Source organism: Nonomuraea sp. NPDC051191 (genome assembly GCF_044455665.1).
GTDB lineage: Bacteria > Actinomycetota > Actinomycetes > Streptosporangiales > Streptosporangiaceae > Nonomuraea.
This window is the reverse complement of record NZ_JBITEZ010000004.1, coordinates 225,742-279,943: the sequence shown is the minus strand read 5'-3', so window position 1 is coordinate 279,943 and position 54,202 is coordinate 225,742. Positions and strand designations below refer to the sequence as shown.

62 protein-coding genes and 2 tRNA genes (1 of these 64 cut by a window edge) are annotated in these 54,202 nt (G+C 68.8%); 36 read left to right on the top strand and 28 right to left on the bottom strand.

From position 1 onward, the window contains the following. Positions 1-37 precede the first annotated feature (37 nt). Together ACIA8R_RS13055 and ACIA8R_RS13050 are read right to left on the bottom strand one after the other, a co-directional pair. Complete coding sequence (locus ACIA8R_RS13055) at positions 38-652, bottom strand: hypothetical protein (protein ID WP_397038346.1); 615 nt, start codon at positions 650-652, stop codon at positions 38-40. Next, positions 645-1,430 carry a hypothetical protein gene (locus ACIA8R_RS13050; RefSeq protein WP_397038344.1) on the bottom strand — a complete coding sequence of 262 codons (786 nt, stop codon included), beginning with the start codon at positions 1,428-1,430 and terminating at the stop codon, positions 645-647. The genes ACIA8R_RS13055 and ACIA8R_RS13050 overlap by 8 nt, the downstream gene beginning before the upstream one ends. A 236-nt stretch (positions 1,431-1,666) precedes the next feature. Between ACIA8R_RS13050 and ACIA8R_RS13045 the strand changes: the two genes are divergently transcribed. The 3 genes from ACIA8R_RS13045 to ACIA8R_RS13035 are packed head-to-tail and all read left to right on the top strand — an operon-like array spanning position 1,667 to position 4,772. Beyond that, positions 1,667-3,307, top strand: coding sequence for a SpoIIE family protein phosphatase (locus ACIA8R_RS13045; protein WP_397038342.1), 1,641 nt, complete (start codon positions 1,667-1,669; stop codon positions 3,305-3,307). Continuing rightward, positions 3,304-4,407 carry a B12-binding domain-containing protein gene (locus ACIA8R_RS13040; protein ID WP_397038340.1) on the top strand — a complete coding sequence of 368 codons (1,104 nt, stop codon included), beginning with the start codon at positions 3,304-3,306 and terminating at the stop codon, positions 4,405-4,407. The genes ACIA8R_RS13045 and ACIA8R_RS13040 overlap by 4 nt, the downstream gene beginning before the upstream one ends. Next, positions 4,404-4,772 (top strand): STAS domain-containing protein, encoded by a 369-nt coding sequence (locus tag ACIA8R_RS13035; protein ID WP_357696177.1) that lies wholly within the window; start codon positions 4,404-4,406, stop codon positions 4,770-4,772. Before ACIA8R_RS13040 ends, ACIA8R_RS13035 begins: the two co-directional genes overlap by 4 nt. Positions 4,773-4,830: 58 nt before the next feature. Here the strand turns inward: ACIA8R_RS13035 and ACIA8R_RS13030 are convergent, their stop codons facing one another. Further along, the gene (locus ACIA8R_RS13030) at positions 4,831-5,340 is read right to left on the bottom strand and encodes an STAS domain-containing protein (protein WP_397038337.1); all 510 of its coding nucleotides are present in this window, start codon (positions 5,338-5,340) and stop codon (positions 4,831-4,833) included. A gap of 150 nt (positions 5,341-5,490) precedes the next feature. Here ACIA8R_RS13030 and ACIA8R_RS13025 point away from each other — a divergent pair, with 150 nt between their 5' ends. After that, complete coding sequence (locus ACIA8R_RS13025; protein WP_364101599.1) at positions 5,491-6,465, top strand: lytic murein transglycosylase; 975 nt, start codon at positions 5,491-5,493, stop codon at positions 6,463-6,465. 167 nt (positions 6,466-6,632) lie between these two features. Here ACIA8R_RS13025 and ACIA8R_RS13020 read toward each other — a convergent pair whose 3' ends face one another. Next, complete coding sequence (locus ACIA8R_RS13020; RefSeq protein ID WP_397038335.1) at positions 6,633-7,802, bottom strand: FAD-dependent monooxygenase; 1,170 nt, start codon at positions 7,800-7,802, stop codon at positions 6,633-6,635. A gap of 69 nt (positions 7,803-7,871) precedes the next feature. On the opposite strand from ACIA8R_RS13020, the gene ACIA8R_RS13015 reads away from it, so the two are divergent. Beyond that, the gene (locus tag ACIA8R_RS13015) at positions 7,872-8,441 is read left to right on the top strand and encodes a TetR/AcrR family transcriptional regulator (protein WP_397038333.1); all 570 of its coding nucleotides are present in this window, start codon (positions 7,872-7,874) and stop codon (positions 8,439-8,441) included. Positions 8,442-8,456: 15 nt separating this feature from the next. Here the strand turns inward: ACIA8R_RS13015 and ACIA8R_RS13010 are convergent, their stop codons facing one another. Continuing rightward, positions 8,457-8,987, bottom strand: coding sequence for an NUDIX domain-containing protein (locus tag ACIA8R_RS13010; protein WP_397038331.1), 531 nt, complete (start codon positions 8,985-8,987; stop codon positions 8,457-8,459). Positions 8,988-9,034: 47 nt separating this feature from the next. Between ACIA8R_RS13010 and ACIA8R_RS13005 the strand changes: the two genes are divergently transcribed. The 8 genes from ACIA8R_RS13005 to ACIA8R_RS12970 all read left to right on the top strand — a co-directional run bounded on the left by ACIA8R_RS13005 (position 9,035) and on the right by ACIA8R_RS12970 (position 15,504). Then, complete coding sequence (locus ACIA8R_RS13005; RefSeq protein WP_397038329.1) at positions 9,035-10,003, top strand: ankyrin repeat domain-containing protein; 969 nt, start codon at positions 9,035-9,037, stop codon at positions 10,001-10,003. Between the two features lie 153 nt (positions 10,004-10,156). Continuing rightward, entirely contained in the window at positions 10,157-10,396 is a 240-nt protein-coding gene (locus ACIA8R_RS13000; protein WP_364101584.1) for a hypothetical protein, read from the top strand. A 268-nt stretch (positions 10,397-10,664) separates the two neighbouring features. Then, the gene (locus ACIA8R_RS12995) at positions 10,665-11,102 is read left to right on the top strand and encodes an FAD-dependent oxidoreductase (protein ID WP_397038327.1); all 438 of its coding nucleotides are present in this window, start codon (positions 10,665-10,667) and stop codon (positions 11,100-11,102) included. Next, positions 11,102-11,263 carry a hypothetical protein gene (locus ACIA8R_RS12990; protein ID WP_397038325.1) on the top strand — a complete coding sequence of 54 codons (162 nt, stop codon included), beginning with the start codon at positions 11,102-11,104 and terminating at the stop codon, positions 11,261-11,263. Before ACIA8R_RS12995 ends, ACIA8R_RS12990 begins: the two co-directional genes overlap by 1 nt. Before the next feature lie 162 nt (positions 11,264-11,425). Further along, entirely contained in the window at positions 11,426-12,376 is a 951-nt protein-coding gene (gene bla, locus ACIA8R_RS12985; RefSeq protein WP_397038323.1) for a class A beta-lactamase, read from the top strand. Positions 12,377-12,526: 150 nt separating this feature from the next. Continuing rightward, a complete protein-coding gene (locus ACIA8R_RS12980; RefSeq protein ID WP_397038321.1) occupies positions 12,527-13,033 on the top strand; it encodes a SigE family RNA polymerase sigma factor in 507 nt (168 codons plus the stop codon). After that, positions 13,030-13,905, top strand: coding sequence for a hypothetical protein (locus ACIA8R_RS12975; protein ID WP_397038319.1), 876 nt, complete (start codon positions 13,030-13,032; stop codon positions 13,903-13,905). Before ACIA8R_RS12980 ends, ACIA8R_RS12975 begins: the two co-directional genes overlap by 4 nt. Positions 13,906-14,079: 174 nt before the next feature. Further along, positions 14,080-15,504, top strand: a complete 1,425-nt coding sequence (locus ACIA8R_RS12970; RefSeq protein ID WP_397038317.1) for an MFS transporter — start codon at positions 14,080-14,082, stop codon at positions 15,502-15,504. Positions 15,505-15,565: 61 nt separating this feature from the next. On the opposite strand, the gene ACIA8R_RS12965 is transcribed toward ACIA8R_RS12970, so the two are convergent. Then, positions 15,566-15,955, bottom strand: a complete 390-nt coding sequence (locus ACIA8R_RS12965) for a MerR family transcriptional regulator (RefSeq protein WP_364101569.1) — start codon at positions 15,953-15,955, stop codon at positions 15,566-15,568. Between the two features lie 80 nt (positions 15,956-16,035). Here ACIA8R_RS12965 and ACIA8R_RS12960 point away from each other — a divergent pair, with 80 nt between their 5' ends. Then, entirely contained in the window at positions 16,036-17,226 is a 1,191-nt protein-coding gene (locus ACIA8R_RS12960) for an MFS transporter (RefSeq protein WP_397038315.1), read from the top strand. A gap of 68 nt (positions 17,227-17,294) precedes the next feature. On the opposite strand, the gene ACIA8R_RS12955 is transcribed toward ACIA8R_RS12960, so the two are convergent. Together ACIA8R_RS12955 and ACIA8R_RS12950 are read right to left on the bottom strand one after the other, a co-directional pair. After that, a complete protein-coding gene (locus ACIA8R_RS12955; RefSeq protein ID WP_397038313.1) occupies positions 17,295-18,458 on the bottom strand; it encodes an MFS transporter in 1,164 nt (387 codons plus the stop codon). Beyond that, positions 18,455-18,919 carry a GNAT family N-acetyltransferase gene (locus ACIA8R_RS12950; protein WP_397038311.1) on the bottom strand — a complete coding sequence of 155 codons (465 nt, stop codon included), beginning with the start codon at positions 18,917-18,919 and terminating at the stop codon, positions 18,455-18,457. Before ACIA8R_RS12950 ends, ACIA8R_RS12955 begins: the two co-directional genes overlap by 4 nt. Before the next feature lie 26 nt (positions 18,920-18,945). On the opposite strand from ACIA8R_RS12950, the gene ACIA8R_RS12945 reads away from it, so the two are divergent. Then, positions 18,946-19,476 carry a CGNR zinc finger domain-containing protein gene (locus ACIA8R_RS12945; RefSeq protein ID WP_397038309.1) on the top strand — a complete coding sequence of 177 codons (531 nt, stop codon included), beginning with the start codon at positions 18,946-18,948 and terminating at the stop codon, positions 19,474-19,476. A 479-nt stretch (positions 19,477-19,955) separates the two neighbouring features. Continuing rightward, positions 19,956-20,441 (top strand): hypothetical protein, encoded by a 486-nt coding sequence (locus ACIA8R_RS12940; RefSeq protein WP_364101554.1) that lies wholly within the window; start codon positions 19,956-19,958, stop codon positions 20,439-20,441. An 82-nt stretch (positions 20,442-20,523) separates the two neighbouring features. Here ACIA8R_RS12940 and ACIA8R_RS12935 read toward each other — a convergent pair whose 3' ends face one another. Continuing rightward, entirely contained in the window at positions 20,524-20,937 is a 414-nt protein-coding gene (locus ACIA8R_RS12935) for a nuclear transport factor 2 family protein (RefSeq protein ID WP_364101551.1), read from the bottom strand. 775 nt (positions 20,938-21,712) lie between these two features. Between ACIA8R_RS12935 and ACIA8R_RS12930 the strand changes: the two genes are divergently transcribed. Together ACIA8R_RS12930 and ACIA8R_RS12925 are read left to right on the top strand one after the other, a co-directional pair. After that, positions 21,713-22,210, top strand: a complete 498-nt coding sequence (locus ACIA8R_RS12930) for a SigE family RNA polymerase sigma factor (protein ID WP_397038307.1) — start codon at positions 21,713-21,715, stop codon at positions 22,208-22,210. Between the two features lie 4 nt (positions 22,211-22,214). After that, positions 22,215-23,198, top strand: a complete 984-nt coding sequence (locus ACIA8R_RS12925) for a hypothetical protein (protein ID WP_397038305.1) — start codon at positions 22,215-22,217, stop codon at positions 23,196-23,198. Positions 23,199-23,548: 350 nt separating this feature from the next. Here ACIA8R_RS12925 and ACIA8R_RS12920 read toward each other — a convergent pair whose 3' ends face one another. Next, the gene (locus ACIA8R_RS12920) at positions 23,549-23,974 is read right to left on the bottom strand and encodes an SRPBCC family protein (RefSeq protein ID WP_364101542.1); all 426 of its coding nucleotides are present in this window, start codon (positions 23,972-23,974) and stop codon (positions 23,549-23,551) included. Beyond that, positions 23,971-24,309, bottom strand: coding sequence for a metalloregulator ArsR/SmtB family transcription factor (locus tag ACIA8R_RS12915; protein WP_364101539.1), 339 nt, complete (start codon positions 24,307-24,309; stop codon positions 23,971-23,973). The genes ACIA8R_RS12920 and ACIA8R_RS12915 overlap by 4 nt, the downstream gene beginning before the upstream one ends. Positions 24,310-24,396: 87 nt before the next feature. On the opposite strand from ACIA8R_RS12915, the gene ACIA8R_RS12910 reads away from it, so the two are divergent. After that, a complete protein-coding gene (locus tag ACIA8R_RS12910; RefSeq protein WP_397038302.1) occupies positions 24,397-24,885 on the top strand; it encodes a DUF1579 family protein in 489 nt (162 codons plus the stop codon). A gap of 245 nt (positions 24,886-25,130) precedes the next feature. Beyond that, positions 25,131-25,331 (top strand): hypothetical protein, encoded by a 201-nt coding sequence (locus tag ACIA8R_RS12905; protein WP_397038301.1) that lies wholly within the window; start codon positions 25,131-25,133, stop codon positions 25,329-25,331. A 173-nt stretch (positions 25,332-25,504) separates the two neighbouring features. Here the strand turns inward: ACIA8R_RS12905 and ACIA8R_RS12900 are convergent, their stop codons facing one another. Continuing rightward, a complete protein-coding gene (locus ACIA8R_RS12900) occupies positions 25,505-25,906 on the bottom strand; it encodes a nuclear transport factor 2 family protein (protein ID WP_397038300.1) in 402 nt (133 codons plus the stop codon). A gap of 145 nt (positions 25,907-26,051) precedes the next feature. On the opposite strand from ACIA8R_RS12900, the gene ACIA8R_RS12895 reads away from it, so the two are divergent. The 3 genes from ACIA8R_RS12895 (at position 26,052) to ACIA8R_RS12885 (ending at position 28,009) form a co-directional block, all read left to right on the top strand. Beyond that, positions 26,052-26,666: a TetR/AcrR family transcriptional regulator gene (locus ACIA8R_RS12895; RefSeq protein WP_397038298.1), complete on the top strand. Its 615-nt coding sequence runs from the start codon at positions 26,052-26,054 to the stop codon at positions 26,664-26,666. 120 nt (positions 26,667-26,786) lie between these two features. Further along, positions 26,787-27,470 (top strand): hypothetical protein, encoded by a 684-nt coding sequence (locus ACIA8R_RS12890; RefSeq protein WP_397038296.1) that lies wholly within the window; start codon positions 26,787-26,789, stop codon positions 27,468-27,470. Continuing rightward, on the top strand, positions 27,389-28,009 hold the full coding sequence (locus ACIA8R_RS12885; RefSeq protein WP_397038294.1) for a hypothetical protein: 621 nt from the start codon (positions 27,389-27,391) through the stop codon (positions 28,007-28,009). The genes ACIA8R_RS12890 and ACIA8R_RS12885 overlap by 82 nt, the downstream gene beginning before the upstream one ends. Positions 28,010-28,256: 247 nt before the next feature. Here the strand turns inward: ACIA8R_RS12885 and ACIA8R_RS12880 are convergent. The 7 genes from ACIA8R_RS12880 to galU form a co-directional block, all read right to left on the bottom strand. Further along, a tRNA-Ala gene (locus ACIA8R_RS12880) sits at positions 28,257-28,330 on the bottom strand. A gap of 49 nt (positions 28,331-28,379) precedes the next feature. Then, positions 28,380-28,952 (bottom strand): hypothetical protein, encoded by a 573-nt coding sequence (locus ACIA8R_RS12875; RefSeq protein ID WP_357696235.1) that lies wholly within the window; start codon positions 28,950-28,952, stop codon positions 28,380-28,382. Between the two features lie 124 nt (positions 28,953-29,076). Next, positions 29,077-29,730, bottom strand: a complete 654-nt coding sequence (locus ACIA8R_RS12870) for a GNAT family protein (RefSeq protein ID WP_357696660.1) — start codon at positions 29,728-29,730, stop codon at positions 29,077-29,079. A gap of 58 nt (positions 29,731-29,788) precedes the next feature. Continuing rightward, positions 29,789-30,268 (bottom strand): molybdenum cofactor biosynthesis protein B, encoded by a 480-nt coding sequence (locus ACIA8R_RS12865; RefSeq protein WP_397038292.1) that lies wholly within the window; start codon positions 30,266-30,268, stop codon positions 29,789-29,791. Continuing rightward, a complete protein-coding gene (moaC, locus tag ACIA8R_RS12860; RefSeq protein ID WP_364104213.1) occupies positions 30,265-30,741 on the bottom strand; it encodes a cyclic pyranopterin monophosphate synthase MoaC in 477 nt (158 codons plus the stop codon). The genes ACIA8R_RS12865 and moaC overlap by 4 nt, the downstream gene beginning before the upstream one ends. Continuing rightward, on the bottom strand, positions 30,738-31,913 hold the full coding sequence (gene glp / locus ACIA8R_RS12855; RefSeq protein ID WP_364104210.1) for a gephyrin-like molybdotransferase Glp: 1,176 nt from the start codon (positions 31,911-31,913) through the stop codon (positions 30,738-30,740). The genes moaC and glp overlap by 4 nt, the downstream gene beginning before the upstream one ends. Beyond that, on the bottom strand, positions 31,900-32,802 hold the full coding sequence (gene galU / locus ACIA8R_RS12850; protein WP_357696243.1) for a UTP--glucose-1-phosphate uridylyltransferase GalU: 903 nt from the start codon (positions 32,800-32,802) through the stop codon (positions 31,900-31,902). The genes glp and galU overlap by 14 nt, the downstream gene beginning before the upstream one ends. 24 nt (positions 32,803-32,826) lie before the next feature. Between galU and ACIA8R_RS12845 the strand changes: the two genes are divergently transcribed. The 3 genes from ACIA8R_RS12845 (at position 32,827) to ACIA8R_RS12835 (ending at position 35,294) form a co-directional block, all read left to right on the top strand. Further along, positions 32,827-33,396, top strand: a complete 570-nt coding sequence (locus ACIA8R_RS12845; protein WP_357696245.1) for a 5-formyltetrahydrofolate cyclo-ligase — start codon at positions 32,827-32,829, stop codon at positions 33,394-33,396. A gap of 23 nt (positions 33,397-33,419) precedes the next feature. Then, positions 33,420-34,925, top strand: a complete 1,506-nt coding sequence (locus ACIA8R_RS12840; protein ID WP_397038289.1) for a potassium/proton antiporter — start codon at positions 33,420-33,422, stop codon at positions 34,923-34,925. A gap of 69 nt (positions 34,926-34,994) precedes the next feature. Further along, complete coding sequence (locus tag ACIA8R_RS12835; RefSeq protein ID WP_364104202.1) at positions 34,995-35,294, top strand: FmdB family zinc ribbon protein; 300 nt, start codon at positions 34,995-34,997, stop codon at positions 35,292-35,294. Positions 35,295-35,327: 33 nt separating this feature from the next. Here the strand turns inward: ACIA8R_RS12835 and ACIA8R_RS12830 are convergent, their stop codons facing one another. Next, complete coding sequence (locus ACIA8R_RS12830) at positions 35,328-37,295, bottom strand: MFS transporter (RefSeq protein ID WP_364104199.1); 1,968 nt, start codon at positions 37,293-37,295, stop codon at positions 35,328-35,330. Positions 37,296-37,405: 110 nt separating this feature from the next. Here ACIA8R_RS12830 and ACIA8R_RS12825 point away from each other — a divergent pair, with 110 nt between their 5' ends. Genes ACIA8R_RS12825 through mscL form a run of 3 tightly spaced genes read left to right on the top strand, consistent with a single transcriptional unit; the run spans position 37,406 to position 39,225 of the window. Further along, complete coding sequence (locus ACIA8R_RS12825) at positions 37,406-38,215, top strand: S-methyl-5'-thioadenosine phosphorylase (protein ID WP_364104197.1); 810 nt, start codon at positions 37,406-37,408, stop codon at positions 38,213-38,215. Then, entirely contained in the window at positions 38,212-38,793 is a 582-nt protein-coding gene (locus ACIA8R_RS12820; RefSeq protein WP_357696255.1) for an SAF domain-containing protein, read from the top strand. Before ACIA8R_RS12825 ends, ACIA8R_RS12820 begins: the two co-directional genes overlap by 4 nt. Before the next feature lie 33 nt (positions 38,794-38,826). Beyond that, on the top strand, positions 38,827-39,225 hold the full coding sequence (mscL, locus tag ACIA8R_RS12815) for a large conductance mechanosensitive channel protein MscL (RefSeq protein ID WP_364104191.1): 399 nt from the start codon (positions 38,827-38,829) through the stop codon (positions 39,223-39,225). Between the two features lie 9 nt (positions 39,226-39,234). Here mscL and ACIA8R_RS12810 read toward each other — a convergent pair whose 3' ends face one another. Further along, positions 39,235-40,212, bottom strand: coding sequence for a D-alanyl-D-alanine carboxypeptidase family protein (locus ACIA8R_RS12810; protein WP_357696259.1), 978 nt, complete (start codon positions 40,210-40,212; stop codon positions 39,235-39,237). 1,678 nt (positions 40,213-41,890) lie between these two features. Between ACIA8R_RS12810 and ACIA8R_RS12805 the strand changes: the two genes are divergently transcribed. From ACIA8R_RS12805 to ACIA8R_RS12785, 5 genes are all read left to right on the top strand, one after another. Then, positions 41,891-41,963, top strand: a tRNA-Arg gene (locus tag ACIA8R_RS12805). A 206-nt stretch (positions 41,964-42,169) separates the two neighbouring features. Further along, entirely contained in the window at positions 42,170-42,841 is a 672-nt protein-coding gene (locus ACIA8R_RS12800) for an HAD family hydrolase (protein ID WP_397038285.1), read from the top strand. Positions 42,842-42,949: 108 nt separating this feature from the next. Then, a complete protein-coding gene (locus ACIA8R_RS12795) occupies positions 42,950-43,243 on the top strand; it encodes a hypothetical protein (RefSeq protein ID WP_397038283.1) in 294 nt (97 codons plus the stop codon). A gap of 38 nt (positions 43,244-43,281) precedes the next feature. Next, a complete protein-coding gene (locus ACIA8R_RS12790) occupies positions 43,282-45,252 on the top strand; it encodes a hypothetical protein (protein WP_397038281.1) in 1,971 nt (656 codons plus the stop codon). 89 nt (positions 45,253-45,341) lie between these two features. Beyond that, on the top strand, positions 45,342-45,797 hold the full coding sequence (locus ACIA8R_RS12785; protein WP_397038279.1) for a hypothetical protein: 456 nt from the start codon (positions 45,342-45,344) through the stop codon (positions 45,795-45,797). A gap of 820 nt (positions 45,798-46,617) precedes the next feature. Here the strand turns inward: ACIA8R_RS12785 and ACIA8R_RS12780 are convergent. The 7 genes from ACIA8R_RS12780 to ACIA8R_RS12750 all read right to left on the bottom strand — a co-directional run bounded on the left by ACIA8R_RS12780 (position 46,618) and on the right by ACIA8R_RS12750 (position 52,601). Further along, on the bottom strand, positions 46,618-47,982 hold the full coding sequence (locus ACIA8R_RS12780) for a tyrosine-type recombinase/integrase (protein ID WP_397038277.1): 1,365 nt from the start codon (positions 47,980-47,982) through the stop codon (positions 46,618-46,620). After that, complete coding sequence (locus tag ACIA8R_RS12775) at positions 47,979-48,170, bottom strand: helix-turn-helix transcriptional regulator (RefSeq protein WP_397038275.1); 192 nt, start codon at positions 48,168-48,170, stop codon at positions 47,979-47,981. Before ACIA8R_RS12775 ends, ACIA8R_RS12780 begins: the two co-directional genes overlap by 4 nt. After that, entirely contained in the window at positions 48,163-49,497 is a 1,335-nt protein-coding gene (locus ACIA8R_RS12770; protein WP_397038273.1) for a replication initiator, read from the bottom strand. The genes ACIA8R_RS12775 and ACIA8R_RS12770 overlap by 8 nt, the downstream gene beginning before the upstream one ends. A 416-nt stretch (positions 49,498-49,913) precedes the next feature. After that, entirely contained in the window at positions 49,914-50,240 is a 327-nt protein-coding gene (locus ACIA8R_RS12765; protein WP_397038271.1) for a hypothetical protein, read from the bottom strand. A gap of 10 nt (positions 50,241-50,250) precedes the next feature. Then, entirely contained in the window at positions 50,251-50,922 is a 672-nt protein-coding gene (locus ACIA8R_RS12760; protein WP_397038269.1) for a DUF2637 domain-containing protein, read from the bottom strand. Positions 50,923-50,944: 22 nt separating this feature from the next. After that, positions 50,945-52,279: an FtsK/SpoIIIE domain-containing protein gene (locus ACIA8R_RS12755; RefSeq protein ID WP_397038267.1), complete on the bottom strand. Its 1,335-nt coding sequence runs from the start codon at positions 52,277-52,279 to the stop codon at positions 50,945-50,947. Further along, complete coding sequence (locus ACIA8R_RS12750; protein WP_397038265.1) at positions 52,272-52,601, bottom strand: hypothetical protein; 330 nt, start codon at positions 52,599-52,601, stop codon at positions 52,272-52,274. The genes ACIA8R_RS12755 and ACIA8R_RS12750 overlap by 8 nt, the downstream gene beginning before the upstream one ends. A 152-nt stretch (positions 52,602-52,753) precedes the next feature. Here ACIA8R_RS12750 and ACIA8R_RS12745 point away from each other — a divergent pair, with 152 nt between their 5' ends. Further along, complete coding sequence (locus ACIA8R_RS12745; protein WP_397038263.1) at positions 52,754-53,119, top strand: GntR family transcriptional regulator; 366 nt, start codon at positions 52,754-52,756, stop codon at positions 53,117-53,119. 247 nt (positions 53,120-53,366) lie between these two features. After that, a protein-coding gene (locus tag ACIA8R_RS12740) for an AAA family ATPase (RefSeq protein WP_397038261.1) crosses the window boundary here: on the top strand, positions 53,367-54,202 show its 5' portion. The gene runs 193 nt beyond the window's last position; only the first 836 of its 1,029 coding nucleotides appear in the window; its start codon is at positions 53,367-53,369; its stop codon lies beyond the right edge, outside the window.

The following is a 54,202-nucleotide window of genomic DNA, read 5'->3' as shown; positions in this document are numbered from 1 at the left end:
ACCGGTACGCCGCCCGTCCCGTCTGCCCCTTCGCCTCTCAGCCGCCTCCGAGCCGGCCCGGCACAAGGGGCCGTCCGGAACGAGGGTCCAGGGTGATCGTCTGCCCGCCCCACAGTCCACGGTCGTCCCCGGGCCGGTCGTCCAGGCGGACGTGTGCGGGATCGAGCCAGGTCACCCTGGGCAGGCCGTCGTCGTATTCGGTGGTGAAGCGCTCCACCAGGGGCCATTCGCGGGTCAGCGGGCCGTCCTTCCTGCGGACCACGAGCGTCCAGTCGGGGACGATCCAGTCGTCGTACAGGACCCGCACCTCCAGCCCGCTGCCGTCCGGGCCGGGGATCGTGGAATGCACCCGCACGACGCTCACCAGACCGACCAGTCCGACCGTCGCCCAGATCATCACGAGCGCCACGGCGGGCCCGCGCGGACCGGCCCCGAAGGCCAGCGCCCCCGAGACGATGACCAGGCTCGCCGCCACGGTCCCCAGCAGGACCGGCCGGTCGAGCACCACGTAGTGCCCGAGCCCTCCCACCAGGGCAGCCGCCACCACGACCACCGCCAGGACGAGGAGGCCGGCGGCCACCCGCCCGCGCAGACTCTCGCCGGGGTCGTCCATGTCCGTCGAGGTCGTCCGCGGCACGGCGGGTTCAGGCAAACCTGACCTCCAGCCTGATCCGCTGGTTGGTCCCGCTCTGCTCGAAGTCGGCGGTGACCTGCGAGCCGAAGGAGGAGCTGCCGGTCAGCTTCACCTGGAGCGGGTAGACCTTGCCGCTGTCGGCCGAGCGGTAGGTCGCGGTGATCCGGTACCGCCCCAGGGGCACGTCCACCACCGCCCAGCCGCTGTCGGTGTAGACCGGTTCGCGACCGGAGACGACCCTGCCCTTGCTGCCGTCGATCAGCGGGCCTACCGGGGTCATCGTCAGCCGTACGTTCTCCTGGTCGACGTTCTCCGGGAGGTTGTCGAACCAGAGGTTCGTGGCGACCAGGCCGCCGTAGTAGCGGCCGTCGGTGCCCGGCCGCCTGCCGGTGACGCGCCAGGTGAAGTTCCGTACGCCGCCGGCGCTCGCCCGGACGGAGGCGGTCGAGGAGGGCTCAAGGTCGAAGGTGTACTGCCTGCCGTTGAACTGCCGCGTCACCGAGGCGCTGACCACCCAGGACGACGGTTCGTGCGGCAGTCGCGTCCGGTAGAGGCCGTTACGGTCGCTGAGCAGCACGATGTCGCTGTTGTAGTAGCGCCGGTCCTTCACCACGACCTTCGCGCCCTCGACCGGCCGCCCGGCCGAGTTCACCACCCGTCCCTGTACGGCGTAGGCCGCCGCCGCGATGCTCACGTCAGCCGCGTCGGCCGGGCCCGGCGCGCACCCGAGCACCGCGCTCAGGACGAGCGTCGCCCCCGTCCTGCCCAGAACCGACCGTTTCCTCGTCTCCCCCACGCCCATCTTCTCCCCGTCCGCCGAATGCGTCCCGTCCTGCCGGCCAGAAACGAGATCACCCTGGCACCGGCCCCTTGGAAACGGCTGGAAAGCACTGGAGACGGCCAGTGGAGTGCCCTCGGCCGGATGGTCCTCGGCTGGGGCGGCGGGCGAGCCTCGGCTACAGTGGAGAGGAGATTGTGCATAAGCACCTATGACTTTGGGGAGGCAGAGCCCGCCGCGGCGGGCTCGTTGTCGTGAGAGGTCTGACGAGCAGCCTGGGGCAGGACGAGTCAGGGGCCGTGTGGCGCGGCGCCCCCCACCCGGTCCTGCTGGTGGACGCCGCCGGTGTCATCGCGCAGGCCAACGACGCGGCGCTGCGGCTGCTGCCCGAGGCGGTCCCCGGTGCGGCGCTGGCCGACAGCGCCCCCGCCTGGCTCTCCCGGGCCCACGACGCCCCCGGATCTCCGGATGCCTCCGCCGATGCCGGCGTGCGCGGCCTGATCGGGGAGTCCACGTTCGAGGCCCGTCCGGTCCGCGACGGCGACGTGACCGCCTGGTGGCTCACCGACGCCACCGACCTCGTACGCGCCACCCAGGCCCTGCACCTCGAACGCGAGCGCACGTCGTTCCTCGACAAGGCCTCCAGCGAGCTGCTGTCCTCGCTCAACCTCGACCGCTGCCTGGAGGTGACCGCCCGGCTGGCCGCCCGCCACCTGGCCGACGCCGCGCTGGTCATCCTGCCGCCGTACCGGCGCAGGCACTCGATCGCCTACTGCGGCCCGGACGGCGCCGTCGTCCGGGAGGAGCTGGCCGTCGACCCCGAGGCCGTGCCGGGCCTGGCCGAGGCGTTGCAGGGCTATCCGCCCCTGCCCTCCCGCTGGATCGATCCCGCCGCCGCCCCCGGCTGGCTGGCCCGCGACGGGCTCGGCGAGGTCGGCTCGATGGTCGTGACCGCCCTGCCCGGCCACGGCGTCCCGGCGGGGGCGCTCGTGCTGCTGCGCGGCAACGGCCAGGCGGGCTTCTCCGACGGCGAGGAAGTCTTCGCGCGGCTGTTCGCGGCCCGCGCCGGGGCCGCGATGTCCGCCGCCCGCCTGTACGCCGAGCAGGCCGACATCACCGAGACCCTCATGCGCGAGCTCCTGCCGCCCCGCGTGCGCAGCCTGCAAGGCGTCGAGGTCGCCGCCCGCTACCGGCCCTCCGAGCACACCGCCCGCGTCGGCGGCGACTTCTACGACCTCCACCCGCCCGCCGAGCCCGGCCAGGAGTCGCTGGTGGTGCTCGGCGACGTGGCCGGCAAGGGCCTTGAGGCCGCCGTGCTCACCGGCAAGATCCGGCACACCCTCCAGGCCCTGCTGCCGCTGGCCGACGACCATCAGCGCGTGCTCGAACTGCTCAACGGCGTCCTGCTCAAGAGCAGCGACCGCTCCCGGTTCGTCACGCTCGTCCTGGCCTCGATCCGGCGGGCCGGCAACCGCGTCCTGGTCCGGGTCACCAGCGCCGGGCACGCGCCGCCCGTCGTCGTACGCGGCGACGGGCGCGTCGACGTGGCCGGCACCAAGGGCACCCTCATCGGCATGCTCGAACGCGTCACCAGCGTCACCGACACCGTGGTCCTCGAACCCGGCGAGACCTGCCTGCTCTACACCGACGGCATCACCGAGGCCGTCGGCGGCCCGCTGGGCGACGAGATGTTCGGCGACGAACGGCTGCTGGAGGAGTTGCGGCAGTGCGGCGGCATGCCGCCCGAGGCGATCACGGAACGTGTGGAGATGTTGTCCTCCCAGTGGGTAGGGGGTGGCGATCACGATGACATGGCCGTGATCGCCATTACGGCGCCGCGCGGAGCACATCTGAGCGCGGTGGGAGGACACGGACGGGGAAGGTTCACCGCATGACGCACGCAGACGGATTCTCCGCCTGGCGCGAAAAACTCTGGAACGCCGCTGTCGCAGGCGACGAATACGCCGCCACCGACGCCGCGCTCGCCGCGCTCGACCAGGACATCCCTCTGGAAACCCTGCTGCTGAAGGTCGTCGCCCCCGTACAGGCCCGGGTGGGCCTTGAGTGGGAAACCAATCGCATCACGGTGGCGCAGGAGCACACCGCCACCGCCGTCAACGAGCGGGTGCTGGCCGCGCTCGCCCACCATCCGGCCGCCCGCGCCGCCGCCGCGAACGGCCCGGTCCTCGGGCGCATCGCCGTCGCCTGCATCGACGGCGAGTGGCACGCCATGCCCGCCCGGATCCTGGCCGAGGTGCTGCGGCTGCGCGGCTGGCGGGTCGACTACCTCGGCGCCCAGGTCCCGACGCCGCACCTCATCACGCACCTGCACCGCACCGCCTGCGACGTGGTGGCGCTGTCCAGCTCCATCCCCACCCGGCTGCCCGGCGCGCACGCCGCCATCACCGCCTGCCAGGCGACCGGCACGCCGGTGATGGCCGGCGGCGCCGCGTTCGGACCGGACGGCCTCTACGCCCGCCTCCTCGGCGCCGACGCCTGGGCCGCGGACGGCGCCGCCGCCGCCGACCGGCTCGCCGCCGGCCCGCTGCCCCGCCCCACCGCCCCCCGCCAGGCCGTGGACGACCTGCCGCACCTGGACGACCAGGAGTACACCCTGGTCAGCCGGTCGGCCCGGCGCCTGGTCAGGGACGTCATGGGCGGCCTGGAGGAACGCGTCCCCGCGATGGCGGCCTACACGCCGCAGCAGCGCCGGCACACCGCCGAGGACGTCCTGCACATCGTCGACTTCCTGGCCACCGCGCTCTACGTGGACGACCCCGCGCTGTTCGGGCGCTTCCTCACCTGGACGGCGGGCGTCCTGACCGCTCGCGGTGTCCCGGCCGGTGCGCTGCTACCGGCCCTCGACCTGCTGGGCGGCCGGCTGGAGGACTTCCCACGCGCCTCGGCCCTGATCGCCCACGGGCGCGATGCCATACGCGCCGCGTCCTCCCCCACCGACGACCCCCCTCTCCCCGGCCACGGAAAGATCGCATGACCGCCTTCGCCCCCGATCCGCTGACCCTCGCCCAGGACACGCCCCACCCGGGGGTGCTGCGCGTCCACGTCAACGGCGACCTGGACTACAACACCGCGCGCGAGCTGCTGGCCACCGCCGTCGCCGCGCTCGCCGACGGCGCCCTGACCGACCTGCACCTCGACTTCGACGGCCTGCACTTCTGCGACTCCAGCGGGCTGTCGGCGCTGCTGATGATCCACCAGCACGCCGTGTCGGCCGGCACCCGGCTGCATCTGGAGCAGCGCCCGCGGGTGCTGGAGCGGCTGCTGGACGTCAGCGGCACGTACGAGCACCTCACCGGCGCCCCGGCCGCCGTCACCCAGCATTCCTTCACCCAGGACTGAACCTCGCCGGGGACCGTCCCGCCTCTGGAACCCGTCCGGAGCCCGCCTTCGGCCGGGTTCAGCCCGCCGTGACCCAGCCGGCTGCCGGGAGGCCCCTCTCGCGGCCCGACGCGCGACGGAAGACCGCGGCTCCGGCCGTCGCGGCGAGCACGGTGTCGCCCATGGCGATGTGCTCGGCCATCCCCGTACGGCGCATCATGTTGGCGCAGTTCGACGGGGGCCTGGCCACCGCCAGGTCGCCGCCGGTCTCATGGGCGTGCTTCCACAGCGCGATGACGACGGCCAGCCCGGTGGAGTCGAAGAACTCGACGCCTTCGAGGTCGAGCACGATCATCCGTATCGGGGCCCGGCCGCCCCCGTCGCCGCCCCCGTCGCCGTCTCTGTCGCCGTCTCTGTCACCGTCGCCGGCCACGATGCCGAGTGCCCATTTCCGGAACTCGGGTTTCTGCGTGAAGTCGAGGTCTCCGCTCAACTCCATGACCAGGCAACCGTCCGCCTGTCTCGTCTCCGCCCGCAACCGGGGCCCCTGCCAGCTCGTCTCAAGCTCTTCGCCGTCGATGCCGTCCACCTCCAGGTGCCTGCTCTTCTACCCGTCTGCTTCGGGCCCACGCCGCCGTTGGTGAGAAGCGTACGCATCCCGGGTGGTGGACGCCGCCCATCGGGGGATACGAGATGAGATGTCCGGGATCAAGCCGTGGGACAGGTAGGTTGGCCGACCATGGACGACCTCCGACGCCCGTTCCGCGCCCGCCCGCCGATGTCCCGCACCGGCCGCGGCCGTACGCTCGCCTGTCTCCTGCTGCTGGGCGCGGCGGTCGCCGGGACGGCGGGATGCGGCAGCGCGGACGCCACCGGCACGGCCGCGCCCGCCCCCGAACCCGCCCCCGCATCGGCGACCGCGACGGCGACGGCGAGCGCCGGGGCCTCCTCCGGTCAGGCGCTGCCGGCCCCCGCCGCGCCGCTCCCCACTGACCCCGCCCGTCTGGCGACCGCGCTCCGCGAGACGGCCACCGCCCTGAACGCGGCCATCGACCGCTGGCGGCCCGCGAACGGAACCCCGCCGCGGGACGTCGAGCTCCTGGCCCTCTACCAGCAGCGCCTCTACCGCCACGCCGCCCGCCACCGCGACCTGGCCGACCGCGCCTTCGCCCGCCTGCCCGCCGCGCTCGCCGCCCAGGCCAGGGACAACGTCACCGCCCTGCGCGAGCTGCTCGCCCTGACCCGGCCCATCAAGCCGTCCGCCGTGTTCAAGGTCCAGCGGGCCCGCCCCGCCGACGAGCTGCTCGGCCACTTCAAGCGGGCCGAGCGCCGTTTCGGGGTGGAATGGGAGGTGCTGGCGTCGGTGATGCTCGTCGAGAGCAAGTTCGGCCGGGTCCGCGCCGACAGCCACGCCGGAGCCCAGGGGCCCATGCAGTTCATGCCGGCGACCTGGCGGGCGTACGGGATGGGCGGCGACGTGCAGAACCCCCGGGACGCCGTCATGGCCGCGGCCAACTACCTGCACGCCAGCGGCGCCCCCGGCGACAACCGGCGCGCGTTGTACGCCTACAACCGGTCGCGGGCGTACGTGGACGCCGTGCTCCTGCACGCCCGGCAGATGCGGCGCGACCCGCGCGCGTACTACGCGTACTACAACTGGCAGGTCTTCGTGCTCACCACAGCCGGGGAACGCCGCCTGACCGGCCCGAAGTGACCCCGCGGGGGTCTCAGTGTCATTGCACTGTCACCGCGACGTCCGAGCGGACCTCGCCGCGTCGGCCATCTCCGTCAGGACGTCGTCGAGCGGCGTGGCGGCCACTCGGCCGCGCCTGCCGGGCGGTCTTCACCCGCGCGAGCGCGGGGCGCTGATCGCCGGACGGCTCAGCGACGCGGGCCGTACACCGGCAGGGGACGGGCGTTCCTGCCCTGGACGCGGCGCTCCACCGCGCCGACGGCCTTCATCAGCGGCAGCCGGACCAGGGCGTCACGGACGCAGCGCCCGCCCTCGGTTCTGGGCACCATGAGCCGCACGTTGGGCCCGATCTGCTGCTTCTTCTCGACCAGCGGGCGATGGACGGCGTCGTACCGGGCGAAGGCGACCCGCTGATCCCCGCCGGCTGCGGCCAGCTCCCCCGCCAGCCGGTACGCCCCCACCAGCGCCAGCTCCGCGCCCGCCCCCGAAGCCGGGGACGCGCACCAGGCGGCGTCGCCGACGAGCACGACCCGCCCTTGGGACCATGAGTCCATGTGCACCTGGCCCAGGGCGTCGAAGTAGAAGTCGGGGTCGGCCAGGGCCGAGTCGAGCAGCTCCCTGGTACGCCAGGACGTCTCGTCCCCGAACGTCCGGCTCACCAGCCGTTTGTGCTCGGCGACGTCCCGGTGGTCGTAGTCCAGCGGCGCGGACCGGAAGATGAAGTACGCCTTGGCCTGGGCGTGGTTGCCCGACCGGTAGATCCCGGCCATGCGGCCCGGCGTGTTGAACATCGTGACCCAGCGGTCCTCCCCGAGCGCCGCGTCGGCGTCGGCGAAGGCGAAGTAGTGGTCCTTGTGCCTGACGAACTCCTCCTCCGGCCCGAACACCAGCCGCCGCACGTGGGAGTGCATGCCGTCGGCGCCGACGACCAAGTCGAAGGCGCGGGCGGGCGCGTGCTCGAAGGTGACCCGCACGCCGTCGTCGTCCTGCTCAAGGCCGCGGATCGTGTCGCCGAACAGGATCTCCACGTCGGTCGCCTCGTCCAGCAGCGCCACCAGGTCGCCGCGCATGATCTCCACCGAGCCGGGGTCGCGGAACTCGACGCGCGCCACGGGCCGGTCGCCGGCGTCCACGAACCTCATGCCGTGCACGTCGGCGGCCAGCTCGCGCACCCGCGGCATGATGCCCATCCGCGCGGCCACCTCGACGGCGTCGCCCCGCACGTCCACGCCGTTGCCGCCGGTGCGCAGGCGGGGAGCGCGCTCGACGATCGTGGGCCGGAAGCCGTGCCGGGTCAGCCAGTGGGCCAGGGCGAGCCCGGCGATGCTCGCGCCGGAGATCAGGACGCGCTCGTTCATGGGGACTCCATCGCGCTAGAGTTAACTGAAATAAGCGTTCCAGTTAACTATGTGGAATGGACATTCCAGTTGCCAACACCCGCCGAGCCCAGACGCCGCGCCGACGCCGTGCGCAACCGCCGACTCGCCCTCGACGCGGCCATGACGCTGCTGGCCGAGCCCGGCGCGCCCCTCACGGTCGAGGCCATCGCCAAGCAGGCGGGGGTGGGGGCCGCGACCGTCGTACGCGCCTTCGGCGGCAAGGACGCCCTGCTGGACGCCGCGGTCTCCCGTCTGCTCGAACCGGTCGTCCGGCGCGCCCGCGACCTGCTCGCCGAGACCACGCCCTACCAGGCCCTGCGCACCTTCCTCCGCGAGCTGGTCGCGTTCCAGACCGCCCACCACGCCGTCAACGACCAACTGGACGGCCTCGACCTGCCGGCCACCACCGCCCTGCGCGCCGGCCTGGTCGCCGCCGTGGAGGAGATGATCGAGGGGGCGCGGCGCGAGGGCGCGATCCGCACCGACCTCGACCCCGCCGTCGTCACGACGCTCATCGGCCGGACCGCCCTGGCCGTCGCGCGCACCCAGCCCCCCTCGCAGGTCCTCGCCGACGCCTACCTCACCGTCCTGCTGGACGGCCTGCGCTCCGCCCGGTGACCCCGTCGGCTCGCTCTACACGCGCAGGACCCGCGGCTCACCCGACGGGCGTCCCCCCGCCGCCAGCACCTCCGCCAACAGGCCCGGAAGCCCCACGGGCCGCAGGGACTCCGTGGCCTCGGCCGCGGCCAGCTCGGCCGACGACCACCATCGATGCCCCACGATCCCCTCCTCCTCCCCCGGCTCCAGGTGGGCGCGGGTGACGGCCTGCGTGCCCTGCGTCCGCGCGAGGAAGTACCGCTCCTGCACGTGCACGGGCTCGCCGTCCCACCGGACGACCCCGTCGAGGATCCACAGGCACGGCCCCCACTCGACCTCCGTCAGCCCGGTCTCCTCCAGCAGTTCCCTGCGAGCGGCCTGAAGGAAGTCCTCGCCCGCCTTCAGCCCTCCGCCCGGGGGCACCCAGAACAACTCCCGGACCGGGGACCCGGGAACGACGATGACGCCGTCGTACCTGTGCTGGATCATCAGAACGCGATCGTGCCGGTCCAGCAGCACAGCCCGGGCACCTCGTCGGCTTCGCGTCGGCGAATTTGTCGTGGCCATACGCCATGATCGGCGATCACCCACCCCGTACGCCCCCAAGGAGTGTCATGGTCGCCGACGACAGAACCGGATGGTCCGGCATGGACCGGGACAGCTGGACGAACCTCAGCGTGGTCCGCTCCCGGCTCGACGCGGGCGCCGACCCCAACTCCGGCGTGTACTTCCACGAACGGCCGCTGCACGCCGCCGCCGAACGGGGCTCGGCCGAGGTGGTCACCGAACTGTCCCGGCGCGTCGACGACGTCGATGCCGAGCAGGAGGGCCGTACCGCCCTCTGGGAAGCCGTCTTCAACAACCGTCCCGACAACGCCCGCAGCCTGGTCGCCGCCGGGGCGGACCCGTGGCGGCCGATGATGAACGGCTGGTCCCCCGGACGACTCAGCCTGGCCACCCCGACCCCTGACCTGTTCCCCCTCCCCGCCGGCGAGACCGGCCTGTCGGACACCGAGGCCGCGGCCGTGGCCGACGCCAGGCACCTGATCGACGTGCTGGGCGAGCCGGAGGACGACGGCTTCAGCCTCGCCTGCGTGGCGGGCGTCGGCGCCGCCGAGGCGGCCCGGCGGCTGGAGGCCGTACCGGCTGACGACGCCGACGTCGAAGAACTGATGGAAGACCCGTTCGCGGACTTCGACAACAGCCTGGCCATCATCGGCGTCACGGACGTGCCCGGCGGATGCGTCGTCTTCCAGCCCGAGGGGTACAACGCGTCCACCCCGGGCGTCATGAAGCGCCTGTCGGCCGGCTCCGTCTGCTACGGCATGTTCGCCAACCCCAAGAGCGGCAACCAGGGAGCCGTCTGCCGCGACGGCGCCATGGAGGATTGGGACACCCATCCCGGCGGGGGCTCCGTCTCCGACGACGTGCCCGCCGAGGAGATCCTCGCCACCTACCTCTACCACCACCGGGCGGTGGCGTACTGCTTCGCCGGCGCGGGCCTGCGACCGGCCGACGCCCGATCGCTCACCTTTCGACCTGACATGTGGCTCAGGCTTCCCGAGCGGGACTGGTGGAGCTGATCAGGGCCGATCGCCCCGCGCAAGGGCGCGCCCTTCTTCGCGCATCGGAAAAAAGAGACAAGATCCACAAAACGCACCAATGAAGATCAACGAGCGCTACCGTGGAAATGATCACTGCGGCGGCGTGTGCCGCCCCACGAGGAAGGACCATGCATGCGACAGAAGGCCGCACGGTTCGGTGTGACACTGGCCATGGCCGGAGCCCTCGCCGCCGGCACCCTCGCCACCGCTGCTCCGGCCGGCGCCACGGCTACGAGCTGGGCCCCTTACCAGGCGTACCGCACCCTTCAGAACTGCGTCTCGGCCGGGACCACCCTGCTCGTCACCAAGGGGTACAAGGAGTACGAGTGCCGCTGGGACAGCCCGTTCTACATGCTCTGGCTGAGGAAGTAGCTCACCGGCGCGGCCAGGGGTCCCGCCGCTGAGCCGCTCGCCCGGCGGCGTCACCCCCGCGATCCACGAGGCCACGGACGACGTCGCACGTGTCGTGCGGCGCCGTCCGCCTCCCTCAGCCGTCCGCCTCCCTCACCCGTACGGCGAGCGCACGGATCTCATCGCGCGACCGCGATCCCCTGGACGCCCCTCCACACCTGATGACCCGATGCACCCGCCCCTACAATCGGCGGTCGGGCACGGATCCGAGAAGGGCAGGGGCCCGAGGGTGGAGTCGACCGGCGCGTTGGCGGAGGCCGACTGGCAGGTGCATCGTCCCGCCGTCTTCGGGACGGCCTACGAGATCGAAGCCGCACTGGACGAGCTGGGCCCCGAACGCCGTCTCGGGACGACGGTGACCGAGGTCGGCGACGGGTACGCCGCCCTGTCCGACGGCACCGAGGTCGAGGCGGACGCGGTGGTCCGGTCGGTGGGGATGCGGGCCGACGACCTCACCCGGCAGATCCGCGACGAGCTCGACCACCTCGGCCGGACACCGGTGGATCGGTGGCTGCGCGTCCTTCCCGAGGTGTTCGTCGCCGGGTACAACGCGGCGGCCGACCTGCTCGGCGTGCCGCTGCGCGACTTCACCCCCGGCCCGTACGTCACCTGCCTGGACCTGGGCGCCGCCGGCGGGTCTTCACCCTGGGCCGGGACCGACGGGTGATGGCCTCGGGCGACGACGGCAAGGAGGTCAAGGTACGGATCAACCAGGCGACCCACCCGCCGGTCGACGACGCGGAGAAGATCCTCGCCGCGGCCGACCGCGTCCACATCGAACTCCCCTTCTTCCCTCGCGACGAGAAGAAGCCCACCCCCGCCGCCTGACCTCCGCCATGTGGCCTGCGCGAATGCAAATTCGGCACCCGCCATCCGAGTAGCGCTCATACAGAAACCGATATCGGCCTATTTCCGATATCGATATTAGACATCACCTGATCACACCTGCTTTGCTGCTGTCCTCTGATCGACGACCAGCAAGGATTCGACATGCGACATCTCCACGCCCGCCGATTCTCTGCCGCTCTGCCCGCGACCGCCCTGGCGATCGCCCTCGTGTCCGGTGGCGCCCTCGGCGGCGGAACCGCGTCCGCCGCCGCCACCGTGGTGATGGCCCCGGCGGCGGTTCTGGGAGAGGGCCAGGTCAGGAAGGACCTGCGCGCGCTGGAGGCGTCCTTCAAGGGCCGTATCGGGGCGTACGCCATCGACACGGCCACCGGCAAGACCGTGGCGTACCGGGCGAGCGAGCGTTTTCCCCTCTTGTCCACGTTCAAGGCGCCTTTGTGCGCGGCCGTGCTGAACAAGGCGCGCACCTCCGAGCCCGGCCTGATGAGCAAGGTCGTCAAATGGACGGCCGCCGACATGAAGCCCAACTCGCCGGTCACCGAGAAGCACATCAAGGACGGCCTGACCGTCGCCCAGTTGTGCGAGGCGGCCATCACCCGGAGCGACGGCACCGCGTCCAACCTGCTGCTCAAGCAGATCGACGGGCCCGCCGGACTGACGAGGTACTTCCGTACGCTGAAGGACCCGATCTCCCGCATGGACCGCTGGCACCCCGAGCTCAACGACTGGACCCCCAAGGACAAGCGCGACACCACCACGCCCGCGGCCATCGGCCGCGACCTGCACCTGCTCACGGCGGGGAACGCGCTGCACGCCGAGGACCGCGAGCAGCTCGTCGCCTGGCTGCTCGCGAACAAGGTCGGCGATGAGCGCATCCGCGCCGGCCTGCCCAAGACCTGGACGATCGGCGACAGGACCGGCACCAACTCCGACGGCTTCGGCGGCGGGAACGACATCGCCGTCATCTGGCCCGAGAAGGGGGCCGCCCCCATCATCATGGCCGTCTACACCAACCGCACCCCGGGCCTGGCCACCGACAACGGGACCATCGCGAAGACCGCCACCATCCTGGCCCGCGGCCTCGGCAAACTCTGACCTCACGCCCGGAAGCGTCTCCCGGGCGCCCGCCTCGTAGGTGGCGCGTCCACTGACTGCCGCCTCCGGGACATCTGCGGTGCCGGCTGGCGCGCGCCATAGATCCGTCAGCCCTCCTGCGTCTTAGGGTGCGAGACACGAGGAGAGCCCTTGCACCCTGACCATCAGCGCGACTTCACCGAGTTCGTCGCCGGCCGATCCGACAGCTTGATCAGGCTCGCCTACGTCTTGACCGGCGACCAGCACGCCGCCGAGGACTTGCTGCAGACGGCCCTGGCCAAGACAACCGCCCACTGGCGGCGTATCCGCGACAACCCGGAGGCATACGTCCGCCGGGTCATGTACCACGAACAGGTCGGGCGGTGGCGCAGCCCGCGCTGGGGCCGCGAACGCGTGCTCGAAGCGCCTCCCGATCACGGCGTGGCCGACCGCACCTCCGAGGTGGAGACCCGGATCACGCTGGCCAAGGCGTTACGGGTCCTGCCCGCGCGCAAACGAGCGGTGCTGGTGCTGCGCTACTACGAAGACCTCCCGGAGTCCGAGGTCGCCAAGGTCATGGGCTGCTCGGTGGGCACCGTACGCAGCCAGACCCATCAAGCCGTCGCCCGCCTGCGCGAACTGGTCGGCGAGACCGTCATCCTGGAGGGCCTGCAGTGACCATCGACGAACGGCGGATCGCCGAAGAGTTGCACCTGATGGCCGACGAGGCCACCCCCGTGAACCCGCTGGCCTACGCCACGCGGGCTCTCGCCAGGCGCCGGCGCCGGGCGTGGTCGGTCGCCGGACTCACGGCGGCGGCCGTGGCCGCCACCGTGGCCGCCACCGTGGCCGCGGCGGTGGTTCTGCCCTCCCCGGGCACCTCCGGCCCGGACACCGCGGCCGGTGTGGCCACCCTGCCGGACAACGCCCCCGAGCAGTTGCGGCTGGTACGCGAATGCATGCCCAAGGGCGGACCCGTGCACGACATGGACGGGAACCTGCGGATCCCCGAGCACGGGGTGACCGACGACTTCCGGGTGCTGGTGGAGTACCGGGACAAGGGCGGGGTCACCGCCCTGGTGGGCAGTGACGCCGGTTTCGTGCTCTGCACGCCGACCGAACAGAAGGACATGGCCGAGCGCGCCGTCTTCACCTACTGGGGGTTCAGGCCGCCCGGGAACCTGGCCGGGTTCTCCGGTGATCTGCAGGTGGACGCGTACACCAACCACACGTATCCGTACACCGTCGGCAAGCAGCGGGTCCAGTACGACGACGTGTACCGGGTCGTCACCGGGCGGGTCAGCGACGCCGTGCGGCGGGTCGAGGTCGACTGGGCGGACGGGCGGCGCACGTCCGCGCGGATCGCCGACGGGTTCTTCATCGTACGGATCATCGGCAAGCTGGTGCGCGACCCTGAGGACCCCAAGAGAAAGGAGGCCACGATCCTGGACTCGCCGCCTGTCACGGTGACGGCGTACGGGACCGACGGGAAGATCCTTCGGCAGCAGAAGAACGTCGTGTTCGGGCCGCTGGGGCGCGGCAGCGACTGACGGCAGCCGCTGGAGCCGCCTGGCGCGGACGCGGCGACGGCTGCCGGCCGACTTGTGTTCGCCTATGGACGAACTTCTAGCGTCGATGCCATGACGCAAGACGATCTCAGCGGGCGGCAGACATGGGCACGCGCGATGCGCCCCCCTCCGGGCGGCGGATCCGGCCGGTCGGGCATGAGCAGGCTGACAGGTCCGGAGCTGCGCGCCGCGAGCGTGCTGGCGTCCGGCGGGTTGATGGCGGTGCTGGACGCCACGATCGTCGCGGTGGCGCTGCCGCAACTGATGGCGACGTTCGACACGTCGCTGACCGCCGCCCAGTGGATCATCACCGCGTACACGCTCGCGATGGTCGCGACGATGCCGATCGCCGCCGGTCTTGCCGGACGGTGGGGAGCCCGCCGCGTGTACGTGGGGGCGCTGGCCGGTTTCGCGGCCGCCTCCGCCGTCGCCGGCCTGGCCGGCGACCTGGGCTGGCTGATCGCCGCACGAGCGGCGCAGGGCCTCGGCGCCGGCCTGATGGCGCCCTTGGGAATGGCGATCGGGTTCGGCGCCGTGGCGGCCGAACGCCGTGGCCGGATGATGACGGTCACCGGCCTGCCAATGCTGATCGGGCCGATCCTGGGCCCGGCACTGGGCGCGCTGCTCCTGGGCGCCGGGTCGTGGCGGGCGTTGTTCTTCGTCACGGTGCCGCTGGCGCTGCTGGGCGTCGCGGGCACGATGGCCTGGCTGCCGGCCGACGCCGCACACAGGCGTCCTGGCTGGCCTGACCTGGCCGGAGCGATGCTGCTGGTTCCGGGCATCGTCCTGGTGGCGTACGGCATCAGCGCCCAGGACGGCCCGGCCTGGGCGCGGATCGCCACGGCCGTCCTCGGTGCGGTGCTGGTCGCGGTGTTCTCGGCCCGGGCGCTGGCCCATCCTGAACCGCTGTTGCGGATCGCCCTCCTGCGGAACCCGACGTTCGGCCGGGGCGCCGCGGTTCTCGCCCTGTACGCGGCCCCCTACTTCGGCTCGGCCCTGTTGGGGCCCGCCTACGTGCAGATCCTGCGTTCGGACGGCGCCTCGGTGACGGCCGCGTTGATGGTCCCCGGTGCGGTCGGCATGGGCGTCAGCCTGCAGGTCGCCGCCCGGCTCCTGGAACGGCTCGGTCCCCGGCTGGTCGTCGGCGCCGGGCTCGGCGTCGCGATCGCCTCCGGCCTCCTCCAGGTGATCGTTCTCCGGCCGGACACGTCCTACCTGGTGCTCGGCGTGCTCGGATTCCTCCAGGGAGCGGGCACCGGCGCGATCATGATGCCGACGATGTCCAGCTCCAGCCGCGACCTCAACGGCTCCGACCTGGCCTCCGGCTCCGCGCTGTTGTCGCTGGTGAACACGGTCGCCAACGGCATGGGCACCGTGGCGGTCAGCGCGCTGTTCACGGTGCTGACCGCCGCGATGACCGGCGGTGGGTCGCTCGCTGCCCTGTCCGGCCTGGGAGCGGCGGACAGAGCGACTCAGGTGGTCACCATCGTGGATGCGCTCCGGTTCACTCAGGTGGCGGCCCTCGTCGTCATGTCGCTCGCCTTGGTCGTACGGTTGCGCTCCCCGAGACGAACCCCATGACCCGTCCTCGGGCCGTCGGTGGGGTGAGCCGCCGATCCGCGGATCATTCTGTTGGGACTTCTCACGCGTTGAGTGAGGCCAGGGCCCGGCGGGTGACGTCGGCCGGGGCCGCGGCGATGACGTCATCGAGCGCGTCCATGGAGGTCTGAAGGTCGCTGATGGCCTGAGCGATGCGGTCGCGCTCCCGGTGGAGGTCGGCGACCAGGTCCGAGCAGGTGGGGACGAGGCGGTCGCCGGTGTCCCGCAGGCACGGCAGGACCGTGGTGATGGTCGAGGTGTTCAGCCCGGCGGCCAGCAGGCTGCGGATGCGGCGGACGACGGCGACGTCCTCTTCGACGTATTCCCGGTAGCCGCTGGCCCGCCGCTGCGGGTGGAGCAGCCCCTGCTCTCCGTAGTAACGCAGCAGGTGGACGGCCACGCCGGTCCGCCGGGACAGCTCACCGATGCGCACGACGCCCCCTGACGGCGAGCCGGGCATCACCCCGCCTCGACTTGACTCTCATACCGATATGAGACTTTAACGTCTGCCGCATGAAGATGAACAAGGGGTTCGCGACGCTCGCGGCATTGTGCTCAAGCGTCTTCGTCGTGGGCACGTCGGAGTACCTGATCGCCGGGTTGCTGCCCCAGGTCGGAGCCGACCTTGACGTCTCCGTGGGAACCGCCGGACAGGCGGTCACCGCATATGCGCTCGGAGTGGTGGCCGGAGGACCGCTCATGGCCCTGCTGACCTCGCGCCTGCCGCGCAAGGGGCTCGCCATCGGACTGATGCTGCTGTTCGCGGCAGGCAGCGCGATCAGCGCGGTGGCGCCGTCGTTCGGCCTGCTGCTGGTGGGACGCGTGGTGTCCTCGCTCAGCCACGCCGCCTTCCTGGCTCTGGCACTGGTGACGGCGACCCGGGTGGTCCCGGCCGAGCGGACGGGCTCGGCCATCGCCACCGTGGCCTCCGGCTTCACCGTGGCCACGCTCCTCGGGGTGCCTCTGGGGGCACTGCTCGGGGAGGGCGCCGGATGGCGGGCTCCCTTCGCCGTGCTGACCGTTCTGTCCCTGGTGGGCACCCTGCTTCTGGCCGCCGTCCTGCCCCGGCAGGAGGCGCCGTCCACACGACTGCGTGACGAGATCCGCGTGGTGACGCGCCGGCCGGTCATGCTCGCCATCGCCACCACCGCGGTGGGCTTCTCCGGGGTCGCCACGGTGTTCACCTACATCGCCCCGCTACTGATCCGCGTCTCCGGCTTCTCCCCCGCGGCGGTCTCCGGTCTGCTGCTCGCCTACGGCGCCGGTAGTTTCATCGGCAACCTCACCGCCGGAAGGCTGACCGACAGGTCGATGAGCGCCACCGTACGGGGGGTCTTCGGCGGGCTGGCGGGAACGCTCCTGCTCGTCCCGTTCGCCGTGGTGTGGCAGCCCACCGCCGTGGCCGCGGTCCTGGTACTCGGCCTGCTCGCCACCGCGACCATCGCCCCGCTGCAGGGACTGATCCTGCACCACGCGGGCGCCGCCCCGAACCTGGCGGTCTCCGCCAACGTCGGCGCCTTCAACCTCGGGGCCGCAGCCGGCTCGGTCATCGGCGGCGCGATCGTCGCCGCCGGCGCTCTGCGGTGGACCGGCCTGGCGGGGGCGGTGCTGAGCCTGATCGGACTGGCCCTCACCTGTCTCGTCCTTCCCCGGACGCGGACGCCGACGAAGGACCCCGGACAGGAAGTCCCGATCGCCGTCTGATCCCCCGTCACCCACCCAAGGGGACAGTACGTCTCCATGACCAGGATCATCTCGCCCAGCTCGCGGCGTCACAGTCGGGCGGTCATCGTCATGGTGGCGGCGGCCAGCGCGGCGAGCAGGGCCCAGGCGGGTGCGAAGCTGCCGGTCAGGTCCGTGAGCAGGCCGAGCACGGGAGGCGCCAGGATGATCGCCACCTGACTGACGGCCATGGCCAGGCCGAGGACGAATCCGGTCCGGTCCGGCGGCGCCGATTCGGCGGCGTAGGCGACCCAGGGGCCGTACCAGCCGATTCCGAAGAATCCGAGCCAGACGAAGACCAGGCAGGCCGCGACGGGAGACCGGCCGATCGGCGTCGTCAACACCATCATGGCGATGATCACGGCGGCCATGCAGGTCATGACGCAGGCGTGGCGACCGGATCCGTGACGGTCGCTCCAGGCCGCCAGGCAGACCCGGCCCAGCGCGCCCGCGCACTGGACCGCGACGTAGACCAGGGCCGCCGAGGCGGAGTCCATGGACGCCACCTCGTGCAGGTACAGCACGGTGAGAACGCCCACACCGCTGTGCACCGACGCCATGCTCGTACCGGACAAAATGATCTTCTTCATGTACGGTTCGCAGAGCAGTCCCAGCCGCACGCGGGACGTGTCCGGCATCGGACGCCGGTCCGGTGGACGGCGGTAGAAGACCATGAAGGCGACGGCACCCGACAAGGCGACGAGCGCACCCGCCACGAGCGTCGACCGCCAGCCGAAGGCCGTCGCCAGTACGGGAAGCGCAGAGGCGGCGACGACGCCGCCGAGCGGAAGTCCCGCCTGACGGACACCCATGGCCAAGCCACGCTGCGAGGCGTCGAACCAGGACGCCACCGATTTGCTCCCACCCGGCTGAATGGTGCTGTACCCCGCGCCGACGACCAGCAGGGCGACGAGCAAGGAGACATATCCCGGGGCCGTACTGCCGACGGCCAGCGCGGCGGCGACCACAAGAGCGCCGATCCCGACGACCCAGCGTTCGTCGTGGCGGTCCAGCAGTCGTCCCGCCACGAGCAGTCCGGCCAGAGGAAGCAACTGAGCCGCCGACTGCAGCAGGCCCAGTTGGGTCGTGTTCAGCTCCAGGTCTCGTTGCAGGTGGACGCTCATCGCGCCGATGCCCTGCACGAAGAACGCGGCCGTGGCCTGGCTGAGGGTCGCGACAGCCAGAATGACCCAGCGGTACCGCGAGGCCCTCACGGCTTCCAGCACAACAGGGGATCCGGATGGTCGGAGAAGCCGAGCTGCCGGTAGAGCGGTTCCGCCTCGCGAGAGGCGGTGAGGTCGACCCGTACGGCGTCGCGGTCGCGGAACCAGTCGAGCAGACCGAGCATGATCGACCGGCCGTGCCCACGCCGCCGGTACGACGGGTCGGTGACCATGCCGATGACGTGGCCGATCCGCCCGTTGCGAGAGTGTGGACCGGGGAACCACTGCTCGATCGTGCCGATGCCGCAGGCGGCCAGGCCGGTGTCGCCGTCCGCGACCAGGATCCGGCAGTCGGGTTCGGTCAGCTTCTGCTGGAAAACCCGTGCGAGCGCGTTACGCCAGTCGTCCGCGGCGTTCGCGGGGTTGAAGAAGTCGCCGCCGAGGTCGTCGAAGAGCAGCGCCCGGAGGCGGACGAGTTCCGGAATGTCACGCTCTGTCGCTGTTCGCGTCATGACGTACAGGCTGATGTAATGGGCTTGTGCACCTCAACCCTTACGGCGCGGACGTGGTGAACTTCGCCGCGGAACTGGCGAACCGCCCGCCGGCGAGCGCACCCGAACTCGCCGACCGCTGCCGCACGGCCGGGCTGGTGCTGGAACTCCCCGTCGAACCATCGGATCTCGACCAGACCCTCGCCGTCATCGACGCCTGGACGAACGTCGTCGACGCCCCGAACGAGCGCGAGAAGGCCAAGCTGGTCAACGAGATGCTGGCCCGGTCGGCCGCCTATCCCCGGCTGACCGACCACGCTCACGGCTGGCACCTGCACTATCGCGACGACCTGCAGCCGCTCGGCGCGGTGCTGTTCGCGCTGATCTCCGTGGGCACGGCCATGCACCTCGTCAGCCGGGGGATGGACCGGCTCGGACGGTGTGCCGCCGCCGACTGCGAGATGATCTTCGCGGACACCTCACGCACCGCCCGGCAGCGTTACTGCTCCCAGCCGTGCGCCAACAGGGACGCGGTACGCCGCCACCGCGCCCGCCAGTCCACGCCGACGTCAGGGTGATCGAGGCAACCCCGCACGCCGACGCCATGGCCTGGCCCAGCATTTCGGGGGCACTCACGGGCGAGGGCCGTCACCTGCCACCGCCTCGTCCAGAGCACGAAAGGAAACCCGGGTCGCGGCAGCACGGTCTCCTCGATCGTCTCCGTTCCTTCAGGACGTCCTGCGGGGAAACCCCAGTGCTCGCCGTCATGGCTGATCAGGACCAGCTCATCGGCAGCCGTCACGCAGATGCCGGCGGCCCCGTGAGGCCTGCCTTCCTGCGGGTCATCGACAGAGTGCCAGGACACCAGCCAGTCCTGGCCGTTCGAATACGTCAGCATCCGCTCCCGGTCACGGGCAGGGACGACAGATGTCATATGGCTCTCCTGCTGAGGTTCGCGATCAGAAGGACCGGCGAGGCCCTTGAGGCGGCTGGAGCGGCGATCATCTCCGAACCGGTCCGGGACCCCGGGGCGATCTGAAACTGCCACTCTTGTGCCATGGTTCGCACATCACTGATCGCATGCTGCTTAGCCATCTCGCTCGCCGGCTGCGCAGATAGCCCGGCACCGGTGGCGTCATCCGAGTCCGCTCAGCCTAAACCCGCCGCCGCCCCGCAGACTCCCCTGCAGCAGAGCACCATTCCCGGCACGCAACGGTATTACGCCACCGATCTACGACCCGGCGACTGCATCGAACCTCTTCCCCAGACGTACATGGTGACCGTCGTCCCCTGCCACGTGCCGCATTCGGCTGAGTTCGCCACCACATACGTCCTCCCCCAGGGACCGTATCCGGATGCGGACATGACGCGGCTCGCGGAGAACGGATGTCTTCCCAGAATGCGCATCAAAAAGTCGAAAACGGATGAGATCGGCATGGCGTGGCTTGGGCCGGCCTTGGAGGACTGGCCGCGTTACCGGACCGTGTACTGCCTGGCCGTACGCATGGACGGAAAGAAGACAACGGGGCGAGTGGTCGAGTAGCGACCCGTCGTCTCCCTCATGAGTGACCAGGGCATCCCGATCGCGACCATCGCCGATCTCGTCGGCCACGCCGCCACCAGCGTCACGTAGGCCGCCCACCTCCCCGGACCGCCGAACCTCCGCCCACGTGACGGGTGGAAGCGTGGTACTGGTGAATGAGCCAGGTGCCGGCCGCCCTTTTGGCCACGACGGACAGGCATATCAGGTGGACGTCACCGGTAGGCGCGGTGAAGGTCACCTCCGCGAATCCGTGCACGATCTCCTCGCTCAGCCGGCCACCCGACACCACCTCGACCTGTGCCGTCGTGCCGCGAACGACCCTGGCGTAATAGTCGAAGACCTCCTGCGGACCGTGTCCCAGCTGCGGACTGATGCCCTGGAAAAGCGCGTCCTGGCTGAACAAGGCGGCGATCTCGGCCGGTCGGTGTGCGTTGAAGGCCTGCTGCCAGTCGTGGAGCAGCCTGGTGAGAACGTCTGTCGCCCCGGTGCCGGTCATCGCGGGGAACCTGCGTGCAGAGCTTCCCGCGTCCACCGGTGTCGTGGCCGCGTGACCAGGGTACGGACACCTGCCGGCTTGGGCTCGGGCATGCCGCCCGTGGTGAGGATCGTTCCATTCCCGCGGGCCACCGTGGCGGGCGCGACGTGAGCCGCAGCGTTGACCGCGGCTCGCAACGTCCGGTCGCTCCGGGCGATCAGTGCTGTCGGCAACCGCTCCCTGGCGAATCTCCGAGCCACCGCCTGCCCGATCCCCGGACCTGCCCCCATGATCACGGCACCTGGCATTGATCTACTCCTTACCTGCTGAATCGATGCTCGGGACGGTAAGGCATCACATCCATGTGAAGGTCAAGGAGAAGAAACCGGATACGGATCGGCGAACTGGCAGGACCTCCTCAGGCCGGTCCGGCTGGACAACGGCCACCGCGAATACCCTGCGGCGGATGCTCAGGAACGTCGCCGAGCCGGTCCCCACACCCAAGGGCACGAACGGACGTCCCAGCAAGACACACACCCGACAGCGAGCGGAGGCCGTACTCAGCCACGCTTGGCACGGAGGGAGCCCGCCCTGCGCTGGGTGCGGTAGAGGCGCGACCTGGAAGATCGCTTCCCGGACAACCGCTGATCGTTTCCCGCGCCGGCGGACAGCAGTTGGTGCCGAGAACATCACCAACTGCAGAAGTGTGAAAGAAGACAGCTTCTTGAGCCTGAGCAACCTTCAGTTCTTCCGGCGGCGTAAGGACGGGTGACTGTCGCCTGAGAAAGGACCGTACATGGCGGATGGATCGGAGTACGACGCGTTCGTCGAGGCGTCATGGCACCGGCTGCTCCGCACCGCCTACCTGCTCGCCCGTGACTGGGGTGTGGCCGAGGACCTGGTGCAGACGGCGCTGCTGAAGGCGTGGCAGGCCTGGCCGCGCCTGGGCGACGAGCGTGAGGCGTACGTCCGCAAGATCATTGTGAACCTGCACGTCTCCTGGTGGCGGCGCCGCTGGAGACGGGCCGAGCTGACCAGCGGGTCGCCGCCCGACCAGGCGCAGGCGGCCGACCACATGGGACAGGCCGACGATCGCGAACTGGTCTGGCAGGCGCTCGGCCGCTTGCCTGCCCGGCAACGGGCCGTCGTCGTGCTGCGGTTCTTCGAGGACCTGACCGAGGTCCAGACCGCTTCGACGCTCGGCTGCAGCGTCGGGACGGTCAAGAGCCAGGCGAGCAGGGCGCTGGCCAAGCTTCGGGTGGACGAGTCATTCGCGTACGACAGGAGGGGGTAGCGCCGTGCATATCGACCAGGGAGAACTCCGCGACCTGCTGGATGAGCGCAGCAGCCCTGCGCTCGACCGCCCGATCCCGTGGCACTCACTGCGGACCAGGACACGCGGCGCGCGACGGCGCCGGTTGTCGGCCGTCGCTGTCGCTGTCACTTTCGCCGTCGCGGTCGTCACCGTGGGAACGATCGTCAGCCTGCGCGGGCCGGAGCAAGTCGATCAGCCGACCACCGCGACAGTGAGCGAGAAGTTCCCGATCCAGTACGAGGAGTCCGACGGCACTGTCTACCGCAGGCTCGCCATTGCGGCCTTCGACCCATCACGCGAGGAATCGACGACATTCCAGGTGAAGGTGAGCGGCAAGCCGGTGGCCATCCTGCCTGACTGCCCGCATCCCAAAGCGGGGCCACCACGTGTCAGCGTGCGGGTGCCGGGCCTGAACAAGGACTTCACGCTGTCACTGAAGAACTCATGCGAGCGGGGCAAAGCGGTCGACACGCAGCTCTTCCCCGCCGGGACTCGGACGGTGAGATTCTCCGTCACGACCTACCCTTGGGTGACGCCTCCGGGTAAATGGCGGTTCGGCGTGTACGAGTGGACGCCGCCGGCCACGATGAGGACCGCCTCGCCTCCGGTCGAGCCGCTCGCGAAGATCGGGGAGGAACTCAGCCTGGTCGCCAAGGGCAGCGCCACCTGGCCCGGCACCCGTGAGGTGACGCTCACCGTGCCGAACAGGGGCCACGGCCTGGCCATCGTCACCTACTGCGGGGACGGCCTCGCCGAGCGGCTCAGCCGGAAGCTGTGGGTGAACGGGCGCCTGAAGGACTTCGGCGTCTGCTCCTTCCCGCCGTCCGGGGCCGGGTTCCTCCATCTGGGCAAACGGCCGAGCAGTGAGAAGACGACAACGATCAGGGTCCGGTTGGAGACGTCCATCCCCGAGTACCTGCGGCGCCCCGGAACGCTGACAGTGGCCGTCTATGACGGCGACCTATGACAGTGCGTGATCGTGCCATGCGGTAACCGGCTCAGGGGCATGGTCGGCATCAGTGTCCTCAGCCGGTGACGGTGGTGGCGATCGAGTGTCTTCTCTGCTTGATCACGGCGTCGTCAAAGCAGGCCGGTATGCGCTTGATGCGTATCGCTATGAAGGTGGATCAGAGAGCCATGTGTCGGCCGGCTTGAGAGCCACTTGCTGATCAACTGCCTTGGAAGGTCATTGAAAAGAGAGCCATGCCCGTGGGTCTGGGGCATGGCTCTCTCGTGACGCTGTGTGTGTTGTCGGCGTACACATCCCGCTGCGGAGGCGGCAGCAGGGGTGCGACGTAAGCGCATGTTCGACCAGGTTCAGCGGAGTTCCTGGCGTTCTGCTGTTTCGCCCAGACGATGGAGCAGGTGCGCCCAGCCGTCGCCGGTCTCCTCTTCGAGTGCGGCCGGCAGACCACTGTGGCGCAGGGTGAGCTCGGTGCCATCACCGTCCGGGGTCAGGGTGACCTCGACTCGGGATGCCTCGGGTGCCATGTCGGGCGCTCCTGGTGTGGCCTCCCAGCCGAAGGTGAAGACGAGACGTTCGTACGGCACGAGCTCCACGAACCGTCCGCGCATCACCGGGCGTGGGCCCTCGTGCATCGCAACCTGCAAGGTGCCACCAGGGCGGGCGTCCAGCTCGGCCGTTCCCCACCATTGCGCCAGGCGTGCCGGGTCGGTGAAGAACCGCCAGACCGTCTCGGGACGCGCACGGATGTGCAACGTCTGCTCAATCGTCCTGCTCACAGCGATCCCTTCATGTCCTGGTCACCAGTGTGGGCGCGTTCTTCTCGCTCGGCTTCGTGCTGGAGGCGGCTGAGCGAGGTGGACCACATGGTCTCCAGGAACGTCACCGCCTCGGCCAGCCCCTCCGGACGTAGCCGATAGAAGCGGCGATTGCCTGCGCGGCGGACGTCGACGAGGCGGGCTGCCGTCAGCGTTCGCAGATGCTGGGATACCGCAGGGCGACTGATCTCGGGAAAGCGCTCGGCGATCTCGCCTGCCGATACCTCGCGATCCCGCACCAGGACGAGGATGGCGCGGCGGGTCGGGTCCGCCACAGCGCGAAGCGCGTCGTCCATGGGCCACCGCCTTCGTTTGCGCACTGCCGGGACGGCATGTAAGTGTTTAAGCAACATCTTACACACTATCGATGACGAGGATTCACCATGTCAGGAGACGACAGCACCCGTGCCCCGCGATCGGAGAACCAGCGCCTGAATGCGCTGGTTGGCCGTTGGCGTTCGCAGGGGTGTATAGCGGCCACCGCGATCGACCCGGCGATCCGCATCGCCGGGTCGGACACCTACGAGTGGCTGGCCGGCGAGCACTTCCTCATTCACCGTGTGGACGTGCGCATGAATGAGGAGCACGTCGAGGTCATCGAGATGATCGGGCCCTACGATCCAGCGAGCCGGACCTACCCCATGCGCTCCTTCGACAATCACGGTAACTTCGTCACCATGTGGGCAAGCGTCGACGACGAGGGCGTCTGGACGTTCGCCGGTGACACGGAGCGGGCGACGCTGGTGATCGCCGAAGACGGCGACTCCATGACGGCGGAATGGGAGCGCACCGACAACGGCTCAAACTGGCGGCACTGGATGGACATGAGCTTCACGAGGGCTTCCAGCCCCAGCGCCATCCCTCGCCGCTGAATCCCTCGCAGACCAGAAGCCCCACCGTCGAGCTCGCTCCTGGCAGAGGCGCCACAACACCATCACGCTGCGCGCGTCTATCTGTACGCGCCTTTGCGCATAGAGGTGTATGCCGACAAGTGTGGTCAGCTGGCTTGTTCGGCTCTGGCTCGGGTCCGGGCAAGGCGGTAGGAGTCGGTCGAAGGTGAGCCGGTCGACGATCGCGGCGCCGAGGCGCGGGTCGGTAGAAGCCGGAGAAGGACTCGTTGCCGGCGACGGCGACGCTGTTCTTCTCTCTGCGTCCGGTGGGGACCTGGAAGAGCGATCTCTCCATCGACGAGATCGCCCAGCTGTGCGGCCATGCCGACACCACCGTGACCAAGATCGTCTTCCGCCACCAGATCCGGCCCGCCATTCAGACTGGCGCGCCGGCCATGGACCGGATCTTCGACGGCAGGGATGCCTAGCCATGCAACATGTCACCCAGAAGATCACAAAGGCCCTTCCGGAAGATCCGAAAGGGCCTTTGACCTGGGTGGGGTGTTCACGAGTGGGGCCGAACAGCACGGATATGGCGGTGGCAAAGATCGCCTCCCGGGTCTTTCGTGATCGTTTCCCACGCCCAGGGGGCAGAATTGCCTCACCTGCCTAGGGGAGCGCGTCGTGCGAGGATCTTGCGGTAGCTGATGCGCCATCCCTGGTCCGTGCGTACGGCGGTGTCTTCGTAGGTCACGCTCCCGCTCGTGCCGTCTACGTTGATGCCGATCCCCTTGGACAGCGCCCCCACAGTCCCGTCGGCGTTCTCGGTGAGAACGATGTTGGTGACGTGGTGACCGACCGGATTCAGCTCGCCCAGAGCCCGGCCAGCCTCGGCGCAGGCCGCCACACCTTTCAGGGGTCGCTGCCCGAGATCGGTGGTGTCGTAGGTGACATCCACGGTGAAGACCTCATCGAGACGATCGAGTTGCCCGCTGTCGCAGAGATGACCGTGCATCGCGATCAGTTCGGTGATGGTGAAACGGTCCTGGTCGCTGAGTGCCATGACGGATTCCTCTCCTGAAGAGTTCGACGGAGGCATGTCCACGTCGGGTCGCGAGGTGTGCCTCGAACAAAAGCGGGGACGTCCCCGATTTCTCGGCTCTACACTAAACGGGGAGTTCCCCGTTTTTCAATCCTGGAGTGAACGGATGACGCACACGGACAAGACGACCAGGCCGAGGCGGGCACGGCGAACCGATGCCGCACAGAACGCCGAGCGGCTGCTCACCGCCGCCAAGGACCTCTTTGATGAACACGGTCCCGATGCCCCGCTCGATGAGGTGGCGCAGCGCGCCGGTGTGGGCAATGCGACGCTCTACCGGCACTACCCCACCCGGGGCGACCTTCTCGTGGCCGTGTATTCAGACGAAGTGACAGCGCTGTGCGATCAGGGGCGTGCGCTGCTCGCGGAACCCTCCACAGCCGAGGCCCTCTTCACCTGGCTGGACGGCTTCGTCGTCCACATCGCGACCAAACGCACTCTGGCCCTTGCCGCGAGCGAACACAGCGGCACGCCGCGTACCGAGCTCTTCGAACGCTGGCACGACTCTATGAGATCCATCGCGGAACGGCTCCTTGCCCGGGCTCAACGAGCTGGTACGGTCCGCGCCGACCTCTCCGTTGCCGATGTGCTCGCGCTGACCAGCGGCGCCGCGCTCACCAGCACCAGCACCCGGCATGCGCAACAGCTCGTGCAGATCTTGCGGAACGGCTTTGTCACCACCAAGGCCTCCGCTCCGCCGGACGCACCGTCAGTTCGATGAGGGGCGGAGCAAGCAGCCCTGACGATGGTTTCATTCGAGAGCCGCCAACGCCAAGGGATCTCGCGGTCTTCGCGGTCAGCGATGCCATTGCCGCCTACAGTGTGGAGTTGCAGCTATGCGTTGAGTGATGTCAGCGGTCCGGGGCGCAAGCGGGAACTGCTGCGGGACATCGTCACCGCGCTGGTGCTCACCCCAGTGCGCTGGGTCAAAGGCCGGGGCTACCTCCGTCACTTCCGCGGCGACGTCGGCATCGACACCACCGCCACCCCGGTCTTCGCCCGTCCGCCCCAAGTTCGCCGCTCCACCGGCGAACTGATCGCCTCCACCGAGATCACCGCGGGCTGGCATCACTCGGCCAGAAACGGCCCACCCGAGTACGGCTACAGCGCCACCCTCACCGTCGCCGCCCGCGCCCGCTCCGTGCTCGGCTCCTTCCCGCAGTTGGCGCTCGGCCTGGTCCTCGACACCCCGCACAAACGTATCGGCGCCAACGCCATCACCACCCTCAAACCCCTGCCCACCCTCGGCTTGCCCGCAGCATTCGCAGTCGTCGACCGCGCCTACACCGACCAGCAGAGCGCCCATTTCGCCCAGCCCGCACGCGAGCTCGGCTACCGGCTCGCCCTCGATTACAAAGCGGATCAACTACCGGTCTGGACGACGCCGCCACTCGCAGCCCATCGGAAGAACTCACCGCGCTCATCAGCGCGCGAGAGCCGTACTTGCTGCGCCTCAAACAGAGCCCGAACGCAGGCGGCACCGTCCGCTTCCAGTGCCCGGCAGCAGGCACCTCCCCATCGCTGACCTGTCCCCGCTTCGACCGCCTCCACCAGCGCGGACCCAACCGGCCCACCGCAGTCGACCTCACCAATACCCGGCAACGAGCTGCTCACCCGGCGGCCAAACCCCGCGTCCTTCCCCCACAGCCCGACCTGAAGGCCGGCGAACTGCCGAAGATCTGCCACCAGCACACCATCACCGTCCGCAAGGACGACCTCGGCCACCTCGACAAATTCCGCCAGGACCTGGCCTACCTCAGTCCTGCCTGGATCGGAACCTACAAGTCCGTCCGGGCCAACACTGAGGGCCTCAACGGCAGGATCAAGGGACACGACCTTGACCTCGGCGACCCCAAGAACCGGCTCGCCCACGGCCGCGTCGCCCAGACAATCCTGGTTGCGCTGCTCGTCACCGTCGCCAACGACCACTTCCTCGACCAGTGGCGCCACGTCCACGAGCCCCAAGACGAGCCCGTCACACTCGCCGACACCCCGCAGACTCCAGCCGGGCCCTTCGACGGCACACCACCCGCAGGCCAGGGCAGGCCGCCACCCGCCCCATAAGCCGCACAACCCGCCACCCTGTCGCAGCGCCCCACTCACCGTCGGCTTCGCCATGCCCAACGGCCGGATCTCGCTCCCCCACCAGCGGCCTGACACCACCCGGGCCTTCCCAGACACCAGCTCCGCGGTCACCAAACCAGGACGAACCAAATTCGGAAACCCCTGAAATGACAAGATCCCGCCTGATCGCGATGATCAGACGGGATCCCGTCAACTTCAGTCCGGCCGTCTCATGAACGGCCCTGGGTGGAGATGAGGGGATTCGAACCCCTGACCCCTTCGATGCGAACGAAGTGCGCTACCGGACTGCGCTACATCCCCAAGGACTCGACCAGATTAGCAAACTCCCAGAGGTACTCGCGCCACCCTTTCAGTCGCCCACCGCTCGTCTGGGCGGTTCGGCGTACTGGTCGAACAGGACGTCGGTGTGCAGTGCGGTCAGGTCGATGACCTCGGCCTCCATCTCGGCCGCCGCCCGGCGCCGCTCGCGTGCCCGCCGTAGCCGCTCAGAGCGCGCCTGGAGCGCCCGTTCGCGGCGTTCCCGGTCGACCTGTACGGCGATCCGCAGAAAGGCCGTGTACGCCAGCATGACGACCCCGGACGGCGCCACGCCCCACCACGGGATCATCTCGACCCCGGCCGTGACGACGGAGGCCAGCACGAGCAACGCGGTGAAGAACAACAACCGTCTGCGTCGCGCTACGATGATCGCCCTACGGCGAAGCCGGAACTGCCGGACATCGACCTTTTCGACCTCGGGTGCGTCCTCGTCGCCGATGGTGGCGTCGAGATTGTCCAGGTCGGGCAGGGCGTGCTCGCCGGTGTAGTGCTCCTCGAGCTCGGCGAGCTCCTGGAGGTTCGTCTTGTCCCGGCGCAACCACATCGGAATCAGGACGCACAGCCACATCACGACGATGGCGACATAGAGGAAGGCGCTGCTCACGACCACCTCCGGGCAGCACGAAAGCGCGTCTGTGCTCGTCGCGCCTTCATTGTGCTCACGTCACGCACCGTAAGACCGTGTGTCACTGATTGACGAGCATTCGGTGCGGTGTGTCGCGAGATCGTCAAACCTCTTCGACCGGAGATCCGCCGCGAGCGGCCGACTCACGTGCTCGCCGCCACTGTACGAGCAGGCCGCCGGGGACGTCCTCGACGGTCAGCGCGTAACAGATGTGGTCGCGCCAGGCCCCGTCGATGTGGAGTTGGCGACGCCGAATGCCTTCTTCCCTGAACCCGAGCTTCTCCACCACCCTACGACTGGCCTGGTTCTCAGGACGGATGTTCGCTTCTAGCCGATGCAATCCGGTGGTGAAAAAGCAATGATCGACGGCCAGGGCCAGGGCGGTGGGGATGATGGCCCGCCCGGCCAGCGCGCCGTCCACCCAGTAACCGACCTGGGCGGAACGGGCAGAACCCCACACGATGGCCCCCACGGTGAGTTGCCCCGCGAAGCGGCCGTCGTAGGTGACCACCCACGGCAGCGCCAGCCCCTGCCGCGCCTCGCGACGCAGGGTGCCGACCATGGAGATGTACGGGCCGAGCCCCGTTCTGAACAGCGGGGTCTCGGGGTTGCTCGGTTCCCAGGGACGCAGCCAGTCGGCGTTGCGCAACCTGGTCTCGCGCCAAACGCGTACGTCGCTCAGCCGCAGCGGCCGAAGGCCCACCGGGCCTTCGCTCAGGTTCGCCGGCCAGCCACGAAGTCGATCCACGCCTCTCATCATCCCCCCATCGGGCTCGATGTCGCCACGGATCATCGATCGGCAGACCGAAACCTGGTCAGCGGGGGTGGTCGCCGCCCTTGATCTGCTCGACCGCGTGCCGCAGGACGGGCGCGAGCACAGCCACCCCATCCCGGACGCCACCGGACGAGCCGGGCAGATTCACGATCAACGTGTCACCCGCCTGACCGGCCAGCCCCCGGGACAGGACCGACGTGGGCACCTTGTCGCGATTCGCCAGGCGAATGGCCTCCGCTATACCGGGAACTTCCCGGGTGATCACGCGGGCGGTCATCTCCGGCGTCAGGTCGAGGGGCGTGAGCCCGGTGCCGCCGGTGGTCACGATCACGTCGTAACCCTGGGCGACGCCGTCGCGCAGGGCCGCCTCGACCGCGTCGCCGTCGGGCACCACCAGCGGACCCGAGACCTCGCAGCCGGCGTCGGACGCCAGCAACTCGGCCAGCAACGGCCCTGACTTGTCGGCATATATCCCGGCGGAGGCGCGGTTCGACACGGTCACCACGAGCGCCCGGATCACGTGGCCTCCCTGGTCCACAGACCGGTCTTGCCGCCCACCTTCTCCTCCACCCGGACGTCGGTGATCACGGCGGCCGGATCGACCGCCTTGACCATGTCGATCAGCGCCAGGGCGGCCACGGTGACGGCGGTCAGCGCCTCCATCTCCACCCCGGTACGGTCGGCCGTCCGCACCCGGCAGGTGATCGACACCCCCCAGTCCTCGACGTCGAGCACGACCTTCACACCGTGCAACGCGATCGGATGGCAGAGCGGAATGAGGTCGGGCGTGCGTTTCGCCCCCATGATCCCAGCGATCCGGGCCACCCCGAGCGCGTCGCCCTTGGGCACCTCGCCCGACCGCAGCAGCGCCACGACCTCGGACGACAGCAGCACCCGCCCGGTCGCCGTCGCGGTACGGGCGGAGACGTCCTTGGCCGAGACGTCGACCATGCGCGCCGCGCCCGTCTCGTCCAGGTGCGTGAACTCGCTCACAGCCGGATCACCTCCACCTCGGACCCGCCGGGCACCTCGGTCACGTCCTCCGGCACCACGATTAGCGCGTTCGCCGAGGCCAGGGCCGCGAGCTGGTGGGAGCCCTGGCCGTGGACCGGCGCGACCGTGCCGTCGGAGGACAGCACGCCGCGCAGGTACGAGCGCCGGCCCGACGGCGAGCGCAGCGCCGCGGTGACGTAGGCGGTCACCCGGGCCGTGTCGGTGGGCAGGCCGCGCATCTTGTCGAGCGCGGGACGTACGAACAGCATGAACGACACGAAGGAGGACACCGGGTTGCCCGGCAGGGCGAAGATCGGCACCCGGTCGTCGCCCAGCACGCCGAACCCCTGGGGCATGCCGGGCTGCATCGCGACCTTCTCGAACCTGACCGTGCCGAGCGGCGACAGCGCCTCCTTGACGGGCTCGTACGCCCCCATGGAGACCCCGCCGCTGGTGATGATCGCGTCGGCGCGCACCAGGTGGGTGTCGAGCTGGTCGAGCAGCACGGCGGGATCGTCGCCGACGGACCCCGCGCGGAAGCCCTCGGCGCCGGCCTCGCGCACCGCGGCCGTCAGGGTGAAGCTGTTGGACTCCCAGATCTGCCCGCGGCCCAGCGGCGTCCCGGGCTCGACCAGCTCGGCGCCGGTCGAGATGACGACGACGCGCGGCTGCGGACGCACCCACACGCGCCGCCGCCCCACACCGGCGATGATGCCGAGCTGGGCCGGCCCGATCACCGTGCCGGCCTTGAGCACCACCTCGCCCGCCTGGACGTCCTCGCCGGCTCGGCGAATCGCGTTTCCAAGCGGTACGTCACGATTTATCTGGACAGAGACCGTGCCCCCGTCCGTCCACTCCACCGGCACGACGGAGTCCGCCCCGGCGGGCATGGGCGCCCCGGTCATGATCCGGACGGCGTGCCCGGGGCCCACCGCCCGCAGTTCGTCGGACCCCGCGGCCACGTCGTCGATCACCGGCAGCGTGCCGGGAACGTCCTCGGCCCTGACCGCGTAGCCGTCCATCGCGGAGTTGTCGAACGGCGGCAGCGGCACCGGCGAGGACACGTCCTCGGCCAGCGTCGTGCCTAGCGCCCGCTCCAGCTCCAGCTCCAGAGGCGCCAGCGGACGCACAGTGGCCAGGATCTCGGCCAGATGCGCGTCAACCGATCTCATCGAGGAACTCCCGCAGCCACGGCACGAACTCCGGCGCGAGATCCTCACGATCCGCGGCGAACTTCACCACTGTCCGCAGATAGTCGAGCTTGTCGCCGGTGTCGTAGCGCCGCCCGCGGAACAGCACGCCGTGCACGGGGCCGCCCTCCTCGGTGCCGCGGCCGGCCAGCGTGCGCAGCGCGTCGGTGAGCTGGATCTCGTTGCCGCGCCCGGGCGGCGTGCTCTCCAGGACCTCGAAAACGGCGGGATCGAGCACGTATCGCCCGATGACCGCCCACGTGGAGGGCGCCTCGTCCACCGGCGGCTTCTCCACCAGGTCGGTCACCCGCACGACGTCGTCCTCGACGGTGCCGGCGATGGTGGCCACGCCGTAGAGCGAGACCTGCTCCCTCGGCACCTCCATCAGCGCGACGACGCTCCCGCCGAACGTGTTGCGCACCTCGATCATGCGCTGGAGCAGGCGGTCGCGGTAGTCGATCAGGTCGTCGCCGAGCAGGCACGCGAACGGGTGGTCACCGACGTGATGCTTGGCGCACAGCACCGCGTGCCCGAGCCCCTTCGGCTCGCCCTGCCGCACGTAGTGCAGCGTGGCGAGCGAGGCGGGCTCGCGGACCTGGGACAACCGTTGCTCGTCGCCCTTGGCCTCCAGGGCCTCCTCCAGCTCGAACGCGCGGTCGAAGTGGTCTTCGATGGACCGCTTGTTCTTGCCGGTGACCATGAGGACGTCGAGGAGCCCGGCGGAGGCCGCCTCCTCGACGACATACTGGATCGCGGGCTTGTCGACGATGGGCAACATCTCCTTGGGTGTCGCCTTGGTCGCCGGGAGGAACCGGGTGCCCAGACCCGCGGCGGGCACGACGGCTTTCGTCACAGGGTCGAAGTCAGCCATGAGTAGACCCTAGTGGAGGTACCTGTGGACAAGCTGAACCTGCGTCGCCAACTGCTCGCGGCGCGCACCCGTCTGTCCTCCGAACAACTACGGGCAAACGCCACCAAGGTCCGCGAGACGCTGCTCGAACAGCCGTGGGTCCAGATGGCCGGTCTGGTGGCCTGCTACTGGTCGGCGGGGTCGGAGCCGGAGACGCACGGTCTCGTGTTCGCTCTGTGGAAACACGGCGCGACGGTGATCCTTCCGGTGCTGAAAGAGGACAATGACCTGGATTGGGCGGTCTACGACGGCCCGGACACACTCGCCCCGGGTCGCTTCGGCATCATGGAACCGGTCGACACGCGTCGCGGCGTCGACGCCGTCCGCACGGCCGCGCTGGTGATCGTGCCCGCACTCGCGGTCGACCGCGGCACGGGGGTGCGCCTCGGACGCGGCGGCGGCTCGTACGACCGCGCGCTGGCCAGGGTGGGGCCGAACGTCCCCACGGTGGCCCTGCTGCACGACGGCGAGCTGATCGACGACGTGCCGGCCGAACCGCACGACCACCGGGTCCGTTTTGCGATGACGCCGGAAGGACTCACTAGGCTTATGTGACCGAAGGGACGAGAGGGGGCCGGATGACGCTTGATGTCTGGCTCCTGATCGGCGCCGGAATTGTCATCGCGGCCATCGCGTCCGTACGCGTCGCACATCGCAGCGGTCTGCCCAGTCTTCTCCTCTTCCTGGCGCTGGGTCTGGTTCTGGGGGCCTCGGGGTTCGGCGCCAAGCTCGAAAGCCCGCAGGCCGTCCAGCAGATCGGCCTGATCGCGCTGGCGGTGATCCTGGCCGAGGGCGGTCTGACCACGACCTGGTCGCACGTCCGCAAATCGGTGCCGCTCGCCCTGATCCTGGCCACCGTCGGCGTGACGGTGAGCATCGTGGTCGTGGCGCTGGCCGTCCAGGGGCTGCTCGGCATGGATCCGACCGAGGCGCTGGTCCTCGGCGCCGTGCTGGCCTCGACGGACGCGGCCGCCGTCTTCTCGGTGCTGCGCAGGTTGCCGCTCCCGACCCGGTTGGCGGGGGTTCTGGAGGCGGAGTCCGGCTTCAACGACGCGCCCACGGTCATCGCCGTCGTACTGCTCAGCGGGGCGTCGCAGCGGCCGGCGTCCGTGGGAACGTTCCTGCTGGAAACCGCCATCGAGCTGGTCATCGGCGCGGCCGTGGGCCTCGCGGTCGGGCCCGCGGGCGCGTACGCGCTGCGCCGCGTCGCCCTCCCGGCCTCCGGCCTCTACCCGATCGCCGTGCTGGCCCTCACCTTCGTCTCGTACGGCGGCGCGGTGCTGCTGCACGGCTCCGGCTTCCTGGCCGTCTACCTCACGGCCCTCATCCTGGGCAATTCACGCCTGCCGCACCGCGCCGCGACCAGAGGGTTCGCCGAGGGCGCGGCCTGGCTGGCGCAGATCGGCCTCTTCGTCATGCTGGGGCTCCTGGCCACGCCCAAAGAGCTGCCGTCGGCCATCGTGCCGGGCGTGATCGCCGGGTCCGTGCTGGTGATGGTGGCCCGTCCGCTGTCGGTGCTGGCCAGTTCCACGGTGGCCCGCGTCCTGCGGCTGGACCGGGTGAGCTGGCGCGACCAGGCGTTCCTGTCGTGGGCGGGGTTGCGCGGCGCGATCCCCATCGTGCTGGCGACCATCCCGTGGGCGTCCGGTGTGCAGGGGTCGAAGGAGATCTTCAACCAGGTCTTCGTGATCGTGATCGTCTTCACGCTGCTGCAGGGGCCCACGCTGCCGTACGCGGCCCGGCTGCTCGGGGTGAGCGCGCCCGGCGAGGCGCACGACCTGGAGGTGGAGTCCGCGCCGCTGGAGGAGCTCAAGGCGGACCTGCTCCAGGTCAAGGTTCCCATCGGCTCGCTCCTGCACGGCGTGGAGATCTTCGAGCTGCGCCTGCCCGCCGGAGCGGCCGTGACGCTGGTGGTCCGCGACGGCAAATCGTTCGTGCCGGACAACAGCACCCGCGTCCGGGCCGACGACCAGCTCCTGCTGGTCACCACGGCCGCCTGCCGTGACCAGGTCGAACGCCGTCTGCGCGCCGTGAGCCGCAGCGGCAAGCTGGCCGGCTGGCACGGAGAGCGGGGGTTGGAATAGGTGTTTGGCCCAATCGGTTAGCATTAGCAGTCGCATCGCTCGAGTGCCAGAACGTATAAGGAGGAGCGCGTGCCGACCTACCAGTACGCCTGCAACGACTGCGGTGAGCAGCTCGAAGTCGTTCAGAAATTCACCGACGATGCGCTGACGGTGTGCCCCAACTGCCAGGGCAACCTGCGGAAGGTGTTCTCCGCCGTCGGCATCGTGTTCAAGGGTTCGGGCTTCTACCGCACGGACAACCGCTCGTCGTCCTCGACCTCCTCCGCCTCTTCGACCACCCCGTCGAAGCCGGCCGAGAGCAAGTCGAGCGAGTCGTCGTCCTCCTCGTCGTCCACCCCGGCGCCGGCGCCCGCGGCGGCCTCCAACTAGGCACGTCGACCCCGCCCGCACGGGCGGGGGTCCTCATCGAGGCCGGTCGGCGTACGCGCCGAGCAGTTCCGGCGCGATGCGGTCGACGAGCCGCTCCAGCTGTGGATCGGACCCCCAGTCGGCCACGAGCCTGCTCAGCCCCTCGCACGAGCAACGCACGAGCCTCAGGGCCGCCCGGTCCCCCTCCGGCGTGAGCCGCAGCCGCTCGCCGTCTTCAGAACGCTCCACCAGCCCCTCGTCCACCAGGCGGTCGACGTGGGGCCTGCCGTGTTCCCTGCTGACCTTGGCGCACTCGGCCAACTCGCCCGCCCCGACCCAACCCTTGCCGTTGAGCCTGGCGAGCACCCACACCCCTTGCGGCGGGACGCCGCTCAACCCGGCCAGCGCCCCGAGCCGTTCGTAGTAGCCCCTGCGCAGGTCGGCGTCGGCGAGCCGCATGAGCCCCCGTTCGACCTCCTCCAGCGACGACCGCTCGGCCGACGTGGCGCCCAGCCCCTCGCCCAGGTCCGCCGCCTTGGTGGTCTCCCTGAGCCGCGTCTGCGGGATGAACCAGCTCAGCACGAACGCCCCGAACATCACCGGCGCGGCCACCCGGAAGACGGCCGCGATGGCGTCGGCGTACACGTGGAGGAACTGACCGGCCAGCGCGGGAGGCAGCCGCTGGATGACGGTCGGGTCGCGCTGGATCCTCGACGGGTCGAACCCCGCCGGCAACCGGGCCCTGGCCAGCACCTCTCGCAGATCGCCGTTGAGCGTGCCGGTGAAGACCGCCCCCAGCGTGGCGACCCCGAAGGACCCGCCGATCGAGCGGAAGAACGTCGCCCCCGACGTGGCCACGCCGAGGTCCTTGAAGTCGACGGCGTTCTGCACGACGATCACCAGCACCTGCATGGTCATCCCCAAGCCGATGCCGAGCACCAGCAGGTAGCCGCCCATCGTCAGCAGGCTGCTGCGCTCGCTCAGCCCGGACAGCAGGAACAGCCCGATCGTCGCCACGCCTGTGCCCGCGATGGGCAGGAAGCGATATTTGCCGGTCTTCGAGATCACCAACCCGCTGGTGATCGACAACGTCAGCATCCCGGCCATCATCGGCAGCAGGTACACCCCGGACAATGTGGGACTCACCCCGTGCACGACCTGCAAGAACAGCGGCAGGTACGTGAGCGCCCCGAACATCGCGAACCCCACCACGAACCCCACCGCGGACGACATCGCGAACGCCCGCACCCTGAACAGCCCCAGGGGCAGCACCGGCTCCGCAGCCCGCCGCTCGACGGCCGCCCACGCCGCGACCAGCGCCGCCGCGGCCAGCGCCAGGCCGGCGATGACCGGACTCGACCAGGGATAGGTCGACCCGCCCCAGGTCGTGATGAGCACCAGGCACGAGGTCGCGCCGCCGAGCAGCACCACCCCGGCGTAGTCGATGCGGTGGCTGGTGCGCGTGTCGTCGCCGGGCAGCCCGGCCGCGATCACGGCCAGGGCGATCGCGCCCAGGGGCAGATTGATGTAGAACACCCAGTGCCAGGACAGGTGGTCGACGAACAGCCCGCCGAGCAGCGGCCCCACGATGCTGCTGACGGCGAACACGGCGCCGAAGAAGCCCTGGTAGCGCCCGCGTTCGCGGGCCGAGACCACGTCGGCCACGATCGCCTGCGCGAGCACCATCAGGCCGCCGCCGCCCAGGCCCTGGATCGACCGGAACCCGATCAGCTCCCCCATGTTCCGGCTCAGCCCGCAAAGGGCCGATCCGAGGAGGAAAATGATGATCGCGGTGATGAAGAGTTTTTTGCGGCCGTACTGGTCGCCCAGTTTGCCCCACAGCGGCGTGGAGACGGTCGAGGCGAGCAAGTAGCCCGTCACCACCCACGAGAGCTGCTCCAGCCCGCCCAGGTCGCTCACGATCGTCGGCAGGGCCGTGGAGACGATGGTCTGGTCGAGCGAGGCCAGCAGCATCCCGAGCATCAGCGCGAGGATGATGAGGCCCAGCCCTTTTTGCCGCATGCGGCGATCCTACTCTTCGTACTGGTGTGCGCACGCTCCGCATTCAGGTTATCCACAGAACCGCGTTCGGCGTTCTCGGCGCCCTCGGCCGTCCGGCTACTCTCGGCGCCATGGTCACTCGCGCAGACATCGGCGTCCTCGGCGGTTCGGGCTTCTACTCCCTCCTCGACGACGCGGAGGAGATCGAGCTCTCCACCCCCTACGGGCCGCCCAGCGACGTCGTCACGGTCGGCCGCATCGGCTCGCGTTCGGTGGCGTTCATCCCCCGGCACGGCCGCGACCACCGCTTCCCGCCCCACCGCATCCCCTACCGCGCCAACCTGTGGGCGCTGCGCTCGCTCGGCGTGACCCAGGTGCTCGCCCCCAGCGCCGTCGGCTCGCTCAAGGCGGAGTACGGGCCGGGCGCCATCGTCGTGCCCGACCAGGTCGTCGACCGCACCTCGGGCAGGCCGCAGACCTATTACGACGTCTCGGGGGCCGTCCACGTCTCCTTCGCCGACCCCTACTGCCCGTCCGGCAGAGCGGCCGCCGTGGCCACGGCCCGCTCCACCGGCTGGGGCGACGTCGTCGACGGCGGCACGCTGGTGGTCATCGAGGGCCCCCGCTTCTCCAGCCGGGCCGAGTCCCAGTGGTTCGCGGCCAACGGCTGGTCGATCGTGGGCATGACCGGCTACCCCGAGTCCGTGCTGGCCCGTGAGCTGGCCCTGTGCTACACCTCGCTCTCCCTGGTCACCGACCATGACGCCGGGGTCGAGGCCGGCCAGGGCGTGACCCACGACGAGGTGCTGGAGTTCTTCGCCCGCAACGTCACCCGCATGCGCACGCTCGTCGCCGAGACCGTCCAGGCCCTGCCCGTCGACCGCATGTGCCCCTGCGGCTCGGCCCTCGACGGCATCAAGCTGCCCTTCGAGCTGCCGTGAGCAGGCAGCCCGCCTGGTTGCGCGCCTGGGCCCGGCGCCGCCGCCTGATCGCGGCGGCCCTGGCCGCGCTCGGCGTCCTGGCGGCCTATGTCGCCCTGCGTCCCGCCGCGGGCCCCGAGGTCCTCGTGGCCGCCCGCGACCTCGCCCCCGGCCTCCTACGTCCGGGCGATCTCCGTCCGGCGCCGCTCGACCGTCCGCCCGACGGGGCCGTGCGCTCGTACGCGGCCGGCCGCTACCTTGCCGGCCCCATGCGCCGGGGCGAACCCCTGACCGACGCCCGCCTGCTCCATCCGGTGCCGCTGCCGCCGGGCACGGTAGCCGCTCCGGTGCGCATCGCCGACCCCGACGCCGTCGCCCTCATCTCCCCCGGCTCCACCATTGGCGTCCTGGCGGCCTGGGAGGGCGGCCGGCCGGCCCAGCTCATCGCCGACGACGTCCGGGTGATCACCATCCCGCCGGCCGCCGACGACTCCCGCACGGGCGGCGCGCTGGTGGTGCTGGCGGCCACTCCGTACCAGGCGGCCCAGCTCGCCGGCGCCCAGATCTCAGGACGCCTCTCCATCACCTTCAAAACGTAACGTCGAGTAATCGTTCGACTACGCTTCTCGGCCATGAACGGATTCAGAAAGTTCCTGATGCAGGGCAACGTCCTCGACCTGGCCGTCGCGGTCGTCATCGGGGCGGCCTTCAACTCGATCGTGCAGTCGTTCGTCGCCGATCTCCTCACCCCGCTGATCTCGGCCTTCGGCGGTCTGCCCGACTTCTCGTCGCTGAAGATCACCGTCGGCGCGTCCAACTTCATGTACGGCAAGTTCGTCAACGCGGTGATCTCGTTCCTGATGATCGCGGCGGTGGTCTACTTCCTGGTCGTCAAGCCGTACACGCATTTCAAGGAGCGCGCCGCGGCCCAGATCGAGGCGAAGACCCGCGACTGCCCCGAGTGCCTGTCAGAGATCCCGAAGGCCGCCTCACGCTGTGCCTTCTGCAGTGCCGAGGTCGTGCCCGCCTAGAGACCCGGCTTAGAGCTGCGAGTCGATCTTCGGGTCGTACTCCCAGTGCCACGGCTCGAACGGGCTGCTGTAGGCCCAGGCGGGATGGAACCACCCGTACCTCTTGGAGTTGTTCTCCATCCACACGAACTCCGTGGACCGGAACCGCTCCACCCCGCCGCACAGGTCCACAGCCAGCCCGAGACCGTGGTTGCTCCGCCCCGGCACGGCGGCGAACCCCGGCCGCCGGTAGTAGACGGACTGCTGCTCGGCCAGGCTCCGGTAGGCGTCCGTCACGCAGATCGCCTTGCCGAACCGCCTCCGGTAGGCCTCGTTGAGGCTGACGAAGGCGATCGTGGCGTCCGCCCGCAGACTGAACCCCTTCTGCTGCAACGGACAGAGCATGCTCTTGGGGATGAGCCCGTTGGGGAAGTTGTTGGCCGTGGCGGCCTGGAGGGGGTTGCAGCCCAGCGCCGCCCGTCCAACCTTGTCGATCTTGATGCCGAGCTTCACCAGCGCGGCGGTGAGCGACTTGACGATCTTGTCCGAACGCTGCCTGAGCGTGTCGATCTCGGCCGCCATCTGAGCCTCGGCCAGCAGGTTGCCCGCCCGCAACTCCTGGGCCTCGGCGGCCAGCCCCTCAGCCTGCTTGTAGAGGGTGCTGGTCTGCTCAACGGCCTGCTGCCTTACCGCGACCATCTGGGTGGTGTCCGAAAGCGCCCGCAAGGTGCCGACCCCGGCGTCCCCCGACAGGAACGGCACCACGCCGTCCGCCCCGATGGGCTGCTCGTAGAGCAACTCCGCCAGCTGCGAGACCGGCTGCCGGATGACCGCGAGCCTGCGCTCCAGGTCCTGCAGCCCGTTCAGCTTGGTCTTGAGCTCCTTCTCGGAAGCCGCGATCGTGGCGCGCCGCTTCTCCAGGGCCTTGGTGGCGTCCTCAAGCTCCTTAGCCGACCGCTCGGCCTCCTTGCGCAGCTCCGCCAGATTGCTCGGATCCCGCCGGTCCATCTGGGTCCGCGCCTGAGCCTGCGCCGCGGATGGCACGAAGAGAGAAGCCATCGCCATGACGACCGCGATCAGACCCGCTGATCGAGGGGATGGCACGTTCGACTCCTCCGTTTGCACACTCGTTACCCGGGTCAGGCACGCACGTTACTACAGCCCCCCGAGTGTCCGGACCGAACTCCGAAGAGCTGCTATGAGACAAAAAGCGCACTATGTACGGCTCCCCCTCCCCACCAGCACCGTCACCCCCCTACGCCCGACTCTCCATGAAGTCCTGCGCCTTCCCTGAGCCCTTTGGTGTGGTTTCGCCTTCGGCGGCCCGGGATCCGGCGTCGCTGTGCATCCTGGGGTCTTCTACGTGGATGCTTCGGGACGGCACGTACTGGGCAGATGTGTCAGCCGCAGTCCTGACCTGCATTCCCTGCGGGTCGTAGGCCGTACGCCGGCCTGCAGCCATCCTTGAGTCGACTGTCGAGGCGTGGCATCGCCCTGACCGGCGTCCGGCTCCTCCCTGTGCGCTTAAGCACCTTTCCTCACCCCTTCACAAGCCCCCAGCGTCCTCTCTGCCGCGAAATCGCATGACTCACCTGCCCGCGCGGACTCACCCAAGCACCCGAGCTCCTACGGCTCGGACGTCACGCGGGGAGAGCAGCGCGCCCCTATCGCCAGCGCTTCTTCGAGATCACCGCCGACAGCCTCCACGGGTATACCTTCCGGAACCGTGCGGCCTGCAGCGAGTGGGCAGTTCCTGAGCTGCGCCACCTGCCCCGCAGCCCCTCCTCATACGATGCGCACCGCCGCCAACCCCTGCGCCCTACACCGGCCTTGCACCGGACCACCGTCAAGAGCTGCCGAAGCCGACACTCGATGTCCCACCCCGCCAGAGCTGTCCGAAAGGGTAGATCCAACTCCATCAACCACCACCAGACTCACCCAAGCCACTCCCGCCGCCTCCAGACGCCACGACATAGAGGGACCAGGTCGCGCGGGCATGAACCGTCGCCGACCGGGCGACACCGCACACCACGGGCACACCCTCCTCAGCCCCTGCCCGCCGCCGCCCTCACAATCCCGACAGCCAGCCATAGCGGGCATTCTGCGCCGCCTCCTGCTCACGCTCCCGGCACATGTCCCACAGCCAGGTGTCCTCCCACTCCCCCGCACATCCAGGCGAGGGCTGCGAAGGCGTAGTCGCGTACGGCTCCTCCTCAACCACCGGAGCCGGATCAGGCGCAGGCTTAGGCGCCGCGGGCCGCACCTCCAAGGCCTCGGACGCCTCAGAGACCTTCCGCACAGGCGCCGGAATCACCCCTCCGTACCGCCGATCGGGATGCGCGGGCGCGGGCATCCACACAGGCTCGAACGCCAACCGCACCGCCCTCCGCCCCTCCATCCCCACCGGCCCACCAACCCCCTCAAACCCCCGCATGTCCCCAGCCAACAGCCCGCCGGCGAGAATCGCAGGAGCCAACAACGCCCCGAACAACACGACGGGCCGCCTACGAGCTTGCGTGGATCGCCTCCTGGTCACAGGCAGACGCTATCCACGCACGAAGCGCAGGAATCTGACCGCTTGTCATGCCTTTACCGCAGCTCAGAGCACCCATAACCAACGTCACCAAACTCACCCCGGCCCGAAGGCCCACGCACCGTCCAACTTTCGCTAGGCTTACGAGAGTCCGCCTCCGTAGCTCAGGGGATAGAGCACCGCTCTCCTAAAGCGGGTGCCGCAGGTTCGAATCCTGCCGGGGGCACTCATCTCGACCAGGTATTTCGGCCTCTGACCTGCGGTTTCTCAACCGCAGGTCCTTTGCTTGTCAGCCCCAGTTAGGTCACTCAGGGCAGCGATATGCAGCCGTAGGACAGAGTTTTGGGGACGTACGGGGGATGATCTTGGAAGCGTTTCCCGAGGTTAACCGCGGATTCTCTGACGGTCTGTTGGGGCGGACCCGTCGTATCTATGATCGGCATCGTGCAGCGCCTCGCCCTCTTCGATCTCGACAGGACGCTTATAGATCTCGGTGACGCATTCGCCCGGTGGGCGGAGGAGTTCGCCGAGCACCATCACTTGAGCCGCGAGGATGTGGCCTGGCTCGCCTCCCTGGATCAGGGCGTACATCCCCATCGAGAGGTGTTCTTCAACGAGGTCCGCGCGCACTTCGCGCTCACAGAATCCGTCGAGGAGCTCTGGGCCGGCTACCGGCAGCGGATGCCGTACCTCGTGCAGTGCTACCCCGGCGTCCTGTGCGCGCTGTCTGATCTGAGGGCCGCAGGGTGGCGCGTGGGGATCGTCACCAACGGCACGGCGGACAACCAACTCGGCAAGCTCCATCGAACCGGCCTGGCGGAGGCGGTCGACGGCTATGCCGTGTCGGGGGTTGAGGGCGTCCGAAAGCCGGATGCCCGCCTATTCCACATCGCCGCCCAACGGTGCGGAGCCGGCCTCGCCGAGGGCGGTTGGATGGTGGGTGACAACCTGGTCGCGGACATCGCAGGTGCTCAGGCTGCGGGCATGCGAGGGATCTGGGTCGATCGAGGTACGTGGCCGGGACACGAACACCGGGCCGATCATGTGGTGACGGACGTGACCGAGGCGATCACCATCATGCGTGATACGCACCAGCCGGGATAAATGTTGAGCTTATGCCGTATGAGTAGTTCGGCTCGACGGCACTTCGATTGGCACTTATCGTCACATTGATCCCACAGATAGTCGTCCTCAAGATCCAAAGGATCCGGGATGATGATGCCTCAGGAAGAGCTCGCCGCCGCGCGGCGGACGATCGAGCAGGTACGCGACCAGCACGCTAACGACGTGCGCAAGCTCATCAGCCTGCTCGAAGACGGCGCGATGAAGGGTAAGGCTGCCGACAAGCTGCTCAAGGATTGCCAGGCATGGGAGGCGGCCTATCGAGGCGTTTTCAATCGAGCCCTGGCACTGGTCGATTCCGCGCATCCTGGCCCCGCCAAGCCCACTGATCCCCTTGGGCTGAGGACCCCACCACTGAATCCGCCAGGCAGGGCCGGCCTATGAGTCCCCTCGCGAATCGGATTGGCATTGACCCCGAGCTGATGACTCAGCTGATCAACGAGATCAAACGCCTGAAGCAGACCTGGCCGGACGCGGATGCGCGCATCGCCAGTGCTTTGAGAGCGATCGGAACCGGTATGACGGGACCCGGAACGCTGACAGACATCGCCTTCCAGATCGCCCAGCAGGTCCCGGATCTCCAGCGCCGCCTGGATCTCATCGTCTCCACGCAGAAGATCGGACTTGATAAGGGTGTGCTCTGGGCGGACGAGTCGCTCTGGGTTTCGAACTCGCCCGCGAGCGGTGCGGCGTCGGCGAAGAAGGTAGCCGACGAACTACGCGAGGCACGACAAAACTTCCCCTTCTTGGACCATCCGATAAGTCAGAAGACGCTCGATGCGCTGGAGAAACACAAAAATGATCCATACTTCGCCATCGCATTCGCGAAGGAGATGCCTCCTCAGGAGCTCAAGGAGCTCTTGAGGCTTTTCAGGCAAACCCAAAGCGAGAAGAGTACACAGCAACTCCTGAGCGTTCTCGGCACCATATTGGGGACCGCGTCGCGCGGAGTGGGAAACCTGAAGCTTCCCAAGAACTACGCCGACGAGCTGATCCGCAGGAACGACGTCGCCCGAGACAGCATCAACGTGAACGAGTTGCTAAGGCACGGGTCTTTCGATGATGAATTCCTGCGAGATGTGGCGAACAAGGTATACGACAACACACAGAAGAGTCCCAGTGAGCAGGGGGACATAATTAGCTTTGGCTCAGGCCTGGCGGCAGCGCTGGCCAACAACCCCAGAGTCGCGCAAGATTTCTTTGCCGATCCGGCACGGAAACCGCTCGCCTTCTTGATGAGGGAGAACCATTGGGATGACGGAGGCCGAGACCTGGGGCGAGCGATCGAAGCCGCTACTACAACGTACCGGGATCACGCTGAACCTCCAGGAAACTCCCGCGGGTACAAGTCAGCCCTGATCGCCTCCTGGGCGGCGCATTTCTGGGCTGACAAGAGGGTTCAGCGGGCGATCCCCAAGTCCCGGCTTAGCGCGGCCCGCATCTTGTCGGCCTACATCGGCGACGTTAATCGAATCCCAGCTAGCAGCTCTAAAGAGACCATGGGCGTTACGCCCCTGGCCGACCCAGATCCGAATTTGCCTGGTCAGCAACCCTACGGCGCCCAGTTCGAGCGGCAGCCCCTCAAGGACATGATGACGTGGACGTTCGATGACCCCAGCGCAGTCAAGATGGTTACCGAAGCTCACGGCCAATACAGCCTCAAGGTTGTGGACGCACAGGCAGACCAGATCGAAGAGGCGAACCGCAAGGTGTTTGCAGAGTGGAAGAGCAACCATCCGAATGCGACCAAGGCTGAGCTTGCCGAGCAGTGGCAAAACATTGTCGAAGCAGGGATGGTCAGCGCTACGGCGGAGGAATTCAAAGCCAAAGTATTCGATCTGAGCAGGTCCCTCCACTTGATCGTAGACGCTGCCAACCTTTCCGATATCAACAAGGCGGATCGGAAGGACGAATCCTACGAAGCCTTCACGGACGCGATCATAACTACGACCAAATTGGTACTCACGCCAGCAGGAGATATCGTCCTTGCGGGATACGAGGGTATGCAGGACAGTCTTGATGACTCCTTCAAGTCAGAGGAAGGAAAGAAGGCGCGAGCTCGGGCCGGATCAACTCTCAGCCAAAGCCAGGACTTGTTCAAAGACCTTGTCGCCGGCGCGATGCTGCGACACGGACTGTTCGGAAAGGACTCGACCCCTGGCAGCACACATCCGCACGCCTCCCGCAACTACGCCGAAGGCTCACCGGGCGACTTCCTGAAGAAGGATGGACAGCTCAAGCCGCGCAGCAGTATGAACGCCACAGAGGACTTCGCATATACAGAATGGCTAGAACGATCAAAAGCCTCACGCATCTTCAACGGCATAGGATCCGCGGTTCGGAGTGGATTCATTCCGCCCGAACCACCCCCGCCCCCAAAGGGGGACGAGTGAGTAGCCGTGCCGTTCTGGCGGCCATGCTTACCGCTTTTCTGACAGCTGCTAGCTGCTCGCCCCCTCCTGCGCAGGAGGATCGGCGCCCGTTGGGCAACGTCACCGCCGATCCTCGTGAATGTGGACTCATCTCCCGCGATGCCATCGCTCGCGTCACAGGCTTGGATGACTTCTATACGGACGGCACGGAGTCGGCATCGCACTTCGCGTATTGCCAGGTGACGAGGTCGCCGGGTACATCAGAGCCCGCATGGATGTTGGTCGAACTACGAAAACCGATGGCCACGTCCATCGAAAATCTCGAAGCCACCAAGGCGAGCGACAAGGGGGCGTCACTGCCGAACGGTATGGGGCCCGGATTCAGCGCTCTGATCAGGGACAAGGCAGGGAACCCCGTAGGCGCCTACGCACTGGCATGGGTGTCTGACGGATCCAAATTGCTGTCCGTCCGGATCGCACGGGGCGCTCCCGGGCGAGACGTTCGCGCCGACGCCGTCGAGTTCGCCCGGCAACTCCGGCCCATCCTCCTGACCGCTACCTCCTGATGCCTGCGCTATCCGTAGAGAAAGTGACATGCTCGATTACGGATGAGGGAGTCTGGGCGGGAAGGCGGAAAGAGGTCGTCGCACTTTGCGGCGAGCAACGGGACTCCCGGCCTCCTTTCGCGACCCTCAGGAGCCACAGGCCTTGTCCTTCTTGGACGCCGGGGCGGCGTCGCGACTGTCGTGCGCGGAGTCCTGGGAGCATTTTCGTAGCGCTGACGAGGCGCATGCGGGTCTCGTGATTGATGACGGTTCTTCGTCCGTTCCGCCTTGTTCTTCGATTGCTTGTGATCTGTCTGCGGCACCGCCGAGGGCGAAGGCGAATGGGGAGAAGGCGTGTGCGTCGCCGGTGAGGTGAACACAGTTGGGCGTTCGGCAGGGCTCTCGCGAGACGTCGGCATCGAGACGGCCTTCCCTTGAGGTGAGGCGTTGTCTGTACCCCAGGCGCTCGACCAGACGGCGATGCTGGCGCAGGCCAGGAGGCCGGCGATGAGCACCGAACGGGTTAGACGCTCCTGGATTCGCAGGGGTGATCGCTCGGGTGGGGCAGGGGTTGAATACGTTCGCCAGTCGAGGGAGTCGGACGTGTTGAGGAGCGGGGGCCGGTTCCGAAGTGGGAGGCCGTAGGGCGGTCGCCGCAATGGGCGGGGCTCTTCTGGAGACGGCGCGGAGTGAGCGTGATCGGGGTTCATGGTCCTCCTCTCGCTGCGTGCATGACAGGGTGGCGCAGCGTGACGGGTTTCGGCAGGAACGACGCGCATGGGTGACAGCGTGAAACGAAATGGCCCCGGCAGATCCGGGGCCGAAGGTGGACAAGGGTTAGTTATGTGTCCAGGGCGTTGTTGATTTTGCTGTTGATCTGTTCTTGCTGGCCGTCGAGGCATTTGGCGTAGACGCGTAGGAGCACGTCAACGCTGTGACCGGCGCGTTTGGCTACCTCGGGGGCCGGGACGCCAGCGTTCAGCCAGAGGGAGACCGCTGCGTGGCGGAGGTCGTATGGTCGTGCCGCCAGTGATGAGGCGGCCTGTTCCGGAGTGAGGGCCAGTTTGCGGGCTTCCTGCCAGACGTAGGAGTGCGCCGAGCTGGAGTAGGTGCCGCCGGTGCCCGTGCTGAAGATCCTGCCGTCCTTGGCCGTGCCGTACGTGGCGACGTGGACGCGAAGCATGGTGACCAGGGCGGGCGGGATGGGGATCTCTCGTGTCTCTTTGTCCGCGCGATGCTTCAGGCTGCGGGACTCATGGGTCTCGCCGGAGTTGGTCCAGCGTTTTGTGCCTTGGGGCCGGGCCTTCTCCAGGACGATCAGGCCCCAGCCTGTCTCGGGCAGTGTGCAGTTCTTCAGCCGGAGGTCGGCCGCTTCCTCCGGTCGAAGGGCGGCGTAGTAGATGCAGGCGAACAGGGCTTGGAGCCGTGGGCCCCGCTTGCGGCCCACTTTGGGCAGGGCGTCGAGGAGTTGCCGTGCTTGGGCGGGGTTGACCACCGTGCGAGGGTCGATGACCGTCACGGCCTTCGGCGCCGTCCATTTGATCTCGTCGAGCGGGTTGCTGCTGAACACCTTCTGCTCGACCGCGTGTTCCAGCAGGTGATGCAGGATGGCGCGCTTGCGGCGTACCGTGTTCGCCCCCGCGGGGGCGCCAGCGAAGGTCACAGAGATGGCGTCGAGAGCCGTACGCAGGATGTGGGCTTCTCCGAGTGCCGAGAGCGGGAAGGATGCCCTTTCCAGCCAGGTCAACGCCGTTGCTTGGGCCGTCGTGAGAGCAGTACGCCTGCCCTCTGGGAGCAGTACGTGAATCCTGAGGATCTCCCGTAGTTCCACGGGGGTGGGGCGGCGCGGCGAGTCGGCCACCAGGGCGGGGATCAGGGTCAGGAGCGCGTACGCGTCCGTCTCGCGGGTCCGGGCCGCTGATGTGTTCCAGCGCCGGAGAACGTACGCCTGGGCGAACTCCAGGAACGTCGGCCCGGAGGATCCGGCGGCGAGCATCGACACCGGCAAGCCGGTGGTGATGTCGAACTCCTCCCCCGTCTTGGTGGCCTGGCGCAGGTCGGACATGAAGGCGTTGGCGAGGCCCTTGGTTCGGAAGCTCTTGGACTTGGGCTTGCCGGCGACCCGCCAGCGGGCGATGAAGACAGGAGTCTCGCGGTCCGTGCGGTGCTGGATTCCACCGAGCTTCACGTCGTACGTGGTGTTCACGCGGCCTCCCGTCGCGAGTCGAGCCAGGCTGTGAGGTCGCTCCGCCAGACGCGGAGTTCGAGGTTGGGCAGTTGGATGCAGACCGGCGCGCGGCCGAGCTCCCGCCACCGGTAGAAGGTGCGCCGGGACACCCCGCCCAACTCGGCGAGGACTTCCGGGACAGTCAGCAGTTCGTCGCGCCTACTCATCGGCGGTCACCGCCTGTCCGGGGAGCGGCGTGCCGGTGAGCGCAGCCGCGAGAACTTGGTCTCCGAGGGAGAGGCCCTGTCCGGCGTACTCCCAGTGGGCGACGACGAGGATCGTGTCTTCGTCGAAGAGAGGTAGCCGCCCGGGGCTGATCTCTTCTGTGCGCATGTGTTCTTCGCGGGCGGCGCGGAGTTTGCCGAGGGTGGTGGAGTAGTGGCGGCTCTTGGTGGAGAAGTGGCCGCGGAAGCCGAGCATGTGGGCCCAGTGGGTGAGCCGCAGGTCGGCCAGGTCAGCGTCGCTGCCCAGTCGCATGCAGGAGGTGATCAGGCGGCGAGCGTGGTCGCGGATGGGGAGGGCGTCGAGGTTGTCGAGGGGTTGGATGCGGCGGTCCAGGGTGCCGACGCATTCGGCGGCTTTGGTGGCGTACTTGGCGATGTAGGCGGCGACGGCCTGTTCGGTGAGGTCGCCGTTCATGGTGATGGGGCGGACGTCGAGCTGTATGCCCCACTGGAACGTGCGGCTCAGCGGTTTGACCTCGGCGGTCACCACGGTTGCCGCGTGCTGGACGGCTTCGGCCAGGGCGTCGGCGGTGGCCCAGGCCGGAGGCGGGGAGTCGGGGCCGTCCGGGCCGTCGAGGCGGATGACGGCGTGGAAGTGGACGACGCCGCGTCGCTGGTATTCGGCGACCTTGGCGAAGGCGATAGTGACCTGTTCGCGCAGGGCCTTGACCGTGAGGCCGTTGAGGCGGGCGAAGCGGCGGCGTAGAGCGAGGGTGAAGCGGCGCCAGAGTTCGGGGCTGATGGCGTTGAACAGGACGGAGCCGTCGTAGTCGTAGCAGTCGGGGCAGAGCGGTTCACCAAGGCGCGGGTCGTCGGCGCTGTGGCGGTCGGTGCAGGACAGGACGCGGCCGTGCGGGCAGGCTTCGGCGTTGCGGCGGGCGTGGCAGGGCAGAGCCTTTCCGTTCTTCTCCCGCCGCACGTGGACGCTCCCGAAGGACGGCGCGGTGAGGGTGACGAACAGGCACGGGTGGCTGCTGACCGTTTCCGGGACGCCCTTGCCGCCGACGAGGCCGGCGCGGACGAGCTGGTAGGTGTCGCCGCGGTAGACCTCGGCGCAGGCCGGGCAGCGAGAGGCGCGGCGGGTCTTGCACGGGACGCGCAGGACGCCGTCCGGTTCGCGGTTGGTGGTGTACCGGTGGAGCAGTTGGCCGGTGGCCTGGTCGAAGTGCTCCACCTTGCCGCGGAGATGGATGGGCTGGCGGCAGCCGCCGGTGCGCTTAATCTGGTGGGCCCAGCGGTCGTAGTCGGGGTCGTGGAGTCGGGAGATCATCCCGGCTACAGCGTGAGAGTGGGCAAGGTGGGGCAAGATGGGTTCCGTCCTATCCAGTGACGCTGGTGTGGATGGCCCCCGGCCTGGCGCGGATCTTGGCGGATGTGTGGCCAGGCGGGGGGCGCTGCGCGTTATGCGCCGTGGTTGTCGATGCCGGTGCCGTGGCAGTCGGCGCAGGTCTGGTCGTCGGTGATACCGGTGCCGTTGCAGGTGCAGCAGCAGTAGTGCGGGATCGGGATGGTCATCGGTTGTCCCTGGGGACGATGCGGACGTACACGCGGTACTTGCGCGGGTGAGCGCGGTCCGGATACGCCCTCGACATCGAGGTGACGGTGAAGACCTCACGCAGATGGATCAGACCGAGGGTGATCTCAGCGCGGTTTCCTTCGAGGCGAATTCGCATGTTGGTGAGTCCCTTAGACGTCGGGCTGGATGCAGTCGCGGTAGCTGTTCACCGCGTCATGGCGGGCTTGGGCGGCAGCGAGGATGGCCACAGCTCGGTACTCGACCGGTCCGAAGTGCACGGAGGTCGCGTAATGGCCGTACGGGGAGCTGTCGAATTCGATGGGTGAGCCGATTCGGGTGGCGATCCGGTCGACCTCGGCGCGTAGGTCCTCGTCGTCTTCGTAGTCGGGGAAGTGGTGGAGGGTGACGCCGAGCGGAGCCGGTACGTCGGGGTGGGTTTCCAGGAAGATGGCCAGGTTGAGCAGGCCGTTGATCAGTTCTCGTCGGTGGTCGTGCATGACGTTCCCTTCAGGTCCGCAGAGTGCGGAGCAGGTCTGAGGCGAGTTGGTCGGACACGCCCAGGCGAGCGCGCAGTAGGTCGTGGGTGATGGGCTTGCCGTGCTTGGTCTCGTGTTCCGTGGCCACGCGGCGGGCGTAGTCGACCAGCGCAGGGGCGGGAGCGGGTCCGGCCTCGTCGGCGGGGACGAGCGCGGGACGGTCCTCGTGCGGAACGGCTTGGGGACTCTCTGGAACGGACGGGGACGCTTCCGCCCAGGACGAGGACGTCTGTAGGACGTCCTGGGACGGTTCAGTACGGGCAGTGGTGGCGCGGCGTTCGAGCATCGAGACCGCGACGAGGAAGGCAGCGGCCGGAGTGGCTGCGGTGATCCAGCCCCAGACGGTCGGGGTGGCTTGTTGCAGGTTCGCCGCCAGGGACAGGACGACGCCGCCGGCCAGGACAAGAACGGGCCAGGAGACGAGGCCGCGCCGAGTCTTGCCTGTCTTCTTGTCGCGCTGGCGTTCACGGGCGGCCATGACGCAGGTCAGGTCGATGCAGACCGCGATGGCCCAGGCCATCCAGCCTTGCTGGCCGTTCTCGGTGGCGGTGTCGCGGATGTGGGTGAAGGATCCAGCTCCGGCGATGAGGGCCAGGACGACGACCGGGCCGGTGTCGAGCAGCCAGGCGGCGAAGCGGCGCATCTTGTTCCTCCTCTCCGGCGAGTCAGGCGGTCTGGGAGTCAGGTGTCTCGTGAGGTTGTGCGGCCATGACGTCCGCCCAGGTCGGTGCTCTGTCGGCGTAGGTGTGGGCGGCGTGTTCGGCGGCTTGCTCGCTGACGTAGAAGGAGCGGGCGCGGTACCACTGGCCGTCCTGTCCGGCGACGATGGCGACGCCGGGGGTTTCGGCGGCGATGGCGCGAGCCGAATCGAGTGCGGCCGGGTCGAGGTCGCCGAGCGTCATGGTCGCGGTCTCGGGATCGTTGACCCGATGGCAGATCCGTCCAGAGCACTGAGCCCGTAGTGCGGTGACGCCGGGGCCGAGGTCAGAGCCGATCCGCTGACCACAGCAGAACAGGTAGATGCCGAATGCCCTACCGAGCTGCGCCACCCGAAGCAGCGCGGTCGAGGTCTTGGCGATCTCGTCCTTCTCCGACTTGTCGGCCATCAGGTACAGCTCGGCCAGTTCGTCCACCAGGACGACGACCGGCACCGGTCGCATGGTGGGCGGGAGCTGCCAGATGTTGCGGGCCGAGGCCATCCGGCACACGCCCATCCGGTCGGTCATGAGCGCCACCAGGTCATCGAGCAGTCCGCCGCACTCGGCGCGGCTGGTGGCCAGCGCGGACAGCCGCGGTGCGTACGGCGTGAACTCGACGCCGCCCTTGAGGTCGAACCCGACCAGGGCGACCGGTTGCGGGGCAAGTCCGACGATGAGCGCGTTGGCCAGGTTGGACTTGCCGGACTGAGTAGCGCCCGCGTTCAGCCAGTGCGGCACGGTTCGGAAGTCGACGACCCAGGGCTTGCCGGTTTCCAGTCGACCGACGGTGACCTTGAGCAGTTCCGTCGAGGGCGGCAGGTCATCGACCCTGACCAGCGGATCGCGCAGGGTGACGGCGATCCGTACCCGTCCCGGCTTGTCGGAGGAGACGCGTACGGCGTGCACGCCCCATGAGTGCGCCAGGCGTTCGGCGACGTCGGAGTAGTCGGCGGGAATCTGGCCTTCAAGGGTGTGCAGGGTGACCCGCCAGCCGTAGCGGGTCGGGAGCGGCAGCCACATGAACGGCTTGGTGTCCACGGCTACGCGCTGGAACTTGCGCTTGACGCGTACGACGCCGGTCGAGGCCACCATGCCCGGAACGGTGGTGAACCAGAACCGCTGCCGCTTCTTGGTCAACCCGCAGCCGAGAGCGACCTTGCGCCAGGACGCCCGCACGCTGATCGCGGTCAGCGGGTAGCCGACGACGAGCCAGAAGGTGCGGTAGTGCCAGCGGCGCCAGGCCCAGAGCCCGGCCGCGACCGCGGCCAGGACTCCGAGCACGGTGTAGAGCTGGTCAGACACTGGCGGCCTCCTGCTGCGGGAGCAGGGCGGAGGCCCGGTAGGAGATGCCCCAGCGGCCGGCGATCTCCCAGACGTAGCCGACCAGGCCGACCGCGTTGACGGCGTCGCCGGCCTTGACGGGCGGCTCACCGCTGATACCGATCTTGACGAGCTCGATCCGGCCGAACTCGTCCTCGACGGACACGGTGATCTCGTAGACGGTGTTGCCGTTCTTGTCGGTCTTGATCTCGCCGGTGTCCTTGTTGAGCAGCCGCGGCCGCGGTGCCTTCACGCAGGTGATGACGAGCTTGGTGGTGTCCACAGGGATGGGGACGGTGCGCATGACGGGTGTTCCTTACGTAGTCGCGTTATGACTCTTAGTACTCATGGAACACTTGGCGTTCTAAGTTGTCAAGGGATTCCACGAAGACTTGGTTGGCATGTCGTGCGGGGTGTGCTGAAGTAGAGGTCAGACGACCTCGCGGAAGGCATGGAATGGTCGAGAAGAGCGGTCGCCCCGGCTACCTCCAGATAGCGGACGACCTCCGTACGCAGATCAGAACGGGCTCACTCGCGCCCGGCGCTGCGCTGCCCTCGACCGCCCAGCTTGGGCAGCGGTACGACGTGTCCGCCAGTGTGGTCAAGGCGGCGATCAGCGTGCTTCGCACCGAGGGGCTGATCGTCGGCCAGCAAGGCAAGGGCGTGTTCGTACGCGAGGGCGCGGCGGAGTCGCTCCAGGAGCCGGCCTCGTCGGAGGTCATGGACCAGCTCTCTCAGATGCGGAGCACTCTGGCGGCTCTCGGCGAGCGGATCGCCGACTTGGAGAAGGCCGTGTTCCAAGGGCCGAAGCGATCTCGCTGACCCGGCAGGCCAGTTCCTCCATCTCTGCGTGAATGGCCTGAAGTTCGGCCAGAATGCGTTCGTTTGCGGTCACTCTCGGCACCCCTTTTCTGGTGGGTCATAATCCCCGGTGGGATGCCGTTAGTTCATCGCGTATTGCCGCTGGTGAGTATCACGGAGCGTTAGCTAAGCTTCTGCATTGCTGCCTGCACGGCGGTTACACATGCGCTTACACACGCCCGCCCCTCCAAGCGCGCAAAAGGATGCGATGAAGACAATTCACCGCCCCGGATGGCAACCTCTGCTGCTGCGCCAGTACCGCGAAGCACACGGACTCACCCTCGAAGCCGCAGGTGACCAGCTACGCCAGGTCGCCGCGCGGCATGGACTGACCGCCCCGGCCGCCAATTTTCAGACACTCTGGTCGCACGAACAGGGATCGGTATATCCCGGACCTCACTACCGTCGGGCCTATTGTCTCCTATACCAGGCAAACGAACCAACGCTGGGTTTCCGGCTGCCGCTTCCGGGCGAAGTATCCGAAGTGGAAAATTCCATCTCGGATTTGCCTCAGCCCACAGACCCCGCCGTGGACAACGCCGCCGCCGAGGTCATCGAACAGGCGCTCGTCAAAGTCTCAGGCGCCCCCGCGAACGCCGAGCAGAACGCCCTCCTCAACCGCGTGGTCGACGCCTGGCGACGCCGCCACGGCCAGGGCAGCCCCAAGCCCATCCTCACCCTCGTCGGCGGCTACGCCGGATCCGGCAAGACGGAGTTCTCCCGCTTCCTGTCCGACATCACCGGCTGGGCCTTCCTCGACAAGGATTCGCTGACCCGTCCCATGGTCGAGCGGCTACTGACCTCTCTCGGCGGCGACCCCCACGACCGGCACACAGAGTTGTACCTGCGCGAGGTGCGGCCACTGGAGTACCGATGCCTCATGGAAACCGCGTTCGACAACCTCAAGGTCGGTACTTCGGCCATCCTCGCGGCCCCCTTCATCGCCGAACTCCAAGATCCGGACTGGATCTCTCGGCTCACCAACCGATGCGCCGCCAAGGGCATCGATGTCGCTGTGGTGTGGGTGCGCTGTGACGCCGATTC

Coding starts and splice junctions, on each gene's coding strand:
- ACIA8R_RS12830 (WP_364104199.1), bottom strand. CDS start 37,295: ATGCGGCAAAAAGGGCTGGGCCTCATCATCCTCGCGCTGATGCTCGGG.
- ACIA8R_RS12970 (WP_397038317.1), top strand. CDS start 14,080: ATGAGCAGGCTGACAGGTCCGGAGCTGCGCGCCGCGAGCGTGCTGGCG.
- ACIA8R_RS12760 (WP_397038269.1), bottom strand. CDS start 50,922: ATGCGCCGCTTCGCCGCCTGGCTGCTCGACACCGGCCCGGTCGTCGTC.
- ACIA8R_RS13010 (WP_397038331.1), bottom strand. CDS start 8,987: ATGGCCACGACAAATTCGCCGACGCGAAGCCGACGAGGTGCCCGGGCT.
- ACIA8R_RS12915 (WP_364101539.1), bottom strand. CDS start 24,309: ATGGACGACGCGCTTCGCGCTGTGGCGGACCCGACCCGCCGCGCCATC.
- ACIA8R_RS12840 (WP_397038289.1), top strand. CDS start 33,420: ATGACGCTTGATGTCTGGCTCCTGATCGGCGCCGGAATTGTCATCGCG.
- ACIA8R_RS12800 (WP_397038285.1), top strand. CDS start 42,170: ATGATCGGCATCGTGCAGCGCCTCGCCCTCTTCGATCTCGACAGGACG.
- ACIA8R_RS12870 (WP_357696660.1), bottom strand. CDS start 29,730: ATGAGAGGCGTGGATCGACTTCGTGGCTGGCCGGCGAACCTGAGCGAA.
- ACIA8R_RS12935 (WP_364101551.1), bottom strand. CDS start 20,937: ATGACCGGCACCGGGGCGACAGACGTTCTCACCAGGCTGCTCCACGAC.
- ACIA8R_RS12745 (WP_397038263.1), top strand. CDS start 52,754: ATGGTCGAGAAGAGCGGTCGCCCCGGCTACCTCCAGATAGCGGACGAC.
- ACIA8R_RS12770 (WP_397038273.1), bottom strand. CDS start 49,497: ATGATCTCCCGACTCCACGACCCCGACTACGACCGCTGGGCCCACCAG.
- glp (WP_364104210.1), bottom strand. CDS start 31,913: ATGAGATCGGTTGACGCGCATCTGGCCGAGATCCTGGCCACTGTGCGT.
- ACIA8R_RS12900 (WP_397038300.1), bottom strand. CDS start 25,906: ATGGCACTCAGCGACCAGGACCGTTTCACCATCACCGAACTGATCGCG.
- ACIA8R_RS12775 (WP_397038275.1), bottom strand. CDS start 48,170: ATGAGTAGGCGCGACGAACTGCTGACTGTCCCGGAAGTCCTCGCCGAG.
- ACIA8R_RS12810 (WP_357696259.1), bottom strand. CDS start 40,212: ATGGACCGGCGGGATCCGAGCAATCTGGCGGAGCTGCGCAAGGAGGCC.
- ACIA8R_RS12765 (WP_397038271.1), bottom strand. CDS start 50,240: ATGCACGACCACCGACGAGAACTGATCAACGGCCTGCTCAACCTGGCC.
- ACIA8R_RS12795 (WP_397038283.1), top strand. CDS start 42,950: ATGATGATGCCTCAGGAAGAGCTCGCCGCCGCGCGGCGGACGATCGAG.
- ACIA8R_RS12990 (WP_397038325.1), top strand. CDS start 11,102: ATGGCCTCGGGCGACGACGGCAAGGAGGTCAAGGTACGGATCAACCAG.
- ACIA8R_RS13005 (WP_397038329.1), top strand. CDS start 9,035: ATGGTCGCCGACGACAGAACCGGATGGTCCGGCATGGACCGGGACAGC.
- ACIA8R_RS13020 (WP_397038335.1), bottom strand. CDS start 7,802: ATGAACGAGCGCGTCCTGATCTCCGGCGCGAGCATCGCCGGGCTCGCC.
- ACIA8R_RS12895 (WP_397038298.1), top strand. CDS start 26,052: ATGACGCACACGGACAAGACGACCAGGCCGAGGCGGGCACGGCGAACC.
- ACIA8R_RS12825 (WP_364104197.1), top strand. CDS start 37,406: ATGGTCACTCGCGCAGACATCGGCGTCCTCGGCGGTTCGGGCTTCTAC.
- ACIA8R_RS12910 (WP_397038302.1), top strand. CDS start 24,397: ATGTCAGGAGACGACAGCACCCGTGCCCCGCGATCGGAGAACCAGCGC.
- ACIA8R_RS12940 (WP_364101554.1), top strand. CDS start 19,956: ATGGTTCGCACATCACTGATCGCATGCTGCTTAGCCATCTCGCTCGCC.
- ACIA8R_RS13000 (WP_364101584.1), top strand. CDS start 10,157: ATGCGACAGAAGGCCGCACGGTTCGGTGTGACACTGGCCATGGCCGGA.
- ACIA8R_RS12930 (WP_397038307.1), top strand. CDS start 21,713: ATGGCGGATGGATCGGAGTACGACGCGTTCGTCGAGGCGTCATGGCAC.
- bla (WP_397038323.1), top strand. CDS start 11,426: ATGCGACATCTCCACGCCCGCCGATTCTCTGCCGCTCTGCCCGCGACC.
- mscL (WP_364104191.1), top strand. CDS start 38,827: ATGAACGGATTCAGAAAGTTCCTGATGCAGGGCAACGTCCTCGACCTG.
- ACIA8R_RS12790 (WP_397038281.1), top strand. CDS start 43,282: ATGACTCAGCTGATCAACGAGATCAAACGCCTGAAGCAGACCTGGCCG.
- galU (WP_357696243.1), bottom strand. CDS start 32,802: ATGGCTGACTTCGACCCTGTGACGAAAGCCGTCGTGCCCGCCGCGGGT.
- ACIA8R_RS13025 (WP_364101599.1), top strand. CDS start 5,491: ATGGACGACCTCCGACGCCCGTTCCGCGCCCGCCCGCCGATGTCCCGC.
- ACIA8R_RS13035 (WP_357696177.1), top strand. CDS start 4,404: ATGACCGCCTTCGCCCCCGATCCGCTGACCCTCGCCCAGGACACGCCC.
- ACIA8R_RS13040 (WP_397038340.1), top strand. CDS start 3,304: ATGACGCACGCAGACGGATTCTCCGCCTGGCGCGAAAAACTCTGGAAC.
- ACIA8R_RS12750 (WP_397038265.1), bottom strand. CDS start 52,601: ATGCGCACCGTCCCCATCCCTGTGGACACCACCAAGCTCGTCATCACC.
- ACIA8R_RS12960 (WP_397038315.1), top strand. CDS start 16,036: ATGAAGATGAACAAGGGGTTCGCGACGCTCGCGGCATTGTGCTCAAGC.
- ACIA8R_RS12950 (WP_397038311.1), bottom strand. CDS start 18,919: ATGACGCGAACAGCGACAGAGCGTGACATTCCGGAACTCGTCCGCCTC.